This window comes from Rahnella sp. PD4 (assembly GCF_049199325.1).
In the GTDB taxonomy this organism is placed as follows: Bacteria; Pseudomonadota; Gammaproteobacteria; order Enterobacterales; family Enterobacteriaceae; genus Rahnella; species Rahnella perminowiae.
On record NZ_JBLZQF010000006.1, the window covers coordinates 56,114 to 113,784 of the forward strand.

Sequence of the window (57,671 nt, forward strand, 5' to 3'; positions counted from 1 at the left end):
TACAGCATTGGTGCGACAAACAGGAACGAAAACTCGATAGGTTCGGTGATCCCGGTCAGGAATGAGGTCAGTGCCGCCGAAAGCAGCAACCCGGCGACGCGCTTTTTATTCTCAGGCCGCGCCGTGTGATACATCGCCAGACAGGCACCCACCAGGCCAAACATCATGGTAATGAAGCGCCCGGACATAAACCGTGAAGTACCGATATAAAACTGCTGCGTATTGGGGTCTGCCAGCTGGGCAAAGAAGATCCGCTGCGTGCCTTCCACCAGATGTCCGTTGACCACTTCGGTGCCACCAAGTGCGGTGGTCCAGAAAGGCAGATAGAAAATATGATGCAGGCCGAACGGGCCAAGCATACGCAGCACAAAACCGTAAATGAAGGTGCCGAGGTAGCCCGTCGCATCCACCAGCCCGCCCATGCCAAAAATCACTTTCTGGAAGTGTGGCCAGATGAAGAACATTACCGATCCGACGACAATAGCCGCGACGGAGCTGATGATCGGCACAAAGCGGGAACCGCCAAAAAAGCCGAGAAACTGCGGTAATTCGATTTTGTTATAGCGCTGATGCAACCACCACGTCACGAGCCCAATCACCACACCGCCAAACACGCCGGTTTCCAGCGTCTGGATACCGAGCGCCATCCCCTGCCCTGCCGCACTCAGATTGCTGGTCGCGAGTTGCCCCCTGAGGATCAAAATGGCGTTGATGGTCGCGTTCATCACCAGATACCCCAGCAGTGCGGACAAACCGGCAGTTCCTTTATCACTGCGGGCCAGTCCGACGGCGACACCGACGGCAAACAGCACAGCCAGATTGGCAAAGACTATCGATCCGGCACTGGCCATGACGGTGAAAATCGCCTGCAAGGCCGGGATATTCAAAAACGGATACGCCGTTAACGTATTGGGATTAGAAAGTGCCCCGCCAATCCCCAACAGCAATCCGGCAGCGGGCAAAATAGCGATAGGCAACATGAAAGACTTGCCAAACTTTTGGGCTCTTTCGAACCAGGCCCCGCCCCCTGAACCATTGAATATTGACATGAGATGACTCCGCGTTGTGTTGTTGTGATAATTATTTTCACCACACTATACAAATAAAATAATAATTACCACCTAATGTACCCGGTGATCAATACGGAATTCTTCTGGCGTTAACGGCGTCACATCAGCCAAACTAGTCAGGTCAATTATTCTGAGGAGAACACAGTGAGTCAGACCAAGGAAACAGGCACGCTGTTACTGCGCATGCGTCAGGGGCTGGAGAATTACAGCCCCACACTGCACAAGCTGGGCAGTTTTGTGCTGGAACAGCCGCAGCGCGTGCTTTACCTGACCATCACTGAACTGGCGCGGGAGAGTGATACCAGTGAAGCCAGTGTCACGCGGCTTTGCCGCCAGCTGGGTTGCAAAGGGTTTACTGAATTTAAGATGGGTCTCGCGCTTGAGACGCGCCAAACTCCGGCATTGCACCCGGCTGAAGGCAATGATGATATTCAGACACTTATCGAAGACAGCATCACCGCCCTGCGTGATACCGGAAAGCTGCTCGATCGTCAGGTGGTGGCGGGCGCCGCATCGCACATTCATCATGCACGCTCCGTGCAGGTGTATGGTGTCGCCGCCAGCGCTATCGTGGCCGACTATCTGGGTTACAAGCTGCTGCGCCTGGGCAAAGCGTCGCAATGTTTCGCCGATATGCACCGCGCTGCGATGAATGCGGTGAGTCTGGACGGTCAGGATGTTGTGGTGGTCATTTCCAGCTCAGGTTCAACGAAAGATGTCTTGCACGCCGCCGCGCTGGCGAAGCGTCAGGGCACCACGGTCATCGGCATCAGCAATACGCTGCACAGCCCGCTTTCCTCGCTGGCCGATATATTACTGGTGGCCGCCAAACCTGAAGGCCCGCTGACAGCGGGATTATTAACATCAAAAGTCGGCGGAATGTTGCTGGTGGAAATACTGATAAATCAGCTGTTAACCCTCTCCCCGGATTACCTGCAGGCCAGCGAACACAGTGCGAGTGCCACGCTTTCCTTATTGCTCTAAGCCAGCGATTTCCGCACTTTCCCCCTGAATTACAGGCATAAAAAAACCCGCCGGAGCGGGTTTTAAGAAAGCGTTACAGGCGCAGTAATTACTGACCTTTCACTTCTTTCAGACCGTTGAACGGAGCAGGAGTACCCGCAGCCGCCAGCGCTTCTTCGATACGGATCAGCTGGTTGTATTTAGCAACACGGTCAGAACGGCTCATAGAACCGGTTTTGATCTGGCCTGCAGCAGTACCCACCGCGAGATCGGCGATGGTAGCATCTTCAGTTTCGCCTGAACGGTGAGAGATAACGGCAGTGTAGCCAGCGTCTTTCGCCATTTTGATCGCAGCCAGAGTTTCGGTCAGAGAACCGATCTGGTTGAATTTGATCAGGATGGAGTTAGCGATGCCTTTATCGATACCTTCTTTCAGGATCTTGGTGTTGGTTACGAACAGATCGTCGCCCACCAGCTGGATTTTGTCGCCCAGAACTTTAGTCTGGTAAGCGAAACCATCCCAGTCAGATTCGTCCAGACCGTCTTCGATAGACACGATTGGATACTGTTTGGTCAGCTCTTCCAGGAAGTGAGTGAATTCTTCAGAGGTGAAAGCTTTGTTGCCTTCGCCGGCCAGAACGTATTTACCGTCTTTGTAGAATTCAGATGCCGCACAGTCCATTGCCAGAGTCACGTCTTTACCCAGCTCGTAACCTGCTTGTTTTACCGCTTCAGCGATAACAGCCAGAGCTTCGGCGTTAGAACCCAGGTTTGGCGCATAGCCACCTTCGTCACCTACAGCAGTACCCATGCCTTTAGATTTCAGCACTTTAGCCAGAGTGTGGAACACTTCTGAACCCATGCGGATAGCTTCTTTCAGAGTTTTGGCGCCAACAGGCTGGATCATGAACTCTTGAATATCAACGTTGTTGTCAGCGTGTTCGCCGCCATTGATGATGTTCATCATAGGCAGTGGCATAGAATATTTGCCCGGAGTGCCGTTCAGTTCTGCAATGTGTGCGTACAGTGGCAGACCTTTAGAAGCAGCAGCAGCTTTAGCAGCAGCCAGGGAAACAGCCAGAATCGCGTTAGCACCGAACTTAGATTTGTTCTCGGTACCGTCCAGATCAATCATGATCTTGTCGATGTTAGCCTGGTCTTTAGCGTCTTTACCGGTTACAGCCTGAGCGATAGGACCGTTTACAGCAGCAACGGCTTTCAGTACGCCTTTGCCCAGGAAACGGGATTTGTCACCGTCACGCAGTTCCAGCGCTTCGCGGGAACCGGTAGAAGCACCAGATGGCGCAGCAGCCAGACCGACAAAACCGCCTTCCAGATGAACTTCAGCTTCTACGGTCGGGTTACCACGGGAGTCGATGATTTCACGACCGATGACTTTAACGATTTTGGACATTAGGATTTCCTCAGTACAAGTTAACTAAAGCTTCAGTTAAACGACGTGCCTGAGACACGTCGTTTCCCCGGTATTTTATTTTACCTGACGCTTCTGATACTCACCGGCAGCCTTCACAAAGCCTGCAAACAACGGATGACCATCACGCGGCGTTGACGTAAATTCTGGATGGAACTGGCAAGCGACAAACCATGGATGATTCGGCAGCTCAATGATTTCCACCAGTTGCTTATCGCCAGAGCGACCGGCTACGCGTAAACCTGCGGCTTCGATTTGTTTCAGCAGCATATTGTTTACTTCGTAACGGTGACGATGGCGTTCAACTATTGTCGGCTCGCCGTACATCTCACGAACCAGGCTACCGTCGTTCAGGTGACATTGCTGCCCACCTACACGCATGGTACCGCCTAAATCACTGTCTTCGGAACGCACTTCAACGTTACCTTCTTCATCGCGCCATTCGGTGATGAGAGCAACCACCGGGAACTTACAGTCTGGCACAAATTCGGTAGAGTTGGCATTCTCCATACCCGCGACATTACGGGCGAATTCAATCAGTGCAACCTGCATACCCAGACAAATGCCCAGATAAGGAATGTTATTTTCACGTGCATAACGCGCTGTGGCTACTTTTCCTTCAACACCACGGTAACCAAAGCCACCCGGGATAAGGATAGCATCCAGACCTTTCAGCACTTCGACGCCACGGGTTTCGACATCTTGTGAATCAATAAGTTTGATATTCACGGTCAGTCGATTTTTCAGGCCGCCGTGTTTGAGCGCTTCAATCACAGATTTATACGCATCTGGCAGCTCAATGTACTTACCCACCATACCGATAGTGACTTCACCGCCCGGATTGGCCTCTTCGTAAACCACCTGTTCCCATTCGGACAAGTTGGCTTCCGGCGCATTGATGCTGAAACGTTTACAAATATAATCGTCCAGCCCCTGAGATTTCAAGAGCGCCGGTATTTTATAAATAGAATCAACATCTTTAAGAGAAATAACCGCTTTTTCCGGCACGTTACAGAACAACGCGATTTTTGCACGTTCGTTGGCAGGCACAGCGCGATCAGAGCGGCAGATCAGCACGTCTGGCTGAATACCAATAGACAGCAATTCTTTCACTGAGTGCTGAGTCGGTTTGGTTTTCACTTCACCGGCAGCGGCCATGTAAGGCACCAGCGTCAGGTGCATATACAATGTGTGCTCACGGCCGACTTCAACCGCCATCTGACGAATCGCTTCCAGGAACGGCAGGGATTCGATATCACCGACAGTACCGCCAATTTCAACCAACACAACATCGTGGCCTTCGCCACCTTCAATGATCCGTTCTTTGATGTTGTTGGTGATGTGCGGGATAACCTGAATGGTTGCGCCGAGATAATCGCCGCGGCGCTCTTTGCGCAGCACGTCAGAATAAATACGGCCCGTGGTGAAGTTGTTGCGGCGAGTCATCTTGGTACGGATGAAACGCTCGTAGTGACCCAGATCGAGATCGGTTTCAGCGCCATCTTCGGTAACAAAGACTTCGCCGTGTTGAGTTGGGCTCATCGTACCCGGATCCACGTTGATATACGGGTCCAGTTTCATGATGGTCACGTTGAGGCCACGGGCTTCAAGAATAGCCGCCAGAGAGGCTGCGGCAATGCCTTTACCCAGAGAGGATACGACCCCGCCGGTCACAAAAATATAATTAGTTGTCATGCTGAACCTGAGAGGTTAGGTTTAAAGATGATGGAGTAACCAAGACGGGAAAACAGTATACCGGAACCTTGTGTGCGCCACAAATAAACGTTTTGCTGTCCATCATCGTTTTCCTTACCGTCCGTTCACCAGGGTTAACCCTGCCGGCCCTGTTCTTTCATTCTTTCAAAAACAACCAGTTACCTTATTAAAAGTGCTGTGTTGCTCGCATGACATGCTAAAACATCTTAGATTTCAATTTGTTGGACTTTACTGCCGCAGATCAGCCGGTTAAGCCGTCCAGAGTACTGAGCTTAACCGTTTCAGCTTGTGCAGATATTGTTTCCGATCAAAGTCCCTTGTGGAACTCAGCCTTCCCGCTTTTTCACCTGTTGCCAGGCGGCTTCCATCTGTTCAAGCGTCGCCTCCTCCATGTTTAAGCCTTTTTCACGGATAATTTCCTCGACCTGCCTGAAACGGCGCTCAAACTTGCGGTTGGCCGCCTGCAATGCATCTTCCGCTTTATGACCTAAATGGCGTGAGAGATTAACGGTCGCAAACAGCAAATCCCCGATTTCCTCGCCGAGCTTTTCTTCATCAATCACCACCTGACGCGCTTCGAACATCACTTCATCGATTTCTTCGTACACTTTGTCGAGAACCGGTCCGAGCGTCGTCCAGTCGAAGCCGACATTCGAACAGCGCTTCTGGATTTTGTGCGCTTTCATCAGCGCAGGGAGGGCGGAAGGAATATCATCGAGCGCTGAATGCAGGGATTTCTCCGCCCGCTCCTGCGCCTTGCGCGCCTCCCATTTGACCAGTACGTCTTTGCTGCTGGCGTCTTTCGACCAGGCTGCTTCCTGCCCAAAAATTTGCGGATGACGGCGCTCTAATTTATCTGAAATGGCATTGCAGATATCGTCAAATTCAAACAACCCCTGTTCACTGCCCATCTGTGCGTAAAACACCACCTGAAACAGTAAATCGCCCAGTTCGTCGCGCACATCGTCGTAATCTTTGCGGGCAATGGCATCCAGCACTTCGTAGGTTTCTTCCAGCGTGTACGGGGCGATCGTCTCGAAAGTTTGCTCTTTATCCCATGGACAACCCGCTTGCGGGTCGCGCAGGGTTTTCATAATGGTGAGCAGGCGTTGCAAAGAAGATTCGGTCATAAGATCTGTCCGTTTTTAAAAGGTTGTCAGAAGCAAAAAAGAAAAGGCCCGTCGAACGGGCCTTAGAAGCAGGTAATTAACTGCCATGAAGTCGTTTGGCTTCAATCACATCCGGCAACTGGTTCAGTTTGGCAATCACACGCCCCAGAACCTGCGGGTTGTAGATCTCGATATCCATATCGATAGTTGCCAGTTGCTGACGGGTATCGCTGCGGCTGGCCACGCCGAGAACATTCACTTTTTCATTGGCCAGAATGGTGGTGATATCGCGCAGCAAACCGCTGCGGTCATTGGCGACGACACGCACGACCAGTGAATACCCGCTGGAATAGCTTTCGCCCCACACTGCATCAACCACGCGTTCCGGGGCATTTGAGCGTAAATCTTCCAGTTGATCACAATCGGCACGGTGGATTGAAATTCCGCGTCCCTGAGTAATGTAACCCACGATTTCGTCGCCCGGTATCGGCTGGCAGCAGCGTGCAATGTGGTGCATCAGATTGCCAACACCTTCAACCACCACGCGGCCATTGTCTTTGCTGCGGGTCGGTGGCGGTGTGGTTTTCTGCGTCAGCTGGCGCAGCGCTTCTTTGTCCAGTTCTTCCGCACTCGGCTTTTTAAGCTGCGACTGCAGGAAATTGACCATCTGATTCAGGCGGATATCACCGTTCCCGATCGCCGCCAACACTTCATCGAGCGAGTTAACGTTATAGCGTGGCAGCAGCAGTTTCTCGGCATCTTTGATGCTGATATCCAGCCGGTCCAGTTCGTCATCGAGGATTTGCTTACCGGCAATAATATTCTTATCGCGATCCTGTTTACGGAACCAGTTTTGAATTTTCGAACGTCCGCGGCTGGTCGTAACATAACCGAGGCTCGGATTCAGCCAGTCACGGCTTGGGTTCGCATGCTTCTGGGTGATGATTTCAATCTGATCGCCCATTTGCAACTGATAGGTAAACGGCACGATGCGGCCGCCAATTTTCGCCCCGATACACCGGTGACCGACATCGCTGTGGATGTGGTAGGCGAAGTCGAGCGGCGTGGAACCCATCGGCAGATCGATGACGTCGCCTTTTGGCGTAAACACGTACACACGGTCGTCGAAGACCTGGCTGCGCACTTCATCGAGCATTTCTCCCGAATCGGCCATCTCTTCCTGCCACGCAATCAGTTTACGCAGCCAGGCAATACGACCTTCGTAGCCCCCGCTGCGACCACCGACGACGGCGGTGCCTTCTTTGTATTTCCAGTGCGCCGCGACGCCCAGTTCAGCATCTTCATGCATCTGACGGGTGCGGATCTGCACTTCCAGCGTTTTCCCGCGCGGCCCTAACACCACGGTGTGAATCGACTGATAACCGTTCGGTTTCGGGTTGGCGACGTAATCGTCGAACTCATCCGGCAGATGGCGGAAATGGGTGTGTACAATCCCTAACGCGGCATAGCAATCCTGTAAGCGCTCCACCACGATACGCACGGCGCGCACGTCGAAGAGTTCGTCAAAGGACAGGGATTTTTTCTGCATCTTGCGCCAGATGCTGTAGATATGCTTGGGGCGTCCGTAAACATCGACTTTAATGCCCTCTTCGGCCATCGCGTTTTTAACGGTCGACACAAAATCGTCGATATACTGCTCACGATCAATACGACGCTCGTGCAGCAGTTTGGCAATACGCTTGTATTCGTCAGGGTGCAGATAACGGAAGCAAAAGTCTTCCAGCTCCCACTTTAGCTGACCGATACCCAGACGGTTGGCCAGGGGCGCATAAATATTGGTACATTCTTTGGCCGCCAGTACGCGCTCTTCTTCCGGTGCATCTTTCACTTCGCGCAGATGGGCGATACGCTCAGCCAGTTTCAGCACCACGCAGCGGAAATCTTCCACCATCGCCAGCAGCATGCGGCGGACATTATCCACCTGCTCGGAGGCCATAGAGTCGTTTTGCGTGGCTTTCAGCTGGCGGATGGCGTCCATGTCACGTACGCCGTGTACCAGATCAGTAATGCCCTTGCCGAACTGTTGAGTCAGAGTATCTTCGTCGATGATGCCGTCATCAACCAGCGGGAACAGAAGCGCCGCGCGCATACTGTCGTTATCCATACTGAGGGTCGAGAGGATTTCAACCATCTCCAGACCGCGCCACAGCAGCAACGAAGCGTCAGGATGGCCCTGCGTTTGTTGCTCGCAGTAGCGCCAGGTTTCGGCTAAACGCTCACATGATTGCTGGCTGGACAGTCCTAAACTGCTGATCCAGTCGTCGAGCGCGAACTCGCCAGCCGTATTCAGATGTGCACTTCTTACCGCAACCATACCCTCTCCCTACGTTTCTGACACAACACCTGTGTCAGACGGGTTGATAAACAGAGCCATCGATTCAAGATGCCCGGTGTGCGGGAACATATCCAGCATACGCACCTGAGCCAAGCGATAACCCGCCTCCAACAAAATTTTACTGTCCCGCGCCAATGTTGTGGGATTGCATGACACATACACCACACGCGCCGGGGCAAGCTTAACGATATGCGTCATGACGCCAGCAGCGCCACCACGGGCAGGATCCAGCAAGATTTTATTGAAACCTTGTGCCGCCCAGGGTTGTTTACTGACATCATCTTCCAGATTCTCATGAAAGAAGGACGCATTAAGTAATCCATTATTCCGGGCATTATCTTGCCCATTCGCCACCAGTGTAGCAACACCTTCGACGCCGACAACCTGCTTAGCTCTTTTTGCCAGCGGAAGGGTGAAATTCCCCATCCCGCAGAACAAATCCAGCACGCGATCTTCCGGCGTCAGTTCCAGCCACGCCAGGGCCTGCGCCACCATTTGCTGGTTAACGGCGTCATTTACCTGAATAAAATCGCGCGGGCCAAATTTCAGATCCAGACCCTCAATCTGATAATAAGGTGTCTCCCCGCACAAAAGCTCCAGCCTCTCACTGTCAGGGGCCAGAAAAATCGTTAACTGATGTTGCACCGCAAACGTCGTCAGGCGCGCGCGATCGGCCTCACTGAGCGGATCAAGATGACGCAGCACCAGCAGCGGGCCGTTATCCGCCAGCACCATTTCCAGATGTCCGAGACGCTTCGCCGCCGATAATGACGACAAACATGCCTGCACCGGTATCAGCAGTTGCTCCAGTTCAGGCCGCAGCACCGGACAACGGGTCACCGCCACCAGATCGTTTGAGCCTTCCTGACGAAATCCCATTATCAGCGTGCCATTTGCCGGACCCGCTTTACGCCCCGGCTTAACGCCCGCGATTTGCAATCCGAGACGCGCACGGCGGCGATAACCGTATTGCGGGCCCGCAATCACCGGTTGCGGTTGTGCCTCAATACCGGTTTCCCGTGAAATCAGACGTAATAACGCCGCCGATTTACTGCGCTGTTGTAGCGATTCGCTGACATGCTGTTGCTGACATCCGCCGCAGGTCGCATAGTGCGGACACACCGGTTTTACCCGATCATCGCTGGTGGTCAGCAAACGCTTCAGCTTACCTTTGGCGTACTTACTTTTATCTTCTGTTAAAGTGACGTCTGCCTGTTCACCGGGCAGTAAGCCACTGACAAATACGGCTTTGCCATTGTGACGCGCCACACCTTGCCCGAAAGCATCAAGGTCGGTAGCGGTCACAGTTATCGTTTGCCGGGTCGTCACACGACGGTTCGGAGAGTAGAATTGAGCCATTATTGTCGATTACACGCTGGTTTATTAAGCTTACTTTAGCTAATTCTCCCACATTGGAACCTCATGACCAAATATAGCCTTCGCGCACGGATGATGATCCTGATCCTGGCACCGACCTTAATGATCGGTTTGCTGCTCAGCACCTTCTTCGTGGTGCACCGCTACAACGAGTTGCAAAACCAGCTGACAGAAGCCGGAGCCAGCATTATCGAGCCTCTGGCAGTCGCAAGCGAATATGGCATGACGTTCCGGGAACGCGAACCGGTCAAACGGCTGATCAGCCGCCTGCACCGCAATCATTCTGATATTGTGCGCAGCATCAGCGTGTTTGATGGTGAGAACAAGCTGTTTGCCAGTTCGACCAGCCAGCATGACGGCAGTCCGTTGCAGGTAAAACGCGTCGAAGACATTCCCCGTGAGCTGACGAAAACCCGCTCCGGCGATGTACTGATCCTGCGCACGCCTATTCAGGCCGAAAATCATACAGAAGCCGATGATGAGACGTTCAGCGCCTCGCCGGACAACCGTCTGGGTTACATTGCTATTGAACTGGATTTACGTTCGGTAAAACTGGCGCAATATCAGGAAGCGTTCGTTTCCACCATGCTGTTGTTGCTGTGTCTGGGTATCGCCACGCTGTTCGCTTACCGCCTGATGCGCGACGTGACAGGGCCGATCCGTAATATGGTGAATACCGTTGACCGTATCCGCCGCGGGCAACTCGACAGCCGCGTGGAAGGCAACATGCCGGGCGAACTGAGTATGCTGAAAAACGGCATTAACTCGATGGCGATGTCACTGACGGCCTATCATGAAGAAGTACAACAGAATATCGATCAGGCTACGTCAGACCTGCGCGAAACGCTGGAGCAGATGGAAATACAGAACGTCGAGTTGGATCTGGCGAAGAAACGCGCACAGGAAGCGGCGCGTATCAAATCTGAATTCCTGGCGAACATGTCCCACGAGTTGCGTACACCGCTTAATGGCGTGATCGGTTTTACCCGCCAGACACTGAAAACACCGCTTTCGCCAACACAGGCAGACTATCTGCAAACCATTGAGCGTTCAGCGAATCATCTGCTAACCATCATTAATGACGTGCTGGATTTCTCCAAGCTGGAAGCCGGCAAACTGGTGCTGGAACATATTCCGTTCTCGCTGCGTGAAATGCTCGATGAAGTGGTTATTTTGCTGGCGCATACCGCGCATGATAAAGGTCTGGAACTGACGCTGAACGTCCACAACAACGTGCCGGAAAACGTGCTGGGCGATCCGATGCGCATGCAGCAAGTTGTGACTAACTTGCTGGGAAATGCCATTAAATTTACCGAAACCGGCAACATCGATATTAATGTCGAACTGCGTTCGCAGAACAATTTGCAGGTGGAACTGGAAGTGCAAATCCACGACACCGGCATCGGGATTTCCGAACGTCAGCAGTCACAACTGTTCCAGGCTTTCCGTCAGGCAGATGCCAGCATTTCGCGCCGGCATGGCGGCACCGGATTAGGGCTGGTGATCACCCAGCGTCTGGTGAAAGAAATGGGCGGAGACATCAGTTTCTATAGCCAGATAAACCGCGGTTCGACCTTCTGGTTCCACGTGACACTTGAGCTGAATGAAAACCGTCATATCACGCCGGTCTCCATGAGTCATCTTGAAGGCAAACGTCTGGCCTATGTTGAAGCCAACCCGGCGGCGGCGAAAGCCACGATGGAAATCCTGCAGGCCACCCCCCTGGACGTTACGCATCGCACCACGCTGACTGCGCTCCCTGATCCGTGGTATGACATCATGTTGTGCAGCATTCCGGTCAAACAGGATCAGGTTCCCGCAGACTACGACGGTAAATTACAGAAAGTGCTGGGCATGACACAGCATCTTCTGCTGGCGTTGCCGAGTCAGTTCCAGGTGAATGCCGAAGAATTGAAAAGACGTGGCGTTCAGGCCTGTCTGATTAAACCGATGTCGAGCATCCGCCTGCTGCCGTTGTTGCTGCACCAACAGCAGCCTTCCGTCAGGGTGATCGGCAATGATGAAGACAAGACCTCGCGCCTGCCGCTGACCGCCATGGCGGTGGATGACAATCCGGCAAACCTTAAACTGATTGGCGCCTTGCTGGAAGAACTGGTGGAAACCACCGTGCTTTGCCACAGTGGTGAAGAAGCCATCGAGGTTGCCCGTCATACCGATCTCGACATTATTCTGATGGATATTCAGATGCCGGATATCGACGGCATCCGTGCCAGCGAAATCATCCACCAGATGGCAAGACATACCAACACACCGGTCGTGGCAGTCACTGCGCACTCGCTGAGCGGCGAACGTGAACAGTTACTGAAACTGGGCATGGACGATTATCTGTCTAAACCCATTGATGAAAGCATGCTGAAAAATGTCCTGTCACGCCACCATCAGCATCAGACACAACTGGATTCACCGTTACAGGCCAGCGAGTCACTCGCGCCGATCAGCACGCTCGACTGGCAACTGGCGCTGAGTCAGTCAGCCAATAAAGTTGCGCTGGCTCAGGATTTGTTGCAAATGTTGGTGGAATTCCTGCCCCAGGTGGCAGAACGGGTGGAAGCCGTCACCCGCGGCGAACCGGACAACGATATTCTGGCGCTGATCCATAAGCTTCATGGCAGTTGCAGCTACAGCGGTGTGCCGCGCCTTAAGCAACTGTGTTTCTACATTGAACAACAGCTGCGTCAGGGTGTCAGCGTGGAAATACTCGAACCGGAATGGTTTGAATTGCTTGATGAAATTGACAACGTCAAGCGTGCGGCAGTGGCCTATTTACCCCGCTAGCAATACGACAGTAACAAGATTAACGCCCGGCCCGGGCGTTTTTACAGACTGTCAGATGATGTTCCTCAGAACCAGGTCGTTACCGCGCCCGTGACATCCCACTGTTCGTTCACCAGCAGCAGATGACGCCATTTGTCAAAAGTCAGGCACGGATGGCAGATATCAAACACCAGCATATCGCCGACTTTCAAATCTGCCCCTTCCGGGATCGACATAAACGCATGCTGATCCATCATCGCGAACACTTTCCAGTCGTCAGGTGCCGGCACTACCGTGGTGTATCCTGCCTGCGTGGCACTGCGCGGACGAAAATGTCCGGCGGCTTTCGGGTATCCGGCGTCATAACCGGCATCACGTTTGCCGAGCGCGATAATCGCCCTGCCCGGTTCCGGCAAAGACTGCACGGCCGCCCAGACCTGCAACGCCGGCTGTAAGCTGCTGTTCATTTCACGCGCGACAGGATTGCTGGTTTGCATGCGTTCCAGCGCGGCCTGATACGCGCCAACATCGTGCGTCACATAACAGCCTGAGCGAAGAATAATATCCAGCGTGTAGCGTTTTTCAGCATCCAGATGCGTTTCTTTTCGTGTCAGTTCCTCCGCCACCACATCAAACCAGGCAGAACCTGCGCCGGTTAAAATAACCCGTGGCTCGGCAAATTCTCCGGCCTCTGCCAGCGCTTCGGTGCGCGCCATCACGTGACGCAGGAAGCCGCGGATCACCGCTTCATCATTGCTCACGCCTTCATAAAGCTCGACGCCCACCAGCGCCAGCGATTGCGGCCAGCGTTTTACCGCCGCCAGCACGTCGGCTTCCTGCTGTTCTGTCCGGATACCGGTACGCCCGCCCGCGATACCGTATTCAAACATCACCCGCAGTTTCAACTGATTGCTGGAGAAGTAATGCCCGAGCGCGTCGGCATTTTCGGCCGAATCCACAATACAGGTAAAATCAAAGGCAGTGTCTGCACGCATCAGACCGGCGATTATCGCCATGTTGCCTTTCCCCACCAGCTGATTCGCCATAATGATTTTACGCACGCCGTGAGCAAACGCCGCGCTGACCTGGGGAGGTGTCGCCAGCGTAATACCCCAAGCGCCGAATTCCAGCTGCATCTGATACAGTTCAGGGCTCATGGTCGTTTTGCCATGAGGTGCCAGTTTCAACTGATAGCGCTGGATAAACTCACGCATCCAGGCAAGGTTGTGTTCGATTCGTTCTTCGAGCAGTACGGCCACCGGCAGGCTGACATCTTCACGCAGGATATTCCAGCCCTGTTCACGGATATCGCCCATACGTGCACCGGCGCGCAACGGCCCCAGACCTTTCGTGTGTGTATTAACCGGCTGCTGTGAAAAATCAGTCTCTGACATACGTGTTTTCTCATTGGCGAATGTCTTTAAAACCTAACGTAAAACTGCTGCAAATAAAATACAAAAACCGGCGCAGGCGGAGCCTGAACACCGGTTTTTTATCCTAACAGCTGTCGGTTAAAGCTTTTGCGATAGCTTAACCGTCGCGGCAATATTTCGTGCAGATTTACGCAGGTTGTCTGCGGCGTTTTTCAGGGCATCATCAAGCGTACAAATGCTGTAGAGCACGCTGAAAACAGCATCCAGCCCATGGTCATAAACAATATCAACATCTTTTGTCAGACTGCCGGCGATGCCAATCACCGGTTTATTGTAACGTTTAGCCACCCGCGCCACACCGATCGGCACTTTGCCGTTGATGCTCTGGCTGTCAATCCGCCCTTCGCCGGTGATCACCAGCGTGGCGTCTTTCACCAGTTCATCCAGCCCCAGCGCGTCGGTGACAATCTCAATACCCTGGCGCAGCTCAGCATGACAGAACCCGTAAAGTGCAGCACCCATGCCTCCGGCCGCACCGGCTCCGGGAACATACTCAACGTCAATACCCAGATCTTGTTTGATCACCCGGGCGTAATGGTGCAGATAGCCGTCAAGCTGTTGGATCATCTCCGGTGTCGCGCCTTTTTGCGGCCCGAAGATGGCAGAAGCGCCATCCTTACCGGTCAGCGGATTCGTGACGTCACAGGCCACTTCGAAGCGGCATGTTTTAATTCTCGGATCCAGCCCGCTGATATCAATGCGATGCAGTTTTTCCAGCTCGCCGCCGCCCTGGCCTATCGGCTTGCCCTCTTTGGTCAGCAGCTTCGCGCCCAGTGCCTGCATCATGCCTGCTCCGCCATCATTGGTGGCGCTGCCGCCAATCCCGATAATGCAGTGTTTTACGCCGTGGCCAAGGGCAGAATGGATCAGTTCACCTGTGCCGTATGACGTGGTTTTCAGCGGATTGCGTTGCGCAGGGGGAACACTTTCCAGCCCGCTGGCCGCCGCCATCTCGATGAAAGCGATTTTCTCATCACCTGAAAGCCCGAAGAATGCTTCCAGCGGCGTGCCCAGTGGTCCGGTCACATTCACTTTCACCACCCGTCCGCCGGTGGCTGCAACCATCGCTTCCACCGTGCCTTCGCCGCCATCGGCAACCGGTAACTTGACGTACTCCGCGTCGGGGAAAATTTCACGGAACCCGCTCTCAATGGCTTTTGCCACATCCAAAGCTGACAAACTTTCTTTGTATGAATCCGGTGCGATCACTATTTTCATAAAGTCATTACCTTCATAAACTGCGTGCGCCGATGTGGGAAAGCGCCCTGTCAGTTTTGCATCCTGCCTGAAGGGTCGCGCGCCACCGTGTTCATTAGCGCCGCGCGTCCGCCGCAGACTAACGGGTAACTTCAACCTTCGCTAAGGTTTCATAATAGCGCGCAATGGCGCTATGGTCAGATTGCCCGTGACCATCCGCTTTCAGAGCCTGCATCATTTCCATGACCAGCGAGGTCAGAGGCAGTTGTGCGCCGACGCTGTGGGAGGTATCAAGTGCGTTTGCTAAGTCTTTGATGTGTAAATCAATACGGAAGCCCGGTTTGAAGTTGCGATCCATCACCATCGGCGCTTTCGCTTCCAGCACGGTACTGCCCGCCAGACCACCACGGATAGCCTGGAAAACCAGATCCGGATCGACGCCCGCTTTGGTTGCCAGCACCAGCGCTTCTGACATCGCAGCAATGTTTAGCGCCACGATCACCTGGTTCGCCAGTTTGGTCACGTTGCCCGCCCCGATATCCCCGGTATGCACAACGGAACCGGCCATAGACTTCATGATTTCATAGCATTTATCGAACACCGCTTTGTCGCCGCCGACCATTACGGACAGCGTACCGTCGATGGCTTTAGGTTCTCCGCCTGAGACCGGAGCATCCAGCATCGCGATGTGTTTAGCAGCCAGTGCTTCACTGATTTCACGGCTTGCCAGCGGGGCGATTGAACTCATGTCGATGAGAATGCTACCCGGACGCACACCCTCAATCAGACCGTTTTCACCCAGCGCCACTTCCCTCACCTGCGGTGAGTTTGGCAACATGGTGATAATCACATCGGAAACGGCAGCAACCGCTTTTGGCGTGTCGGCGGCCGTTGCGCCGAGTTTTACGATTTCACTTACGTTATCCAGATTGCGGTCCATGACGACCAGCTCATAACCTGCTTTCAGCAGATTTTTGCTCATAGGCTTGCCCATGATGCCTAAACCAATAAAGCCAATTTTCATTCGGGTATCCTCTTTATAATGATGTATTGAGAGCAGATCACTGGGTGAAGCGATCGCACAGCGCCTGTGTACCTGCGCGGAAAACGCCTAAATCACTGCCGACCGCCACAAAGGTCGCGCCCCATTCCAGATAACGGCGGGCATCGGCTTCAACCGGAGCCAGAATACCGCTGGGTTTGCCATGCGCTTTTGCACGCGCAAAAATGTGACGGATAGCGGCCTGCACGTCCGGGTGCCCGGCGTTGCCAAGATGTCCCATGCCGGCGGCCAGATCACTCGGGCCGACGAAAATGCCGTCGATGCCATCAACAGCAGCAATGGCATCCAGATTGTCGACGCCTTGCTGGCTTTCGATTTGCACCATCACCGCAATGTTGTCATTGATGCGGGTGAAGTAATCCGGCACGGTGCCGAACATATTGCTGCGGTGTGAAACGGAAACGCCACGGATCCCGGCGGGCGGATAACGGGTTGATGCTACGGCCAGTTCTGCCTGTTCCTGTGTTTCTACAAACGGGATCAGAAAATTATAAAAACCGATGTCCAGCAGGCGTTTAATCACCACCGGATCATTAAATTGCGGACGGACCACCGGTGCGCTGCGGCTGCCTTTCAGCGCCATCAGCTGTGGCACAAAAGTACCGACATCGTTGGGTGCATGCTCACCATCAAGCAACAGCCAGTCAAAACCCGCCACACCCAGCACCTCGGTTGAAATCGGGCTGGATAATGCTGACCAACATCCAATCAGGGTTTTCCCTTGCAACAAATCCTGACGAAACTGATTTGGAATCATTTGATTACTCATATCTGATATCTGACCTCATCAAAGGGGCAGAGCCGGATATCCGGAATGCCCCGCATCACAATTTACTGTTTCTTAAGTTCCAGCCGTTTGATATCGCCGACCACCAGCAGATAGCAAAGCATTGCCATCAGTGCTGAACAGCCCACAAAAATTAATGCCATATTGAAAGAGTGCAGACCTTTCACGATGTAGCCGATCACCAGCGGCGTCACGATAGAGGCGACATTACCGAATACGTTGAAAATGCCGCCGCACAAGCCGATGACTTCTTTCGGTGCGGTATCGGCAATCACCGGCCAGCCGAGCGCGCCGAAGCCTTTACCGAAGAAGGCCAGCGCCATCAGGGTAACGACCAGCGCATTATTGTCGGTGTAATTGCACAAGATGATGCTGGTGGCTAATAACATGCCCAGTACGATAGGAATTTTACGGGCCACGGTCAGCGAGTAACCACGTCTGATCAGAAAATCCGAGAACACGCCACCCAGCACACCGCCCGCAAAACCACACAGCGCAGGGATGGCGGCAATCATCCCGACTTTAAGAATAGACATACCCTTTTCCTGAACCAGATAAATCGGGAACCAGGTCAGGAAGAACCACGTAATGCTGTTAATGAAGTACTGACCGAAGAAGATCCCGAGCATCATGCGGCTGCTCAGCATCTGACGGACGTAACTCCATTTCGGACCACTTTTCGCGCTGCCGGTTTTCTTGTGGTCGATGTCCACCACCGCACCGCCGTCTTTCAGATACTCCAGCTCGCTTTTAGAAATATGCGGATGTTCCGGCGGGTTGTGAATGAATGTGATCCACACCAGCGTCAGCACAAAACCAATCACGCCCATGACGATGAAAACATGTTCCCAGCCCCAGGCGTAGGTCAGCCAGCCCAGCAACGGTGAGAACAGCGCCAGGGAGAAATACTGGGCGGAGTTAAAAATTGCGGAAGCCGTGCCGCGTTCAGTGGTCGGAAACCAGGCTGCCACGATACGGGCATTTGCCGGAAAAGACGGCGCTTCTGAAAAGCCGAGCATGAAGCGCAGCATGAACAGTGTCAGTGCACCGTAAGCCAGCGGAAACCAGCCCACAAATCCCTGCAACAGGGTGAACAGCGACCAGAAGAACAAACTGTAGGTATACACTCTTTTGGAGCCAAATCTGTCCAGCAGCCAGCCGCCGGGTAATTGCATAATCAGGTAAGCCCAGCCGAATGCTGCAAAGATTTGTCCCATGTCGGCAGCATCCAGACCCAGCTCACGCGCGACCTCAGTACCCGCGATAGAAAGCGTTGCGCGGTCAGCGTAATTGACCGCCGTGATTAAAAAGATAATCAGCAAAATATAGTAACGTATGTGCGTACGTACCTTACTTTGCACGACTGTCCTGGACTGAGATTCAATGTTCATGGTGACCCTCATTATCATAATGCGAAAAATTTCAGGGAAATTACCGTTATCGAAATAACGTTTTACATTCACCTGTGGTTATTCGCCGTACAGTTTCTTCATTCGAAACAGGCAACAAACGTTTTATTTATGATCGCCTGACATTTACCTGTATTACTTTCAACATCACCTTCAGAGGGCCAATACAGTATAAAAAAGAGGTTCCAAAATAACATTGTGCATTCGCCCAAGAATACCCCCGCTGATTGTGACTATTCTTTTGCATACACACATCGGTGTGGGAGGAGACTCACAGATTGTGCAAAGGCGATAACCGCGCCAACAAAAGGGTGATTAGCATCACATTGATTCTGTCACCTGCCACACAGAATGACATCCAACAGGCAAAAAGCTGGTCAGTTGCACAATGAGGTTCCCTGAAGACTGCCTTATAATGGATTCCATATCCTGTATTACCCGAGTATGTTTACAAGAGTCTTATTGAGCGTCAACTTCAGAGAATTAACCGGGATATATTATTCCGGGATGTTTAATAAACGCGGAGACAGTTATGTCACGTAATAAAGATAAAGAACACGCTACCGAAGCGCTTTTTATTAAAGTTCATGAAAGCGATAACGTAGCAATTATTGTGAATGACAACGGCTTAAAGGCCGGCACCCGATTTGCTAATGGTCTGGAATTAATTGAGCATATTCCGCAAGGCCATAAAGTGGCACTAGAGCCGATTGCCAAAGGCGGCGATATTATCCGTTACGGAGAAGTCATTGGTTATGCAGTACGGGATATTGCGCAGGGCGGATGGATCGACGAATCACTGGTAGAATTACCGGTCGCGCCTGAACTTGACAGCCTGCCGCTGGCCACCCGTGTACCGCCGGAACTGCCACCGCTGGAAGGTTATACCTTTGAAGGTTACCGTAATGCCGACGGCAGCGTCGGCACCAAAAACCTGCTGGGGATCACGACCAGTGTGCACTGCGTGGCGGGCGTCGTAGACTACGTGGTGAAAATCATTGAGCGTGATTTACTGCCTAAATTCCCCAATGTCGACGGTGTCGTGGCGTTGAACCATCTTTACGGCTGCGGTGTGGCGATTAATGCGCCTGCGGCGATAGTGCCGATCCGCACCATCCATAACCTGGCACTGAACCCAAATTTTGGTGGCGAAGTGATGGTAGTCGGTCTGGGTTGTGAAAAATTACAACCAGAGCGGTTACTGGAAGGCACGCCGGATGTGCAGGCAATCTCACTCGATGACACACACATTGTGCGTTTGCAGGATGAGCAACATGTCGGTTTCCAGTCGATGGTGGACGATATCCTGACCGTCGCACAATTTCATCTGGAACGCCTGAACCGCCGTCAGCGCGAAACCTGCCCGGCTTCAGATCTGGTGGTGGGCACGCAGTGTGGCGGCAGCGATGCTTTCTCAGGCGTAACTGCCAACCCGGCGGTAGGTTATGCATCAGACCTTCTGGTGCGCTGCGGCGCAACGGTGATGTTCTCGGAAGTGACAGAAGTACGCGACGCCATTCATTTGCTGACGCCTCGCGCTGCGGACGTCGACGTGGGTAAGCGTCTGCTGGAAGAAATGGCCTGGTACGATAATTATTTGTCGATGGGCCAGACTGACCGCAGCGCTAATCCGTCTCCGGGCAACAAAAAAGGGGGGCTGGCTAATGTGGTTGAAAAAGCGCTGGGCTCCATTGCTAAATCCGGTACCAGTGCGATTTCTGAAGTGTTGTCACCCGGACAGCGTCCGACCAAAAAAGGCCTGATTTACGCCGCCACACCTGCCAGTGATTTTGTCTGCGGAACCCAGCAGTTGGCTTCGGGGATTACCGTTCAGGTATTCACTACCGGACGCGGTACGCCATACGGTCTGCTCGCCGTGCCTGTGATTAAAATGGCCACACGCACCACACTGGCAAACCGCTGGCATGACCTGATGGACATCAACGCCGGGACAATCGCAACGGGTGATGCCACTATTGAGGATGTGGGCTGGGAACTGTTCCATTTCATTCTGGACATCGCCAGCGGGCGCAAGAAAACCTGGTCAGATACCTGGGGCATCCACAATGCACTGGCGGTGTTTAACCCCGCCCCCGTGACCTGAGTCACCGATCCTCCGATAAACCAAAGGCCAGCAAATGCTGGCCTTTTGATGTTTCTGCACTGAAGAAAAACCTACTGCGCCGCTGCGGCACCGGCTTGTTCTGCACCGACCAGCCCGACTTTCAGATAACCGGCTTTACGCAGGTTATCCATCACACTCATCAGCGTTTCGTAATCCACACTCTTATCCGCACGGAAGAAAATCGTACTCTGTTTATTGCCCTGAGTACGCTCATCCAGCATGGCGGTCAGATTACTGCTGTTGACCGGTGTATCACCGAGAAACAGTTGCTTATCAGCTTTTACCGACAGGAAAATCGGTTTCTCCGGACGCGGCTGTTGTTTTGCCGTCGAAGCCGGTAAATCTACCCGCACATCTACGGTAGCCAGCGGCGCTGCCACCATGAAAATGATCAGCAATACCAGCATGACGTCGATAAAAGGCGTGACGTTGATGTCATGCATTTCACCACTTTCGTCGATATCATCGTTTAACCGAATAGCCATAATCTGTTCTTACCCTACACGTAACTGACCTGTCTGACCGCGTGGCGTATTGCTTTTGCTGGCAGCCAGATCCAAATCACGGCCCTGTAACAGGATTATCTGCGCCGCCACATCGCCGACCTGATGACGATAAGAGGTGATAGTACGGGCGAAAATATTGTAGATCACCACCGCAGGGATGGCCGCAATCAGGCCCACAGCCGTCGCCAGTAAGGCTTCGGCAATACCCGGTGCCACGACCGCCAGATTGGTGGTCTGCGTCTGTGCGATACCGATGAAACTGTTCATGATGCCCCATACAGTACCGAACAGGCCGACGAACGGAGAGATTGCCCCGATGGTCGCCAGAATACCATTGCCACGGCCCATGTGGCGGCCGGCAGCGCTGACGCGGCGCTCAAGGCGGAAACCCGTCCGCTCCTTAATACCGTTGTTGTCAGTTGATCCTGCAGAGAGTTCAAGCTCGTTTTGGGCATCACGGATCATCTGCGCGCTGATGCTGCTGGCGGCAAAACTTTCAGCCTGCTCGGCAGCTTCATCCAGCGTACGAACAGAAGACAACGCGTCAAATTCACGGCGCATACGGCGTTTGCCGGTGAAGACGTCTGCCCCCTTGCTGAATAACAACGCCCAGGTGACCACAGAAGCCAGCAACAGACCGATCATGACGGTTTTCACCACCACATCAGCATGATGGTACATGCCCATAACAGACAAATCGGTTGGAATGACAGGTGCGGTATCCGTTGGTGCGGGTTGCATCACCGGAGCCGCCGTTGCCTCACGGGTTGCCGGTGCTGGGGTATCCGCCGTTGCAGGTTGAGTTGCAGCAGAACTGACGGCTTGTCCAGCCGGCGTCGCCGGTGCCGCCATCGCGTTGCCACTCAGGCCAGCAACCAACATTAACGACATCAGTAATGAGGTCGCCTCTTTCATCTTATTGCGAGCCGTTTTCACGCGTCGCCTCCAGCCAGAATCAGTATGTAGAAAGAATGAATAACGTCGGATGATATCAAAAAAAAACACCTAATTGATAGTCGTTCTCATTATTATTTACATTATCCCGCCTGGCGACCTGCGTGTCATTGACTGATCACAAGGTTTTTCCTTTTTGCACAAAGGATGAACAATTTAATCTCCGTCACATTTCCCGGAAGAATTACACCATTAATCAATCATCTGACGCTTATTACCCAAGTCAAAACAATGTTTTAAATATTAAGCAACGGCTTTTTATATTTGTTATAAGTTTGTGATAACGCTCAAATACCGCGCAACAAAAAATAAGGTAATGTGCTTCTACTGGGGAAGACCACACACCGGCACCCTATGTATCCTTTTAATTTACAAGCTTATTTAGTCATTTTTAACATGGACAGGTTGCACCCCCCGGGTACACCGTGTTCGACGCTTGCTCTCATTTATCTTTCCCTTACTGAGTACCCTGGAGACAAACTGATGAAAATGCAAAAAGCACTTCTCAGCCTTTGCCTGAGTTCCGCGACCCTCTTATTTACCCATGGCGTGGCAGCACAAACGCTCAAAGCCGCTGATGTACATCCGCAAGGCTATCCCAACGTAGTCGCCGTCCAGCACATGGGCGAAAAACTGCAAAAGCAAACGGACGGACGCCTCGAGATTAAAACGTTCCCGGGTGGCGTACTGGGTGATGAAAAGCAGGAAATTGAACAGGCACAGCTTGGTGCGCTGGATATTATCCGTGTGTCGATGACACCGGTTGCCTCGATTTTGCCGGAAATTAATGTTTTCACCCTGCCCTACATTTTCCGCGACGAAAATCATATGCATAAAGTACTCGACGGTCAGATCGGTAAAGAGATCGGCGATAAGATCACTAACAACCCGAATTCACGGCTGGTCTTTCTTGGATGGATGGATGGCGGAACACGTAACCTGATCACCAAACAGCCGGTGGTGAAACCGGAAGATTTGCATGGCATGAAAATCCGCGTACAGGGCAGCCCTATTGCACTGGCAACGCTGAAAGCGATGGGCGCAAATCCGGTGGCGATGGGTGTCAGTGAAGTGTTCAGCGGTATGCAGACCGGCGTCATCGACGGCACTGAAAACAACCCGCCCACTTTTGTCGCCCATAATTACCTGCCGGTTGTGAAAAACTACACCTACAGCCGCCATTTCATCATCCCTGAACTGTTCCTGTATTCAAAAGTGAAATGGGACAAGCTGAAACCGGAAGACCAGCAGTTAATCCTCAAACTGGCAAAAGAGGCGCAGGATGAACAACGCGAACTGTGGAAAACCTATAACGAGAAAGCCCTCGCCACCATGAAAGCAGGCGGCGTGAAATTCTATGAAATTGACCCTGCAACCTACGTCAAAGCCACACAATCCGTGCGCGATGAATTCGGTAAAGATCATCAGGATCTGATGCAGCAAATCGCTGACGTGAAGTAAACCCTGACACTGGCAGTCTGCGGACTGCCTCTTTCTGATCATTCACCGGGGGATTTATGGTTTCGAGTTATCACACCCTGATGGACATTCTTTACCGCTGCGCGATGTGGCTGGCGGGTATCGCTTTGCTGCTGATGGTGGCGGTGATCCCCATTGGGATCTTTGCCCGCTACGTCATGAACAACGCCCTGTCGTGGCCGGAACCGATCGCGATTATGTGCATGGTGACCTTCACGTTTATTGGTGCCGCCGTCAGTTACCGTGCCGGTTCGCACATTGTCGTCGCCATGGTCACTGACCGGCTGCCGCCCGTGCTGAAAAAATTTGCCGCATTGCTTTCTGATCTGATGATGCTGGCGATCAGCGTATTTATTTTCTGGTACAGCCTGCAATTATGCAGCGAACTCTGGCAGCAGCCGGTGGCGGAATTTCCGTTGCTGACTGCCGGGCAAACCTATCTGCCTCTGCCTCTCGGTTCTGCGCTGACGCTGTTATTCATCATTGAGCAGATCATTGCCGGCCCGCAACATCAGCGGCCTGTAGTGATACTGGGCAACTCTGACGCCTGACCGGAGCCTGTTATGGACGCGATAATCTTGTTGTTAACGCTGGCGGTAATGCTGGCGATTGGCGTGCCGGTCGCCTACGCCGTCGGTCTGAGCGCACTGGTCGGTGCCTGGTGGATTGACCTGCCGTTTGAAGCCCTGATGATCCAGCTCACCAACGGCGTGAACAAATTTTCCCTGCTGGCGATCCCGTTTTTCATCCTGGCGGGCGCGATCATGGCCGAGGGAGGGATCGCCCGCAGGCTGGTCAGTTTTGCCTACATCTTTGTCGGGTTTATCCGCGGCGGGCTGTCGCTGGTGAATATCGTGGCCTCGACATTTTTCGGTGCGATCTCTGGTTCCTCAGTGGCCGATACTGCCTCGATCGGATCGGTGATGATCCCGGAAATGGAAAAAAAGGGCTATCCGCGTGACTTTGCGGCGGCCGTCACTGCCAGCGGCTCGGTACAGGCGATCCTGACGCCACCGAGCCATAACTCGGTGATTTACTCGCTGGCGACCGGCGGTACGGTGTCGATTGCCGCGCTGTTCATTGCCGGTATTCTGCCCGGTTTACTGCTCAGCCTGACGCTGATGGTGATGTGCGTAATGTTCGCGCACAAGCGCGGCTATCCGAAAGGCGAACGTGTGCCGTTCCGCCAGGCGCTGAAGATTTTTATCGACACGCTGTGGGGGCTGATGACCGTAGTCATCATCATGGGCGGTATTCTCAGCGGAATATTTACCGCGACGGAATCCGCAGCGATTGCGTGTTTGTGGTCGTTCTTCGTCACCATGTTTATCTATCGCGATTACAAATGGAATGAGCTGCCCAAGCTGCTGTATCGCACGGTGAAAACCGTCAGTATCGTGATGATCCTGATAGGGTTTGCTGCCAGCTTTGGCGCGGTCATGACCTACATGCAATTGCCGATGCGCATCACCGAATTCTTCACTTCGATCTCCGACAACAAGTATGTGATCCTCATGTGGATCAATATCATGCTGCTGGTGATCGGCACGCTGATGGACATGGCACCGATCATTCTGATCCTGACGCCGGTGCTGTTACCTGTGGTGTTATCGCTCGGCATCGACCCGGTGCATTTTGGCATGATCATGCTGGTGAACCTGGGCATTGGCCTGATCACCCCGCCGGTCGGCTCGGTATTGTTTGTCGCCAGCGCGGTGAGCAAGCAAAGCATTGAGCATGTCGTCAAAGCCATGATGCCGTTCTATTGCATGCTGTTTATGGTGCTGATGCTGGTGACGTACATCCCCACTATTTCGCTGTTCCTGCCCAAACTGTTTGGCGTCTATACCGGCTGACGCCAAACCGGTTTCTCCCTTGCCCGTCGTCATGACGGGCTTTTTTTTGCACAGTTGGCTGAAATTTTCTCATCCATCTGCCAAAAGCCTGACCCCATAAATTCATCATGTTAAGTTAATTGCATATCCGCGGATGCCAGAGCACACCGCGCAACAAAACAGGGTGAAATACGGATTATGTCGTCAAAAAAAATTGAAACCACACTGGTCAGCGCCGGACGGAACAAGAAATTTACACAGGGTTCAGTGAATGCCGTGATACAACGCGCCTCATCACTGGTGTTTGAAACCGTGGCGGATAAAAAACATGCCACTGCTAACCGCGCCAATGGCGAGTTGTTTTACGGACGCCGGGGCACCCTGACGCATTTCTCCTTCCAGGAAGCGATGGTGGAACTGGAAGGGGGCGAGGGTTGTGCGCTGTATCCGTGTGGCGCAGCGGCAGTCAGTAACGCGGTACTTTCATTTGTCAGCAGCGGCGACCACATTCTGGTTGCGGGTTCGGCTTACGAACCCACCCAGGATTTCTGTGAAAAAGTACTGAAAAAACTTGGCGTATCCACGACCTATTTTCCAGCCAATATCGGCGCGGGGTTAGGTTCGCTGATGCAGCCCGACACTAAAGTAGTATTTCTGGAATCACCAGGCTCAATCACCCTGGAAGTCCCCGATATTCCGGCAATGGTGAAAGCCGTGCGGGCAGTGAACCCGGAGGTTGTCATCATGATCGACAATACCTGGGCGGCAGGTATTTTGTTTAAAGCGCTGGAATTCGATATCGATATTTCAATTCAGGCAGGCACCAAATATATCGTCGGTCATTCTGATGCCATGATCGGCACCGCTGTATCGAACGCACGCTGCTGGGAGCAACTGCGGGAGCAGTCGTATCTGATGGGGCAGATGGCGGATGCTGATACCGCTTACGTCGCGAGTCGCGGTTTGCGCACCCTGAGTGTGCGGCTTAAACAACATGCAGAAAGCAGTATCCGCATTGCGCAATGGCTGGCAGAACGGCCCGAAGTGGCGGTAGTTAATCATCCCGCATTACCCGGCAGCAAAGGCCATGAATTCTGGAAACGTGATTTCACCGGCAGCTGTGGCCTGTTCTCTTTTGTACTGAAACAGCGCCTGAGCAAACAGCAACTTTCCGATTATCTCGATCACTTCGAGCATTTCAGTATGGCCTATTCCTGGGGTGGGTTTGAATCGTTGGTTTTAGCCAACCAGCCGGAAGAAATCCAGGCGATACGCCCGGCAGAAACCGTCGATTTCACCGGTACGCTGTTACGGTTGCATATCGGGCTGGAAAATTGTGACGACCTGATCGCCGATCTTTCAACAGCCTTTGAACGGATTGCGACATCCTGATCCGCAGAGATTGCGACACACCGCGCAGATCGGTAAGGTGTCTGACGTATTTTCGTTCGCAAAATGAGAATAATCTGTAAGCTCTCAGGAGTCCCGGTCACCTCTGCCGGGGCATTCTGTCTTTTTCCCAGGAGCCTCAGATCAACGTCTTCTGGCGTAAATCGCGATACACTGGTAAGCGACAGTTTTTAATGAACAGAAACAGGACAGAATATGGCCGTTATTTGCGACATTTTTCATGCGCTCTGGCAGCATGATTTCAGTATGCTCGCCGACCCGAAACTTCTCTGGGTGATTTACGCTGTTCTGTTCGCCACGCTTTTTCTTGAAAACGGGCTGCTTCCCGCCTCTTTCCTGCCCGGTGACAGCCTGCTGCTGCTGACCGGCGCGCTGATTGCCAAAGGTGTCATGAGCTTCGTGCCGACCCTGATTATTCTGGTCACCGCTGCCAGTCTGGGCTGCTGGCTGAGCTATATTCAGGGGCGCTGGCTCGGTCATACCCGCCTGGTGAAAGGCTGGCTGCTGCAACTTCCTGCGCACTATCATCAGCGCGCACATCATATGTTTACTCAACACGGGCTGATGGCACTGCTGGTTGGCCGTTTTCTGGCGTTTGTCCGCACCCTGCTGCCTACCATGGCGGGCATCTCCGGACTGAACAATGCCCGCTTCCAGTTCTTTAACTGGCTGAGCGCCATTCTGTGGGTCGGTGTGGTGATCACTCTCGGGTTCGCGCTGAGCCACATTCCGCTGGTCAAACGCCATGAAGATCAGGTCATGGCGGGATTGATGATTTTACCGCTTCTGTTGCTGGTGATGGGGCTGGTTGGCGGGCTGGTGGTGGTATGGAAGAAACGCAAATGTCGTGCCTGAGCGCACTGCTCAGGCTTTAAACGCCACATCCGCTAACGCCAGCACTCCGGAACTCCCTTCACGCAGACGCGCCATCTCATCACTCGGCGTGACGCCAAAGTAACGCTTAAATTCACGACTGAATTGTGAGGCGCTTTCATACCCGACCTGTAATGCCGCTACGCTGGCTTTCACGCCATCAAAAATCATCAGCGTCCGCGCCCGGTGCAAACGATAGGTTTTCAGGTACTGCAACGGCGAGGTGCTGGTCACGGCTTTGAAGTTATGGTGAAACGCAGAAACACTCATGTTCACTTCGCTGGCCAGCGCTTCCACACTCAGATTATCGGCGTACTGCGCTTCTATCCGGCGCAGGGATTTGGCTATCTGGCTGAAATGTGTGTGGCGGTTAACCAGCGCCTGTAACGCCCCGCCATTCTCACTGGTCAGAATAAAGAACAGGATCTCGCGAATAATCTTTGGCCCGAGAATGCGGGCATGCAACGGCTTATCCATTACATCCAGCAGTCGCTCTGTGGCACATAAAATATCGCCATCCAGTACGCCGGAATTGATACCGGTGGAAGGCTCTTTCTGACGCACCACGCTTTCGTCGCCCATATCCATCAGTAAATCCTGCAACATCAGGTTATCAATACTGATCTGAATACCGGCCAGCGGCTCCCCGGGACTGCTGAAGGTTTCACATTCGAAAGGCAGCGGTACGGTCAGCATCAGATAATTGTGCGGGTCGTAAGAAAAGGTTTTCTTGCCCAGATATCCGACTTTCCGCCCCTGAAAAAGGATCACGATACCGGGATTATAGAGAACCGGCTGACGCGGATGGTAACGCGTGGTGTACATCAGCGTTACCTGCGGTACTGCCGACGGCGTCAGGTTTTTATCACCGCTGAGTTGCGCAACTCTGGCTGCCATGCGGGCGCACAGACTGTTCACGTTTTCCATCATTCTGCTTCCCCATATTCAATAAACTGGCAGTGATTCTGCCATAACACCCTAATTTCCTACAGAGACAAGCAGAATCAGGCAAGACTCCGGCAGAAATGGGCATCTTGCTGCCGCCAATTTTCTCTTACAGTTAATGTCGCCTTCCACAGCGGGATACCCCTGCATAAATGCGATGAACTGCTAGTCTGTATGAACGCACTTTTCATTCGCTGATTGTGAGCGACCTTCGGTCACCGGCTCTTTTTTCTGATAACTTCTTATTTCAATTCACTATTCATCTAACCCGAGACTTCGGAGGATATTATGTCTGCACCTACCGCTGCTGAGAATACCTTTAACGCCTGGGCCGCTGCAGGCCCGAATCAGCCACTTGAAGCTTTCCCGTTCGATGCCGGCCCGATTGGCGATGAAGAAATTGAAGTCGCCATTGATTACTGCGGTGTTTGCCATTCGGATTTGTCGATGCTCAACAACGACTGGGGAATCACGCAGTATCCATTCGTACCGGGCCATGAAGTGGTCGGCAAAATCGTCAAAATAGGTAACCATGCGCAAAACAAAGGGCTGAAAGTCGGCCAGATTGTCGGCGTGGGCTGGAACCGTGGCAGTTGTATGCATTGCCACCCTTGCATGTCCGGCGATCAGCACCTTTGTCATGACGTGGAAGCCACCATCATCGGCCATCACGGCGGCTTTGCTGACCGCATCCGCAGCCACTGGGCGTGGGCGATCCCGCTGCCGGAAGGCGTGGATATCACCAGCGCCGGTCCGTTGTTCTGTGGAGGTATTACCGTCTTCAACCCGCTGCTGCAATTTGGCGTACTGCCTACTCACCGCGTCGGCGTGATTGGTATCGGCGGTTTAGGCCACATGGCGCTGCGCTTCCTGAATGCGTGGGGCTGCGAAGTCACCGCGTTTACGTCATCACTGGCCAAACGTGATGAAGCATTGTCACTCGGTGCGCACCGCGTTATCGCCACCCGTGACAGCGAAGAACTGAAGAAAATCGCCGGTCAGCTGGACTTTATTATGGTGACTGCCAATGCTTCGCTGGACTGGGACGCCATTATCGGCGCGCTGGCACCGAAAGGCCGTCTGCATTTTGTGGGCGTGGTGCCGGAAGCTGTTCCGCTGCATGTCATGGCGCTTATCAGCAAACAGGCAGAAATCTCCGGTTCACCGACCGGTTCTCCTTCCCGTCTTGCCGACATGCTGGCGTTCTGCGCCCGTCATGAAATCACGCCGCAGGTTGAGCACTTCCCGCTGAGTAAAATTAATGATGCCATCGAACATCTGCATGAAGGGAAAGCGCGCTACCGCGTGGTACTGGATATGCATGCTTAGGCATTTTTTTCACATAAAATAGCTAGCCTGCTCAGCAAGATGCCGTTTCGTTAACTAGACTTAACGGCAATCCCTACACGGTGCCCGCGCATTCCGGCCGGCACTCTGCCCTGAAAGGAGAAACTCATGGCAACGCAACCCATCATCAAACTTCACGATGGCAACCTGATGCCTCAGTTAGGACTTGGCGTATGGAAAGCCAGTAATCAGGAAGCCACCAGCGCGGTGAAAACGGCGATTGAAACCGGCTATCGCCACATTGACACCGCCGCCATTTACAAAAATGAGGAAGGCGTCGGCGAAGCGATTGCCGCTAACCTTGTTCCGCGTGAAGAGCTGTTTATCACCACCAAACTGTGGAATGACGATCAGCTAAACGCGCCACAGGCGCTGGAAACCAGCCTTAAAAAGCTGAAAACCGATTATGTCGATTTGTATCTGATCCACTGGCCACAACCGGCACAGGGTCATTACGTCGATGCCTGGAAGTCCCTGCTGAAACTGAAAGAACAAGGGTTAGCAAAAAGTGTCGGCGTGTGTAATTTCCCGCTGCAACACTTGCAGAAGCTGAAAGACGAAACCGGTATTTTCCCTGTGGTCAATCAGATTGAGTTACACCCGCTGATGCAACAGCGCCAGTTGCACGCCTGGAATGCCACCCACACCATCGCTACTGAGTCCTGGAGCCCGCTGGCGCAGGGTGGCGAAGGCGTATTCGATCAGCCCCTGATCCAGAAACTGGCGGAAAAATACGACAAAACCCCCGCGCAGATAGTCATCCGCTGGCATCTGGATAACGGGCTGATTGTTATTCCGAAATCGGTGACGCCAAAACGTATCCGTGAAAACTTCGACGTGTTTGATTTTAAACTGGAGAAGGAGGAACTGGCGGAAGTGACCAAACTGGATAAAGCACACCGTCTGGGGCCGGATCCGGAAAAAGGGCTGTAAATCGTTCCTTTCATGCTTTAAAACTAAAAACCCGCCACGGCGGGTTTTTTATTAGACAAAACAGGGTTACACCGATGGCTGAACCAGCATATTTCCCGCTGAGCCGCGGTCAGCCAGTTCCAGCGCGCCGCTGCGGTAAACAAACGGAAAATGGTCGTACGAAGGCTGGTTGAAATACACCAGCAGTTCGACATCGCCATCCACCCAGACCGTGTCTTTGAAACCGGCATCTTCAACCAGCGGAGCAGCACCGTTGACGCTTTTCACCAGGAAAGACACACCTTCTGCATGGAAGGTCTGCGGCATATCCGCATGAACAGTCCAGCGTTCCCATGTCCCCTGCTGCGCGGTCAGATCGATACGGTTGATATCCCACATCGCGCCGTTGATCCCCGGTTCACTGTCACCGAGACGCAAATCCCGGGTACGGACAACGTTACCGGAAAGGATCTGATCGGCCAGCAAACGCATCGGCAGATTATCTGTCACCAGAGGCAACAGGCCTGTGGGTTTCAGCGTCAGAACAATAGTTGACACCAGAATGCTCGAGGGCTCAAACAGGCCACGTAATCGGTCCATCATCCCCGCGGCTTCACCGGCAGTAATCGAGACATCCTCGCCCTGCGACATATCCACCAGCACTTCGCGGCGTTCTCCCGGCCCGAGCGACAAACGTTTAACGGTCATTGGCGCAGGCAGGAAACCCAGATCAGAAGCCACGACGTGAAACGCACGGTTGTCAGTCATGCTCAGTTCGTAACGACGGGCATTGGATGCATTCAGCAAGCGCAAACGCACCCAGCCCCGCGAAACCTCGACGTAAGGACTTTGCACACCGTTTACCAGCATGGTGTCACCGAAGAATCCGCCTGATGCCGGCGTATCATATTGCGGTACGCCGAAACCATCCAGACGCTTGTCCTGAATAATCAGCGGAAAATCATCTACACCGTAATGATTCGGTAATGGCAGGTTCTTACTGACTTCATCTTCGACAATCCACATGCCCGCCAGACCGTTGTAAACATGCGGCGCCATACGGTCAGGCGTATTGGCATGATACCAGCAGGTCGCGGCAGCCTGACGGATTGGCAACACCGGTGACCAGTCGACACCCGGTTGCATCAGACGCGCTGCGCCACCGGTTAAGGTTCCAGGCTCAAGCAAACCGCTCACGGTCATGGAAACCGGTTCGGCCAGACGGTTGCTGTAAATGAGTTTAACGTCATCGCCGCTGTGCACTTTAACTGTCGGACCGAGGTACATTCCATTAATGCCCCAGACCGGTGCCTTTGCGCCGCCAAGGAATGACCAGTGCGCTGCCTGCAACGTCAGAAACAGCGGTTGCCCACGGCGCGATTCAAGCAGCGGGGGAACAGGTAATGCCGGTTGCGAACCACTCGCTTCTGCTTTTAAAGGCAGAGCACCTGCGGCAAGAACTACGCCGGAGGCCTGCAGGAACGAGCGACGACTGAGTGACATATCTTCTCCATGAAAACAAAAACATAAACTGTATTGAACGCCGCCGCCATCAATGGCAGCGGGAATAATCCGCATCGTAATTCACATGACAGATCCGTTGACTGCCCGGAATATTTTGCGGATTTATAGGTAGTATTATTTTTTTGCGGCGGCTTCACGCTGCGCAACTTCAGCATCCAGCTCGGCGATTTTATCCGCCATGATCTGACGGCAATGTTCGGACAATTCACGCAAACGATCTTTGGTGTAACCGCTGGTGTCGATCGGTGGCAGAATTTCGACAATCACCAGCCCGTTAGACCAGCGGTTTAGCTTCACCTTATTGCTGGTGTTCGATACGCAAATCGGCACTATGGGCACACCGGCCGCTATCGCCGCGTGGAATGCGCCGGTTTTGAACGGCATCAGACCACGTCCACGGCTGCGGGTACCTTCCGGGAACATCCAGATCGACAGGTTCTTTTTCTTAATCTGACTCACGACCTGCGCAATGGTGCCGTGCGCTTTGGCGCGGTTATCACGGTCAATCAGCAGATTACCGGTAAGCCAGTACAACTGACCAAAGAACGGGATCCAGGCCAGGCTTTTTTTGCCCACGGTGACGGTGCCAGGCATGACGACCGATGATGCCGTCACCATATCGTAATTGTTTTGATGGTTGGCAATATAAATACAGTTGCCATTATTCACGGCATCTGCCGGAATACGTTTTTCAACACGCAGGCCTAATACCGGGGCGAGACGGCCAAACAACTTACCAAATGTCGCCACATGTTTCGGATTACGCGGGCTGAAAAGGCAGTAGATGCAACCAAAGACAGAGACCAGAATCGAGTAAACTACCACGATAATCAGACGCAAAATAAATAACATAACATCCTCTTAAAACTACAGCCGAAGCCGGTAAGAAACCTGTGCAGTTTCGCTCCCTGTGCGGTGAACTATTCTCAAGCCTCATTCAACACGGCACAACGGTTTTATTAATACAAATGTAAAATTTTTGCACTGCACGACAGTCTCAGGCCACTGAATCCTATCAAAAGATTTCAGGGCACCAATGTGCCCTGATTTTTGCCGGTCAGTGGCAGACTTATTCTTCGCTTCCACCGCCACTGGCGCGTACAGGGGAATCGACTTCAACACGATCGATACGTTGCAGCCCGCGCGGCAGAAGCGTGCCTTTACGACCACGTTCAGCACGGAATTTCTGCAGGTCTTCCGGACGGAGAACCAGCTTACGTTTACCGACATGCAGCGTGACCGAAGTTTGCGGTGGCAGAACCAGTAACCATGCCAGTTTATCTTCGCCACTGGCCGCCTGTGCAGCCGGTATTGAGACAATTTTGTTACCCTTGCCTTTCGACAACTGCGGCAGATCCGCTACCGGGAACAGCAACATCCGTCCTGCGGCCGTAATCGACAACAGCATATCCTCATCGCCATGAAGTTCCATTGGCGGGAAGGCCTTGGCGTTATCAGGCAAAGTGATCATCGCTTTGCCTGCACGGTTACGAGCCACTAAATCGTTGAAGGTACAAACGAAACCATAACCGGCATCCGATGCCATCAGCAGTTTCTGGTCGTCCGCCGCCATCAGTACATGCTCGATGGTTGCGCCCGGCGGTGGTGTCAGTTTGCCGGTCAGCGGTTCACCCTGTCCGCGTGCGGACGGCAGCGTGGTCGGATCAAGCGCATAACTGCGACCGGTGGAGTCCATAAACACCACGGGCTGATTACTTTTGCCTTTGGCCGCAGCGCGGAAACTGTCACCGGCTTTGTAACTCAGGCCGGAAGCATCAATGTCATGGCCTTTAGCGCTGCGTACCCAACCTGATTCTGACAACACAATGGTCACCGGCTCAGACGGAATAAAATCGTGCTCGCTCATCGCCCGCGCTTCTTCGCGCTCAGTGATCGGTGAGCGGCGCTCATCACCAAAAGCTTCGGCATCCGCCTGTATCTCTTTGCGGATCAGCGTGCTCAGTTTCCGCTCAGACGCCAGTAATGCCTGCAATTGATCCCGCTCTTTCGCCAGTTCATCCTGTTCACCGCGGATTTTGGTTTCTTCGAGTTTCGCCAAATGGCGTAATTTCAACTCCAGAATAGCTTCAGCCTGCGTGTCTGACAGTTCAAAACGCTGCATCAGTACCGGTTTCGGCTCATCTTCAGTACGGATGATGTGGATCACCTCATCGATATTGAGAAACGCGATCAGCAAACCTTCCAGGATATGCAGACGTTTCAGCACCTTATCGAGACGGAAATTCAGACGACGACGAACGGTATCGCGGCGATAATCCAGCCATTCTTTCAGGATCTCAACCAGTCCTTTGACCTGCGGACGGTGATCAAGACCGATCATGTTCATGTTAATGCGGTAGCTGCGTTCCAGATCGGTGGTCGCAAACAGGTGATTCATCACCTGATCCAGATCGATACGGTTGGAGCGCGGCACGACCACCAGACGGGTCGGGTTTTCGTGATCGGATTCATCACGCAGATCTTCAACCATTGGCAGCTTTTTAGCACGCATCTGGCTGGCGATTTGCTCCAGCACTTTCGCGCCGGAAACCTGATGCGGTAACGCAGTGATCACGGCACTGCCATCTTCTTTGTGCCAGACCGCACGCATACGCACCGAGCCTTTACCCGATTCGTACATTTTGCGGATTTCATGACGCGGCGTGATGATCTCTGCTTCTGTCGGGAAATCAGGCCCCTGCACGAATTCCAGCAGGTCTTCGAGCGAGCTGTTCGGTTTCTCAAGCAATGCCACCGCAGCAGCGGCCACTTCGCGAATATTGTGCGGCGGAATATCGGTCGCCATCCCGACTGCAATGCCGGTGGTTCCGTTAAGCAGAATATTCGGCAGACGCGCAGGCAGCATTTTCGGCTCCTGCATCGTGCCGTCAAAGTTCGGCACATAATCGACTGTGCCCTGACCTAATTCACGCAGCAACACTTCGGCATATTTGGACAGACGCGATTCGGTATAACGCATCGCGGCGAAGGACTTCGGATCATCCGGCGCCCCCCAGTTCCCCTGGCCGTCAACCAGCGGATAGCGGTAAGAAAACGGCTGCGCCATCAGTACCATGGCTTCGTAGCAGGCACTGTCACCATGCGGATGATATTTACCCAGCACGTCACCAACGGTACGCGCGGATTTTTTGAATTTGGCGTTATTACTCAGGCCCAGCTCTGACATCGCGTAAATGATACGGCGCTGCACCGGCTTGAGCCCGTCACCGATAAACGGCAGCGCGCGGTCCATGATGACGTACATGGAATAGTTGAGATAGGCGTTCTCAGTAAATGTATGCAGGGCTAAACGCTCTGTTCCGTCATGAGTCATTTCGCTCATTGATGTTTAATCCTCAGACCCGTGGCGTTATCGTTTTGGAAATTAAGGAAGCTTGCATCCGCAGGCGCGTGATGTCCGCTGCCGCGAGGCAATGATGTCCGCGATAGTACATCATCTGCCGTATGACTGTCACAGTTGCTGTGTTTCTGCCTTATTTTTAAACAGTTATTTCCTCACAAAATGGTTAAATTACCGCGTTGCCCCTTCGATTATTGCATTTGAGTCAATAGTATTGTGCGTAATCTCACATTTTTCTGTCATGCAGAGTTGAGTACACTACGTGATAACAGCCTGACCAACAGAATTGAAGAATTCCCGATAAGGAAAAACATGAGCAATATCCTGATTATCAATGCCGGTAAGACCTTTGCCCATTCCAAAGGCGCGTTGAACAATAGCCTGACCGATGTCGCGACCTCTTTTCTGCGCGATAAAGGTCATGAAGTGCGTGTGACCGTGCTGGAAGACGGTTATGACGTGCAGACTGAAATCGAAAGCTATCTGTGGGCTGACGCCATCATTTATCAGCAACCGGGCTGGTGGATGGGCATGCCATGGACGCTGAAAAAATACATCGATGAAGTGTTCACCGAAGGCCATGGCAAACTGTACGCCAGCGATGGCCGTACACGCTCCGATGCCTCGAAAAAATACGGTTCAGGCGGTCTGCTGCACGGTAAATGTTATATGTTGTCCGTAACCTGGAACGCACCTTTAGAGGCGTTCGAAGATAAAGAACAATTTTTCCATGGCGTCGGCGTTGACGGCGTGTACATGGCACAGCACAAAGCCAACCAGTTCATCGGCCTTGATACATTGCCGACTTTTATGTGTAACGATGTGATCAAACAGCCTGATGTAGAAGGTGATTTTGCGCGCTACCGTGCCCATCTTGAAAATGTTTTCGGCCAGGCTTAAGGTTGAGGGTCACCCGGGAAAGAGGTTTTTATGATCACTGTTATTGCTGAAATCAAAGTCAAACCAGGCCGTCGCGATTCGGTCATGGAAAAAATCACCGCCCTGCTGCCGAGCGTTCTGGCAGAGAAGGGCTGTCACCGTTATGAACCTTATGTTGATTTCAACGGCCAGATCACCTGGCGTAAAACAGTACCTGACTCCATTTTCATGCTGGAAGACTGGGAAAGTCTGGCGCATCTCGAAGCGCATCAGCAGGCTGATCATATGGATAAGCACCGCGAAAATATTAAAGCAGACGTTCTGGATGTGGTGATCCACATTATTGAGAAAGCCTGAGTTTACTGCCTGATGAAAATCGCCGGAATGTAGCCCGGCAATTTTCATCGCATCGTTATAAGACACGTTATAGCGCGACGTAACCTAGCGATTTCGGCTAAGCCCCACCGTTGCATTATAAGCGGCCCACACTTCTTTACGATGAACGACAGTGCTCAATTGTAGCCGTCTGTTTTTCTTTATCAGGGTGTCCATGACAATGTCCTGCTCCCAAGGGGGAGAAACAGGCGTCTGCTCAAACCAGAAATAAACGTTATTTTTAAATTTTTGCCAGTTCCGGTAAATATGCCGTAATTCAGATCCCGTAATTGAACGGTTTTTTTCAGGTTTATTTTCATCCGGATTAATACCACGGTATGATTTATTCGCGACAGCAGTAATATCCAATTCATCCAGCACGAAATGAATATTTCGCCCTTTCGACACGGCCCATTCTATGATGGCCTTGCATTTCCTGCGTAAATTTTCATTATTTCGCTCACCGTTTAATGCTGAGCAATACTTTATGTGTGATGAAATGAAATGCTCAAGCGAGGCCTGTTCCGCAAGTCGGCAAGGCTGGTCATGCCTGAGGACTTTAAAAACATCTGCGGTGATTACCCCGTTTTGAAATCCCTTAACAGAGTACATATAACGCTTTCTTCCAAAATCTGTATGCAGACCGTAAATAAGATCGCCGGTTTTAGGTAATGGCATTGCTCCTCCTGAGCTTCACTTACGGGACTATTCAGCCCTCAACAATCAAAACAACATGGTAAAACGCCCGGCAGGAAGATGAATCATTCCTCTCCGGGCTTACAGAGACTTCTTACGATGAAGCTTAAACGTCCAGTTCGGCGGTATCGCCTTTTTCCTGTAACCAGTTACGGCGATCTTCAGACCGTTTCTTCGCCAGCAGCATATCCATCATGCGCAGCGTCTGATCGATATCCTCCTCATCGATGGTCAGTTGCACCAGACGACGGGTATTCGGATCGAGCGTGGTTTCACGCAGTTGCAGCGGGTTCATTTCACCCAGACCTTTAAACCGCTGTACGTTCGGCTTACCTTTCTTACGTTTCAGTTGCTCCAGCACGCCTTCTTTTTCCTGCTCGTCCAGCGCATAGAACACTTCTTTACCCAGATCGATACGGTATAACGGCGGCATTGCCACATAAACATGGCCGCCACGCACCAGGGATCGGAAGTGACGGACAAACAGCGCGCACAGCAAGGTGGCAATGTGTAGACCGTCGGAGTCCGCATCCGCCAGGATACAGATTTTGCCGTAACGCAGCTGGCTCAGATCTTCGCTGTCCGGATCAATACCGATTGCCACAGAAATATCGTGCACTTCCTGCGAGGCCAGAACTTCATCGGATGAGACCTCCCAGGTATTGAGGATCTTACCTTTGAGCGGCATGATCGCCTGATATTCCCGATCGCGCGCCTGTTTGGCAGAACCGCCCGCTGAATCCCCTTCCACCAGGAAGAGTTCGGTCATGTTCAGATCCTGTGATGTACAGTCAGCCAGTTTGCCCGGCAGCGCAGGGCCGCTGGTCAGTTTCTTACGCACCACTTTTTTCGCTGCACGCAGACGACGCTGGGCACTGGAAATGCACAGTTCCGCCAGTTGTTCTGCGGCCTGAACGTTCTGGTTCAGCCACAGACTGAAGGCATCTTTCACCACGCCGGAAACAAAGGCCGCACACTGACGCGAGGACAGGCGTTCTTTGGTCTGACCGGCGAACTGCGGATCCTGCATTTTTACTGACAGCACATAGGCACAGCGTTCCCAGATATCTTCCGCAGACAGCTTCACGCCGCGCGGCAGAATATTGCGAAATTCGCAGAACTCGCGCATGGCCTCAAGCAGCCCCTGACGCAGACCGTTAACATGCGTACCGCCCTGCATGGTCGGGATCAGGTTGACGTAGCTTTCGGTCAGCAATTCGCCGCCTTCCGGCAGCCACAACAGTGCCCAGTCGACCGCTTCGGTATCACCGGCAAAATTCCCGACAAAGGCTTTTTCTGGCAGCGTAATCAGGCCATTGACTGCTTCCATCAGGTAATCGGTCAGACCGTCTTCATAACACCAGCGTTGTTCGGTGTTATTCACTTTGTCTTTAAACAGGATTTCTACGCCAGGACACAGTACGGCTTTGGCTTTCAGCAAGTGGCTGAGGCGGCTGACCGAAAAACGCGGACTGTCGAAGAAACTGCCATCAGGCCAGAAATGAACGCTGGTACCGGTGTTGCGCTTACCGCAGGTGCCGGTAACGTGCAGGTCCTGCACTTTATCGCCATTTTCAAATGCCATCTCATACACTTCGCCGCCGCGTTTTACCGCCACTTCGACGCGTTTGGATAAGGCGTTAACCACTGAAATCCCTACGCCATGCAGGCCGCCGGAAAACTGGTAATTTTTGTTGGAGAATTTACCGCCCGCGTGCAGACGGCAGAAGATCAGTTCGACCGCCGGAACACCTTCTTCGGCGTGGATATCCACCGGCATGCCGCGACCGTCATCAATGACTTCGAGAGACTGATCTTCGTGAAGGATGACTTCAATGCGTTTGGCGTGGCCTGCTAATGCTTCATCCACGCTGTTATCAATCACTTCCTGACCGAGATGATTTGGCCGGGTCGTATCGGTGTACATGCCCGGACGGCGGCGCACCGGTTCGAGTCCGCTGAGGACCTCTATGGAATCCGCGTTATAAGTTGATTGGCTCATCGTTGATTATTCGTGGCTCATAGGTTTGTGGGCTAACGATACAGTATGTGGGCGGGTGGAAGCACTGGCAGCAAGCAGAGGCTATAAATCCGGGGTAAAAGTCACCCTGACGATGTTAGTCTGCGGCCAGTTCCAGGAAATCTACAATCGGCGAAAAATAACGTTCAAAGCCGACAAATGCGTGATTCCCCCCGGGTTCGACCGTCTGGCGACAGGTGGTGTAGTACGCCACAGCCTGACGGTAATCGAGAATTTCATCGCCCGTTTGCTGCAGCAACCAGAGTAAATCCGGTGACTCCAGCGGTTCGACCTGCATGACTTTCAGATCATAAACGTGGCGTGACTCTAACACATATTGCTGGCCGGTGTAGGGGTTCTCGTTTTGTCCGAGGAAGTCGATCAGCAGCTCATACGGCTTCACCGCCGGGTTCACCACCACGGCCGGCACGGCAAAACATTGCGACAACCACGTGGCGTAATACCCCCCCAGCGAGGAGCCAACAATACCCAGTTTTTTACCCGCATTGCTAATGACCAGACTCTCAAGTTCTTCCGCGGCGTCAGCCGGATAAGGCGGTAATTGCGGGACAATCATATCGATATGGGGATGATTAACCGCCAGCCAGTTTTTTAATGACGTGGCTTTCGCTGAGTGCGGAGAACTGTTGAATCCGTGCAGGTAAAGTAAGGTGTTCATTCGTAACCGTCCGACTCCGTGTCAGGATGAAACTCGCTGGTTTCCAGACGGAAGACTTCAGTCTCTACACGGCCGTCCGGATATAAATCAAGGTAACGCCAGCCCGGTGCAACCGTATCAATCGTGAAATTGGTGCAATGCGGTTTAAACTGTACGCAGGTTGACGGCGTCGCATAAAGACGGCGTCCGTACCAGTCAAGATCGAGCTCCTGATGAATATGTCCGCACAACAGCGTATTCACTTTCGGGTAATTCACCAGGGTATTCGCCAGCATATGCGCATTGCGCAGGCTGTGCTGATCAAGCCAGGTGCAGCCTGAAGGCAGCGGATGATGATGTAACATCAACAAAGTAAAACGATCAGGGTACGCGTTCAGACAGCGTTCCATCCATTCCAGCTGATATTCGCTCAGCTCGCCGTGCGGCACACCGAATACCTGTGTATCCAGCAGGATAATTTGCCAATGTTCACCAAGCAGAACGTGTTTCGAAGGGTTGATCCCCGCATCCTGCAAAGCATTGACCATCGCAGGCTGGAAATCATGATTGCCCGGCAGCCAGACGCAGGGCGCGGTCAGCTCGCCGATACCGCGGGCAAACTGATGGTAGGCTTCCACCGACTGATCCTGTGCCAGGTCCCCTGTTGCCGCGATAATATCGACTTCACGCTGCTGCGCTTTGATGGCGTCCAGCACTGCGCGATAGCTGTTAAACGTATTCACGCCTAACAACGTTTCATCTTCACCGGCAAAAAGATGGGTATCAGTAATCTGTAGAATCCTGACTTTGGCCCCATTCACCAAAGGCAGTGTAAACAGGCTTTCCAAATCGTTTCCTTTGTTGTTGAAGTCTGTCTAACAAACCGGAATTGCCATCGCTCCGTGCGCAAGGCAATAACGCAGCCAATCCGCAAGGAACTGGTTAATTTGATGCTTTTCATCACGCTGATGCAACTTTTTATTCGGATAATCATAACGTGCTTTGAAGCGAAAGATCTGCTGACTCGCACACACTTCGGCCACCATCGCATCATGATACAGGCGAACGGTGAGCGAAGGCAGGCTCCAGTAACTCACGGCCGGCGCAGTCTGTTTGATTTCTATCAGGGATGTATAACGTGTTGATTCAAGGATCGTCAGGCAATACGTTGCGCTACTCACCTGATATGTCACCGTTTCACCAGGTTCATCGGTGCGTGGCATCAAACGGCGCAATTGTGCAAAATTTGTTTCACACAATCTCATCATTTCAGGGAAGTCAGGGGTATAGCGCTTAATCATTAGTTAGCCCACTCTTTTTTCAGGGATTCATGGTGCAGCTGCAGCCATTGCAGGGCAATCACTGACGCCGCATTGTCTATCGCTCCTTCTTCCACCCACCGGTAAGCCTGCTCACGGCTGACCACATGTACCCGGATGTCTTCATTTTCTGCTTCCAGACCGTGAATTCCTTCTGCCGTCGTGGCATCAACTTCACCGACCATAATGGAAAGACGCTCGCTGGTTCCGCCCGGACTTGCCAGGTAATTCACAGCCGGTTTGCAGCGTTTCACCACAATGTTCGCTTCCTCGAGTGCTTCGCGGCGGGCAACATCTTCCACTGTCTCGCCCTCTTCAATGATACCGGCGACCATCTCCAGAAGCCAAGGAGTATCACTGGAATCCAAAGCAGGGATGCGGATCTGTTCTATCAGCACAACTTCATCCCTTTTCGCATCATAAGGTAAGAGTACCGCAGCGTGGCCGCGCTCAAAAACTTCACGGACGACTTCTGCGCTCATTTCTCCATTAAACAGCCGATGGCGAAACCGATATGCAATAATAGAAAAAAAACCTTTATATCGTGTCTCGCGTGCAATAATTTCTACATCATCTTTGCCGAAAGTAACCGGTGACCGTTTAAATGAAGACATGGAATGTTTCCTTATCCCTCACAGAGGTAATTTATTGCCCTTTGAGGTCAGTTTGATGAAAATGCGTTAATAATAATCAAGGTTGTTTGTGATAGATTTAGGCTCATTCACTCGGGAAGGCACGTTAAGCCAACCGCCCCGCTAGCCTGACTCTGCTAGAATCCGCGTCTATGGGTTAATTTGACTGCGCCACCATACATAACAACATTGCTGCACAACAAGGAATGCAAATGAAGAAACTGCTCCCCCTTCTCATCGGACTCAGCCTGGGCGGCTTCAGTACGATAAGCCAGGCCGAAAACCTGATGCAGGTCTATCAGCAAGCCAGGACAAGTAACCCGGACCTGCGCAAATCTGCTGCTGACCGGGATGCTGCATTCGAAAAAATTAACGAAAGCCGCAGTCCTTTATTACCGCAACTCGGATTGGGTGCGGATTACAATTACACCAATGGGTACCGTGATGCGAATGGCGTTAACAGCGACGTTGGCAGTGCCAGCCTGCAATTAACGCAGACCATCTTTGATATGTCAAAATGGCGCGCCCTGACACTGCAGGAAAAAACTGCCGGTATTCAGGATGTGTCTTACCAGACGGATCAACAATCTCTGATCCTCAATACTGCAACGGCTTATTTCAACGTATTGAGTGCAATCGATTCGCTTTCGTATACCGAAGCACAGAAACAGGCTATTTACCGTCAGTTAGATCAAACCACTCAGCGCTTTAACGTGGGGCTGGTTGCGATTACCGACGTGCAGAACGCCCGTTCACAATACGACACCGTACTGGCTAACGAAGTGACTGCGCGTAATAACCTGGATAATGCGCTGGAGTCCCTGCGTCAGGTTACCGGTATGTATTACCCGCAACTGTCTTCGCTGAATGTCGATAACTTCAACACCACGCGCCCGCAACCGGTCGCCACGCTGTTGAAAGAAGCAGAAAGCCGTAACCTGAGCTTGCTGTCTGCCCGTCTGTCACAGGATCTGGCACGTGAGCAAATTCGTTATGCGGAAACCGGCCATATGCCTACGGTTGATCTGACTGCCTCAACCGGTATCAGCAATACCAAATATCACGGCGACAAAACGGGTGGTTCTTCCAGTTATCAGGACGCCGATGCTGGCCAGAACAAGATTGGGCTGAGCTTCTCCCTGCCATTGTACAGTGGCGGTTCTGTCACCTCTCAGGTGAAACAGGCACAGTACAGTTTTGTCGGGGCCAGCGAGCAGCTTGAAAGCGCGCACCGCAGCGTCGTGCAGACCGTTCGTTCTTCCTTCAATAACATCTCTGCCTCGATCAGTAGCATCAACGCGTATAAACAAGCCGTTGTTTCTGCTCAGAGTTCTTTAGATGCGATGGAAGCCGGTTATCAGGTCGGTACCCGTACTATTGTGGATGTTCTGGATGCCACCACCACGCTGTATAACGCCAAACAGCAACTTTCCAGTGCGCGTTATACGTACCTGATTAATCAGCTGAACATCAAATCAGCACTGGGTACACTGAACGAAAGCGATCTGCTGGCACTCAACGGTGCCCTGGGTAAACCCATCCCAACCGCACCGGATCAGGTGGCACCAGAAACACCTGATCAGGATGCTGCGGCAGACGGTTACGGCAAAAGCACCCCGGCAGCTGCGCCTCGTGCTCAGAAAGCCAGCGCAACAACAGCAACCGCAACACCGAAGAAAAGTGGCAATCCTTTCCAGAATTGATTCTGAAAAGTCCCCCGCATTTCCATCAAGGCAGCCTGAAAAGGCTGCTTTTTTTTGCCTGAGTCACGCCGCTCTGTAAAGTCTCGTAACAATTGCCTGTCGCTGCTTTAACAATCACCCGCTTTCCCCTATTCTTAGACCCTACTGGGAAAGGGCAAAAAAGCCCTAAACATGGGATAAGAACGATGAAACGGACACAACACGTTAACCTGGCTACCTTCCGTAAATCATGGCGTAGCTCTAGAATTACTCCTGTCGCCCTGGCGATAAGCGCAGTCTTTATGCTTGCCGGCTGCGAGAAAACCGACGAAACCGTTTCGCTGTATCAGAATGCGGATGACTGCTCGAAAGCCAACCCTTCCGGCAGTGCGCAATGTGTTGCAGCGTATGATGCAGCGAAAAAGGAAGCGGCAAAAACCGCACCTAAATATGCCAGCCGAGAAGACTGTATCGCTGAATTTGGCGAAGGCCAGTGTACTCAGGCTCCGGCACAGTCAGGCGTCGCCACGGCCGAAAACCAGAGCAGCGGCGGCAGCATGTGGATGCCGCTGATGGCAGGTTACATGATGGGCCGGATGATGAGCGGTGGCGGTTACGCGCAACAGCCATTGTTCAGCTCAAAAAACCCGGCCAGCCCGGCTAACGGTAAGTTCGTGGATGCGACCGGTAAAAACTACGGCCCCGCAACAGCGGGCGGTCGTACCATGAACGTTCCGAGAACAGCGATGGCGCCGAAACCTGCCGTGACCAACACCATCACCCGTGGCGGTTTTGGCGACAGTGTGGCAAAACAAACCTCAATGCAGCGCAGCTCCTCTGCGGCGCCACGCAGCCCTGGCCGCAGCATGGGTGGCTAAGAGATACCGATGAAACGTTTAGCCATTAATGAGCGCCCGGACTGGCGCGAAAAAGCCACGGAGTTTGGCTTCAACTTCCACACCATGTATGGCGAACCGTACTGGTGTGAAGATGCTTATTACCAGTTCACGCTGGCGCAGATTGAAGAGATCGAAGAGGCGACGGCGGAGATTCATCAGATGTGCCTGAAGGTCGTTGAGCGCGTAGTGAATGACGACAAACTGATGGCGAAATTCCAGATCCCGAAACACGTCTGGGAATTTGTCCGCAGTTCATGGCGCACGCAACAGCCTTCCCTGTATTCACGTCTGGATCTGGCTTACGACGGCGTGAATCCGCCGAAATTACTGGAAAACAATGCCGATACGCCGACGTCTTTGTATGAAGCGGCGTTTTTCCAGTGGTTGTGGCTTGAAGATCAAATTGCGGCAGGCAATTTGTCGCAGGATGCTGATCAGTACAACAGTCTGCAGGAAAAGCTGATCGAACGTTTTGCCGGGCTTAAAAACCAGCATGGTTTCTCGCTGCTGCACATCGCCTGCTGTCAGGACACCGAAGAAGATCGCGGCACCGTGCAATATTTGCAGGACTGCGCGCTGGAAGCGGAACTGGCCAGCGAATTCCTGTTTATCGAGGAAATCGGTCTGGGGGAACGCGGGCAATTCACCGACACGCAGGATCAGGTGATTTCTAACCTGTTTAAACTGTATCCGTGGGAATTCATGTTCCGCGAAGTCTTCGCGACCAAGCTGGAAGATGCCGGTGTACGCTGGCTGGAACCGGCCTGGAAAGCCATTGTGTCGAATAAAGCTTTGCTGCCGTTGTTATGGGAAATGTTCCCGGATCACCCGAATCTGTTACCGGCTTATTTTGCCGAAGATCAGCATCCGGAACTGGATCACTACGTGGTGAAGCCGCTGTTTTCCCGCGAAGGCGCGAACATTAAAGTCATCGAGAAAGGCCAGGAAGTCGCCCGTGTGGATGGCCCGTACGGTGCTGAAGGCATGATCGTGCAGCAGTTCCATCCGCTGCCAGTGTTTGAAGGCAGTTACACCCTGATCGGCAGCTGGCTGGTCAATGATCAACCCTGCGGGATCGGCATCCGTGAAGATAAAGCGCTGATCACCCAGGATCTGTCACGTTTTTATCCGCACACGATTGTCGGATGAAAAACCAGAAAAGGATAATGAAGAAATTCATTATCCTTTTTATTTCGGGCTGACAGTGCTATTAACCTAACTGCACCGAGAGCATCGAAAGCGATCCCATCACGATCCCGTCCGTTGGCTGCGTGATCGGCTCAATACCATTCCACGCGCCTAAAACATACAGCAATGGCAGATAGTGATCCGGAGACGGATTCGATAATGCGCCGCCTTCATGCTCCATAAACTGCACCAGAGGATGATCTTTCGCCTCACCCTTCCAGCGCAGATTGTCTTTCACATAAGTCTCAAAAGACGTCGCCCACGGATAAGCTTCAGTATCGCCGCCCCATTTCACCATCCGCAGGTTATGCACCACATTACCGCTGGCAACAATCATCACGCCTTCGTCACGCAGCGCCGCCAGCTTCTTACCCAATTCATAGTGGTATTCCGGCGGCTGTGTACCATCAATACTCAGCTGGATCACCGGAATATCCGCGTCAGGATACATCTTGATCAGCACACCCCAGGTGCCATGGTCGAAACCCCACTCGCGGGTATCTGAAATCACATTTACCGGGCTAAGTAATTCCTGAACCCGCTTTGCCAGCGCCGGTGAACCGGGTGCCGGATAACGCTTATCAAACAGCGCCTGCGGGAAGCCGCCAAAATCATGAATCGTGCGCGGGTTTTCCATCGCCGTAACCGCAGTACCACGGGTGAACCAGTGAGCTGATACGGCCAGGATCGCCTTTGGCCGCGGTAATGTTTCACCCAGCGTATGCCAGGCACGGGTATAAATATTGTCTTCCAGCACGTTCATCGGACTGCCGTGGCCTAAGAAGAGTGCGGGCATACGTTGAGTCGTCATCATGAATTCCTTACCCAAAATAAAAGAGAGCGGGCCGGTGAGTGACCTGCCGCGTAATAACACTACGTTACTCTTTTTGATGGCCGGTGACAGCCGGGTAACCGTGAAGGAGATGTTCAATAAATTTGATGAGTCAAATCAAAAGAAAGCGGGAGGATGGTGTTCTTCAAAGCACAATTTTGGCAATAATTCACAATAAAAAGCAAAAAGGCCGCACAGGCGGCCTTTTCTGTTACGCATAACCCGTCGCTTAGCTTGCCTGACGGGTCTGCGCCTGGCGATAGGCCACCAGATCGGCGATGGTCACTACCGGCATATTATGCTGACGGGCAAACACCACCACTTCCGGCGCGTGCGCCATAGTGCCGTCATCATTAGTGAGTTCACACAGCACGCCGAAAGGCTTCAGACCCGCCAGCGTTGCCAGATCTACCGACGCTTCAGTGTGACCGCCACGGGTCAGCACCCCACCGGCCTGCGCACGCAGCGGGAAAATATGCCCCGGGCGATTCAGATCAGAAGGTTTCGCGCCGTCTTTGATTGCCGCACGGATAGTCGTAATACGGTCGGCCGCAGAAACGCCAGTAGTTACCCCTTCAGCCGCTTCAATAGTCACGGTAAATGGCGTCTGGAACGGGCTGGAGTTGTTCTCAACCATCATTGGCAAATCCAGCCGTTTACGGCTGTCTTCGTTCATGGTCAGGCACACGATGCCGCTGCCGTGACGAATGGTCAGCGCCATTTGCTCAACGGTCATATTTTCAGCGGCAAAAATTAAATCGCCTTCGTTTTCACGATCTTCGTCATCCAGTACCAATACACCTACGCCATTACGCATGGCGTCAATAGCACGCTCAACACGTTCAGCTGATGTACCGAATTCGGAAAGTAGGGTCTGATTCATGGTAAAAATAACCTCATGTTCTGTATGTGGATTACCAGAATCAGGGCGTCTTGAGGAGGCTAGCTGCAGCAGCCATCAGGCGTGCTACAGTTATAAAAAATAACGCAGCGGGCATGTTTGCCCGGCTTGAATCGTTACTCTCTCCCATCCGGACTTTAACCGTCGGCCCCGGAATTACACCGGATCTGCTGACCTCTAATCCCGAAGGATTGAGCGCTCGCGGGCTTCCACATGGAAGGGATTATAACGCTTCCGATATTCCGTGGTTTACCGCCGGTGGGGACTTTCACCCCGCCCTGAGAATAAGCAAAACAACTATAGCGCCAATAAATCAACAGGGCAATCCTGCGGTTTGGCCAATTAGTGCCCCTGAAGGTTTATAGAAACGGCCTCAGCGATTACACTATGGAAAAGCACCTCCTTCTAGAAAAGGAAATAACATGATTGACCCGAAAAAAATTGAACAAATTGCCCGCCAGGTTCACGAATCAATGCCTAAAGGGATCCGTGAGTTTGGTGAGGATGCCGAGAAGAAAATCCGTCAGGTATTGCAGGCGCAGTTCAGCCGCATGGATTTAGTCAATCGCGAAGAGTTTGACGTTCAGACCCAGGTTTTACTGCGTACGCGTGAAAAACTGGCCGCGCTGGAACAACGCCTGTCCGTGCTGGAAGGCAAACAGGCAGAAGCGGAAAAACCGCAAGATCCGGCCTGATTATTACGAGTTGTGTAAACAGAAAGGGCCTGCCTGGCAGGCTCTTTCATTATGTAAAATCGGGTTTATTGTATGCGGAATACTGTTTTAGCACCGGGTAATAACAGCCACAATCCTGCAAACACCACGACCGCGTACAGTGCTTTCCAGCCGACCATAGCCAGCAATCCGCAGCACAATACAGCACCCAGCATCGCCATCCATTTTGAGCGCCCTTTCAGAATCCGGGTACCCGACAGCATGCATAACAGATAAATCAGGATGAAAATCCCGTTAGCGTAAGTGATCAGCGCGCCCAGCGGCAGATGCAACCAGTAAATCAGTAATGTAAACAACACGCAGCAACCCACCACCAGATTCAGCGCGGCAACCGGCACCTGCTGAGCGGAAAGCTGTGCCAGTGCACTTTGCGGTTTAACCTGCGCCTGCGACCATACCAGCCGGGAAAAACTCTGGGTATAAATATTGACGCTGGCAAAACATGCCAGGTAGCCAATGATGCAGGCGATCCACAGTGCTTTTTGCCCGAATAATTGTACGACAATACCCGGTAACGAGGCCCCGGCTTCCCGCCCTTCTCCCCAGGCATGAAATTTCAGCACCGCCACCGTACATCCCCAGTAAACCGCGCCCGCCAGCAGCATGCCGATCAATAATGCGCGCGGGAAGTCCCGTTGCGGATGACGAAATTCGGTCGCCAGATGCGCAAAAGCCTCCAGCCCGACGAAACACCAGAACATCACCGCCAGCGCATCAAACAGATTTGATGGAGAAATGTCATGCACCGCAGGCAGCGGGATTTCAGGCAGAGAAATATTCCCTTTCCACCAGATCGCCGCCACCAGTGCGATCACCAGCAATGCGATTACCGTCTGGATATTGGCACTTGACCCGGCACTGCGTGTGCCGAGGAACCAGATGAAAAAAAGCGTACCAAGCTGCACCAGCAACAGATTTGTGCTGCTCCAGCCAAAGGCTGCCTGCCAGAAACCGGCAGCAATATGCAGCGCGGCGGGCAACCCGACCGGGATAACTGACAGGAATAACCAACCGGTAACCCGTGCCATATGTGGTCCGAAAGCTTTGCCGACAAAATGCGCCGCGCCGCCCGCGCTGGGGAAATGCCGGCCAAGCGCGGCAAATCCGATGGCTATCGGAAACACTAACAGGATGAGCACCGGCCATGCCCACAGGCTGTCATTTTGCGCCAGCTCCGCCGCCAGTGCAGGCACCGCAAAAACCCCGGTTCCGAGTAATGAGGTCGAAAGCAGCCCGACGCCCTGCGCCAGGCTCAGTTCCTGTTTTAATCCGCTCACAACAGAGTCACTTCCGTTTCATCGTTGATAGAAAAATCAAAAAGAAAAGGGCTTATCAGATAAGCCCTTCGTTGCAAATAACCTGATCCAGACAGAGGAAATCAGTCCTGCGATTTAATTTGATTGATGATTTTGGTGGTAGAAAGACCATCTTCAAAATTCAGTACGCGCACTTCGCCGCCGTTCGCCCAGACCTCCTGACTCCCGGCAATTTGCTCAGGCTTGTAGTCGCCACCTTTGACCAGCAGATCTGGCAAGATCCCGGCGATCAAACGCTGCGGAGTGTCTTCTTCGAAAGACACCACCCAGTCGACAGCGCCCAGCGCGCCCAGCACGATCATCCGGTTTTGCAGCGCATTCACCGGACGGGTTTCGCCTTTCAGGCGTTTGGTCGAAGCATCACTGTTCACCGCGACGATCAGACGGTCACCCAGTTTGCGGGCGTTCGCCAGATAAGAAACGTGTCCGGCATGCAGAATGTCGAAGATGCCATTGGTCATCACGACTTTCTCACCGCGCTGACGCGCCATCGCCACGGCAGCTTTTAGTTGTTCTTCGTTCATTATGCCAAAACCAACGTCTGAACGTCCGCCGATAGCATTTTCCAGTTCAACCGGAGAAACGGTTGAGGTACCGAGTTTACCCACGACCACACCGGCGGCGGCGTTCGCCAGGAAGCAGGATTCCTCCAGCGTATTGCCTGCGGCCAGTGCAGCAGCGAGCGTGCCGATCACCGTGTCACCGGCACCGGTCACGTCATACACTTCCTGCGCCTGCGTTGGCATGTGGAATGGCGCTTTGCCGGGCTGCAATAAGGTCATCCCGTGCTCAGAGCGGGTGACCAGCAGCGCGGAAAGTTCGAAATCAGCGATCAGCTGCATACCACGGGTAACAATTTCACCTTCGTTTTTGCAATGACCGACAACAGCTTCGAATTCGGATAAATTTGGCGTCAGTAACGTTGCACCACGGTAACGTTCGAAATCCGATCCTTTAGGATCAACCAGCACTGGCACACCCGCTTTTCTCGCCAGTTGGATCATTTTCTGCACTTCAGTCAGGGCACCTTTGGCGTAGTCTGACAGCACCAGTGCGCCACTTTGCGGTAAAGCCTGTTCTATTTTGGTCAGCATCGGCTCGAGATCAACGCCTTCAAAACCTTCCTCAAAGTCGAGGCGGATCAGTTGCTGGTTACGGGACAAAATTCGCAGTTTGGTGATGGTAGGATGTGTGGATAGTGCGACGAAATCGCAGTTAACTTTCACTTCTGCCAGACGCTCACTGAGGGCACGCGCAGCGTCGTCTACGCCGGTCAGGCCGATCAGACAGGAAGAGGCGCCCAGAGATGAAATGTTCATCGCCACGTTAGCTGCACCGCCAGGCCGCTCTTCAATGGTACTGACCTTCACCACCGGCACCGGAGCTTCCGGAGAAATACGATTGGTCGGGCCATACCAGTAACGGTCTAACATTACGTCACCGACAACCAGCACACCTGCGCGGTGAAAATCAGGCAAAGTCACTTTCATCCCAAGACTCCAAAACAGATAAATCAAATCGGGTAAATACAATGCGCCGGATAATATCACAAGCGCCTGTTAGCCGAATAAAAACCCTCAGCCGAGCCACTTTGCCCAGCTGGCACGGATCTGCGCGCGCTCAGTAGCAAAGCTGTCCGCGGCCACTTTCCCGCTGTGTTCCTGCAACGCCAGATGATGAATTTCATCGCGCAGCGTCACATAAGCCTGCGTCAGATGGCGCGCTTCCTCTTCCGGCATGATGTCATATCGTGCCATCAGTTCAAAAATCCGCACGTTATCAGACCAGCGCGTCAGCTTCGGCTCATCATGCGCGAAACGCAGAACCAGGTATTGTGCAATGAATTCAATATCCGTGATGCCACCCGGATCGGCTTTCAGATCAAACTCGTGGGCTTTTTTACTCCCCAGATGGGCATACATTTTCTCGCGCATTTCACGGACCTCCTTACGCAGGCCGTCGCCATCGCGCTGGCGGCAAAGAATGTCGCGACGCGTGGCGTTAAATTGCTGTGTCAGTTGCGGATCCCCGTAAACCACGCGCGCGCGAACCAGCGCCTGATGCTCCCACGTCCAGGCTTCATTGGCCTGATAATCTGCAAACGCTTCAATGGTACTGACCAGCATGCCGGATGCGCCGGAAGGTCGCAGACGCGGATCAACCTCGTAAAGAATGCCTGACGATGTCCGGGTGCTGAATAAGTGCATAATGCGCTGCGCCAGCCGAAGATAAAACTGACGTCCGTCGATGCTGCGTTCGCCGTCCGTCATCACCTCCGGCGCGCAATCGAGCAGGAAGACCAGATCCAGATCTGAGCTATAACCCAGCTCCCAGCCACCGAGTTTCCCGTAACCGACCACGGCAAAACCGCGCCCCTCACGGTGCTGAAGATGCGCGGGCTGCCCGTATTTTACGACCATTTGTTCCCACGCATGCTGCACCACGACATCGAGAATGGCCTCGGCAAGGTAGGTTAAATGGTCACTGACTTTCATCACCGGCAATGCCCCGGAAATATCCCCGGCTGCGATACGCAAATGCTGGGCCTGTTTGAACTGGCGCACGGCTTCAAGCTGCTGTTCTTCGTCTTCTGTTGGCACCCGCATCAGATACTGACGCAGTTCGTCGCGGTAAGCGCCCGGCTCAATCGGCTGGTAAAGCGTGCGCGGGTCGAGCAGTTCATCGAGCAATAAAGGATGACGTGCAAGTTGTGTCGCGACCATCGGCGAGGCGGCACACAGACGGATTAACTGTTTGAGCGCACCGGGATATTCCACCAGCAACTCGATATATGTCGTGCGCGTGACGATATTAAGCAGTAACTGCATCAGCCGCTGTAACGTGACATCGGCATTTTTATAGGTACAGACCTGCGCCAGTAAACGCGGCATCAGCAAATCCAGTTGATCACGCCCGCGTGGCCCGATCGTACGTTTATCCACGTCACGGCGAAAATCAGCAATCTGATGCAAAACATGCCGTTGCGCGTTTTCGTCAAGTTGCGGTACCAGCGGGGCCAGCTCGTCAGGCTCCAGTGCATCAATCCATAAGCTGCTGAAATGGGCGAGTTGCACATCGTCTTCGGCATCTGGCGTATCATCGCCTATCAGCTCATTAAACACCGAGCGCACAGCCTGCATGTGAGCATTCACGGCATCCAGAAGCTGTGGCCAGCCGGCGTAATCCATCCCCCACGCCAGACGCGCCTGATTCAGTTCATCCGACGGCAAGGTCTGAGTTTGCTCGTCCGCTATCGCCTGCAATAAGTTTTCCAGGCGGCGCAGAAACAGATAACTGTTACGCAACTGCAACACCTGTTCTACCGGCAGCAGGCCCAGATTTTCCAGCGCCTGGAGCGTGGGCAGCAACGCACGTTGCTGCAATGCCGGTTCACGTCCGCCACGGATCAGCTGGAATACCTGCACAATAAATTCAATCTCACGGATACCGCCCGCACCGAGTTTAATGTTGTCTTTCAGACCACGGCGGCGTACTTCGCGGGCGATCATGCCTTTCATGTTGCGCAGGGACTGGATCACACTGAAATCGATATAGCGGCGGAAAACAAAAGGCATCAGCATTTTTCGCAGTTCCTGACTGCTGATATCCTCCGCACCGCCCATCAGACGCGCTTTCACCATCGCGTAGCGCTCCCAGTCGCGCCCCTGCTCCTGGTAATAATCTTCCAGTGCGGGAAAGCTCATCACCAGCGGGCCGCTGTCGCCGAACGGGCGCAAACGCATATCCACGCGATAGACAAAACCATCGATAGTCGGCTGATCCAGTGCCTTGATCAGACGCTGACCAAGGCGGGTGAAAAACTGCGCGTTATCCAGTTCACGGCGTCCGCCGCGGGTCTGGCCATTTTCCGGATAAGCAAAAATCAGGTCGATATCCGAAGAGAAATTAAGTTCACCTCCGCCCAGTTTCCCCATCCCGAGGATCAGCATACGTTGCGCTTCTCCTGCCGCATTGACCGGCGTACCGAACTCACGGCAACAGGCTTCATATAACCAGTCACGGGCACTGACAATCAGTAACTCTGCCAGTTCGCTCAACTGGTGAAGCGTATCTTTCGCTTCACTGGTTTGTGCTGACTGCGACCATGCAATGCGGGTCAGAATACGCCGGCGAAACAGACGCAGCGCTTTCATTAAGCCGGCTTCATCGGTCACCTGTGTCAGCGATCCCTCCAGCCACTGGCGGTAAAGTTGCCACTCCTGTGCCTGGGGGGGATTTTGGTCAATTTCATGCCACCACTGCGGAAACGCCAGCAAACTGTCCGTCACGAATTCACTGCTGCTCAGAATGGCCAGTTGTTGATCATCGGGAAGGGGCAGGTTGTCAGGATGTTCACGCCAGCGTTCAAGCAAACTCTGCGCATGGCTTTGCAAAACAGAAGAAAGTGGCAACATGAAATCAGATTCCTTGCAAAAAAAAGCCCGGGCAGTTTGCCCAGGCTAGTCAGTCAGTCAGTTAACGAGGTTGTCCGTTTAACCAGAAAGCATCCATCATCACCGCGTGAGAACGGGCCGAATCCTCCCAGGCGTGTTGCTGCTGAACGATGGCCTGTTGCAGATCCACCCAGCCGGCAATATACGCATCGACGTCTTTTTCAGGGTAAGCACCGGCAAGCAAATGGAAGGTAATAATCTGACGTTTCAGGCGCGCCAGCTGATCGCGATAACCTTCTTCCGTCAGTGGCTGCGCAAAGGCTTCTTTCAGATCCGCTGCGGTACGACCGAGCATGATGTCAGCAAAACGTTTGAAGGAAGCGTCCAGTTTCTTCGCAGATTTATCATCAATAAACGGCGTCCAGCCTGAGGTTGCCAGCCAGGAAGTAAGCACTAACTTGCACTTCAGACAGGCAGTGCCATAACAAATTTCCTGCGCATCCGCCGATTTCTGTTCCAGTACCGGCACCAGATCAGTCAGCAATGTGCGCAGTTCTGCGGACGCTTTACGCGGCACCAGCCCGCCGAACAGTACCAGAATCTGACGCACGGTTTCCACCGCCTGCAATACGCTCAGACGTGCAGTTTTGTCGCCGCGAACCCACAGTTCTTCATGATATTGCCAGTGATCCAGCGCCAGTTCGAACATCGCAGACATAGCCTGTTCAACCGTGGCTTTCGGCTTCGCTTTAAACACCGGCAGCGGTTTAATGTCGCGCGCAGGATTGCCCTTCGCGAGGTGATAACCACGAGCCGCCTTGCTGAAACCGCCCTGACGTAAGCCGCCATGAGCACCGATTTCTGCCGCCAGTGCCAGTAAATCGGCGGTGTTACCCTTTTTCAGCTCAAGTTCGATTTCAGCCAGCGGTTCGGTGAGTTCGCCGGCGACCACCTCACCCTGATCTAACCCAAGTTCTATCTCGCTTTCGCCGTAAGTAATTACCCACTTCTCGCGAGTAAAATCCGTGCGGAACAGCGGAGCGAGTTCTTTCTGTAAAGCAGCGGGCTTGCAGCCTTCCGGCCAGATATCTTTCGGGAACGCGCTGAGTTTCAACACCGGCTTTTTCAGCTCAACGTTGTATTCCGGGCGCTGATGTAACCCACCCACCACTTTGCCACCGGTTTTGATGGTCATTTCATACTGATCGTCAAAACCACGTATGCGCAGACCCATGTCATGCGAACGTAAATAGTTTTCCGCAGTCTCAAAATAGATGTTGGTCAGTTTTGAAGGCGCGGTGTGCTCACTGTTAAAACCAGCGAGTTGCGAAGGTAATTCGGCGATTGCGGCCGGGGTGGCGATAAATTTTAATTCTATTTCTACGGTCATATGAGTCTTCACACCGATGCTTTGCTGCCAAAAGGGATTAACGCGTCGCTGCAATTCTATCATAAGCACAGCGCGCAAGCCGCATGTTGCGGGATTGTAAGATAGTTCTCATTCCGGTTTATACGTTGCGTCGTCACACTGTTGCCCTTACTATCGGTCTCCAACTTTTAGTACCTATATGAGTGCAATGGCCGGACAGTGGCGGTTGCCAGAAGACGTATCCCGATAAAACGGATCCACACTTCACGTTCCCTAAATTCACAAAGAAACGATGAAATAATGCAGAAATTACGCCTAATTGGTTTCGCTTTGCTTGGTTTAAGCATGACATGGGGCGCTCACGCTGATGAGAAGCGCTATATCTCCGACGATTTGATCACCTATATCCACAGCGGTCCGGGTAATCAGTATCGTATCGTAGGCACTCTGAATGCCGGTGAAGAAGTCACCCTGCGCAGTGTCAACGAGAGCACAAAATACGGTGAGATCGTTGATTCGAAAGGCAAAACAGCCTGGATCCCACTTGATCAGTTAAGCAATGTGCCGAGCCTGCGTACCCGCGTTCCGGATCTGGAACAACAGGTGAAAACGCTGACCGACAAGCTGAACAACATTGATTCCAGCTGGAATCAGCGCACGGCCCAAATGCAGTCCAAAGTCTCGTCGAGTGACGGTATTATTGATGGTCTGAAGAAAGAAAATCAGGATCTGAAAAATCAGCTGATCGTTGCTAAAAAGAAAGTTGATGCCGTGAATGTCCAGCTCGATGACAAACAAAGAACCATTATTTTACAATGGTTTATGTATGGCGGTGGTGTCGCAGGTGTCGGTCTGGTGCTGGGGCTGGTATTGCCACATCTGGTTCCGCGTCGCAGGAAAAAAGATCGCTGGATGAGCTGAAGGCTCCCACGCAAGACTCGTGATCTCTTGTCATTGCTCAGGCACTCCGGTGCCTTTTCGTGTTTGTTTTTGTCAGGAAATCATCAGCCCGGGAAATCAACAACACAACTTTGCTATGATAAAGGCAGGGTTCCTTTTCTGTTTTCAGCGACATGATGCGTTGGAATAAGCTAATTTCAGGAGTTATCGCGTGGAGATTTACCTGGTCGGCGGCGCAGTCCGAGACAGTTTATTAAACCTGCCTGTGTCTGAACACGATTGGGTCGTGGTAGGCGCCACGCCTGAATACATGCTCGAAAAGGGTTATCAGCAGGTCGGTAAAGATTTCCCGGTTTTCCTGCATCCGGTGACTCATGATGAATATGCGCTGGCCCGTACTGAGCGAAAATCGGGCTCCGGTTATAACGGTTTCACCTGTTACGCCGCCCCCGATGTGACGCTGGAACAAGATTTAATGCGTCGGGATCTGACCATCAATGCCATCGCCAAAAGCAAAGACGGCGAACTTTTCGATCCATACCACGGCCAGCGTGATATAGAACAGCGTCTGCTGCGCCACGTTTCCGATGCTTTCGGCGAGGATCCGCTGCGTGTTCTGCGAGTTGCCCGCTTTGCAGCACGCTTCGCGCATTTAGGTTTCACGGTCGCCCCGGAAACGCAGGCTCTGATGCAACAGATGGCGGAAAGCGGCGAGCTGGAAGCCCTGATATCTGAACGTGTGTGGAAAGAAACAGAAAAAGCATTACAAACGCAGGACCCGCAGGTCTTTTTCCAGGTGCTGCGTGACTGTGGTGCCCTGAAAGTTCTGTTCCCTGAAATTGATGCATTATTTGGCGTGCCTGCGCCGGAGAAATGGCACCCGGAAATTGATACCGGCATCCATACGCTGATGACACTG

Annotated in this window: 47 protein-coding genes and 1 riboswitch (2 of these 48 running past the window's edge); of the genes, 18 read left to right on the forward strand and 29 right to left on the reverse strand. The window is 52.8% G+C overall.

Annotated features, from left to right (window positions below; translation table 11 throughout):
• A protein-coding gene (locus tag ACOZIO_RS16005; protein ID WP_217138232.1) for a PTS transporter subunit EIIC crosses the window boundary here: on the reverse strand, nucleotides 1–1,049 show its 5' portion. 505 nt of this gene lie to the left of the window's left edge; 1,049 of the gene's 1,554 nt are visible here — the first part of the coding sequence; it begins with the start codon at nucleotides 1,047–1,049; its stop codon lies off the left edge, out of view.
• Nucleotides 1,050–1,253: 204 nt separating this feature from the next.
• On the opposite strand from ACOZIO_RS16005, the gene ACOZIO_RS16010 reads away from it, so the two are divergent.
• Nucleotides 1,254–2,054 (forward strand): MurR/RpiR family transcriptional regulator, encoded by an 801-nt coding sequence (locus ACOZIO_RS16010; RefSeq protein ID WP_205951610.1) that lies wholly within the window; start codon nucleotides 1,254–1,256, stop codon nucleotides 2,052–2,054.
• Between the two features lie 88 nt (nucleotides 2,055–2,142).
• On the opposite strand, the gene eno is transcribed toward ACOZIO_RS16010, so the two are convergent.
• The 5 genes from eno to rlmD all read right to left on the reverse strand — a co-directional run bounded on the left by eno (nucleotide 2,143) and on the right by rlmD (nucleotide 10,005).
• Nucleotides 2,143–3,447: a phosphopyruvate hydratase gene (eno, locus tag ACOZIO_RS16015; protein ID WP_129954567.1), complete on the reverse strand. Its 1,305-nt coding sequence runs from the start codon at nucleotides 3,445–3,447 to the stop codon at nucleotides 2,143–2,145.
• 75 nt (nucleotides 3,448–3,522) lie between these two features.
• Nucleotides 3,523–5,160 carry a glutamine hydrolyzing CTP synthase gene (gene pyrG / locus ACOZIO_RS16020; protein WP_013573994.1) on the reverse strand — a complete coding sequence of 546 codons (1,638 nt, stop codon included), beginning with the start codon at nucleotides 5,158–5,160 and terminating at the stop codon, nucleotides 3,523–3,525.
• A gap of 347 nt (nucleotides 5,161–5,507) precedes the next feature.
• Nucleotides 5,508–6,311 carry a nucleoside triphosphate pyrophosphohydrolase gene (gene mazG, locus ACOZIO_RS16025; protein ID WP_129954565.1) on the reverse strand — a complete coding sequence of 268 codons (804 nt, stop codon included), beginning with the start codon at nucleotides 6,309–6,311 and terminating at the stop codon, nucleotides 5,508–5,510.
• Nucleotides 6,312–6,387: 76 nt separating this feature from the next.
• Nucleotides 6,388–8,625 carry a GTP diphosphokinase gene (relA, locus tag ACOZIO_RS16030; RefSeq protein WP_129954563.1) on the reverse strand — a complete coding sequence of 746 codons (2,238 nt, stop codon included), beginning with the start codon at nucleotides 8,623–8,625 and terminating at the stop codon, nucleotides 6,388–6,390.
• A gap of 9 nt (nucleotides 8,626–8,634) precedes the next feature.
• Nucleotides 8,635–10,005: a 23S rRNA (uracil(1939)-C(5))-methyltransferase RlmD gene (rlmD, locus tag ACOZIO_RS16035; protein WP_421595493.1), complete on the reverse strand. Its 1,371-nt coding sequence runs from the start codon at nucleotides 10,003–10,005 to the stop codon at nucleotides 8,635–8,637.
• Nucleotides 10,006–10,068: 63 nt separating this feature from the next.
• Between rlmD and barA the strand changes: the two genes are divergently transcribed.
• Nucleotides 10,069–12,819: a two-component sensor histidine kinase BarA gene (gene barA, locus ACOZIO_RS16040; RefSeq protein WP_217221037.1), complete on the forward strand. Its 2,751-nt coding sequence runs from the start codon at nucleotides 10,069–10,071 to the stop codon at nucleotides 12,817–12,819.
• Nucleotides 12,820–12,884: 65 nt separating this feature from the next.
• Here the strand turns inward: barA and ACOZIO_RS16045 are convergent, their stop codons facing one another.
• From ACOZIO_RS16045 to ACOZIO_RS16065, 5 genes are all read right to left on the reverse strand, one after another.
• The gene (locus tag ACOZIO_RS16045) at nucleotides 12,885–14,192 is read right to left on the reverse strand and encodes an amino acid deaminase (protein WP_421595494.1); all 1,308 of its coding nucleotides are present in this window, start codon (nucleotides 14,190–14,192) and stop codon (nucleotides 12,885–12,887) included.
• 117 nt (nucleotides 14,193–14,309) lie between these two features.
• The gene (locus tag ACOZIO_RS16050) at nucleotides 14,310–15,449 is read right to left on the reverse strand and encodes a glycerate kinase (RefSeq protein WP_129954555.1); all 1,140 of its coding nucleotides are present in this window, start codon (nucleotides 15,447–15,449) and stop codon (nucleotides 14,310–14,312) included.
• A 118-nt stretch (nucleotides 15,450–15,567) separates the two neighbouring features.
• The gene (garR, locus tag ACOZIO_RS16055; protein ID WP_255466764.1) at nucleotides 15,568–16,479 is read right to left on the reverse strand and encodes a 2-hydroxy-3-oxopropionate reductase; all 912 of its coding nucleotides are present in this window, start codon (nucleotides 16,477–16,479) and stop codon (nucleotides 15,568–15,570) included.
• A 10-nt stretch (nucleotides 16,480–16,489) separates the two neighbouring features.
• The gene (gene garL / locus ACOZIO_RS16060) at nucleotides 16,490–17,260 is read right to left on the reverse strand and encodes a 2-dehydro-3-deoxyglucarate aldolase (protein ID WP_129954551.1); all 771 of its coding nucleotides are present in this window, start codon (nucleotides 17,258–17,260) and stop codon (nucleotides 16,490–16,492) included.
• A 62-nt stretch (nucleotides 17,261–17,322) separates the two neighbouring features.
• Nucleotides 17,323–18,669 carry an MFS transporter gene (locus tag ACOZIO_RS16065; protein ID WP_129991600.1) on the reverse strand — a complete coding sequence of 449 codons (1,347 nt, stop codon included), beginning with the start codon at nucleotides 18,667–18,669 and terminating at the stop codon, nucleotides 17,323–17,325.
• 550 nt (nucleotides 18,670–19,219) lie between these two features.
• On the opposite strand from ACOZIO_RS16065, the gene garD reads away from it, so the two are divergent.
• The gene (gene garD / locus ACOZIO_RS16070) at nucleotides 19,220–20,791 is read left to right on the forward strand and encodes a galactarate dehydratase (protein WP_129991601.1); all 1,572 of its coding nucleotides are present in this window, start codon (nucleotides 19,220–19,222) and stop codon (nucleotides 20,789–20,791) included.
• 71 nt (nucleotides 20,792–20,862) lie between these two features.
• Here garD and exbD read toward each other — a convergent pair whose 3' ends face one another.
• Entirely contained in the window at nucleotides 20,863–21,297 is a 435-nt protein-coding gene (gene exbD / locus ACOZIO_RS16075) for a TonB system transport protein ExbD (RefSeq protein ID WP_129954545.1), read from the reverse strand.
• A gap of 9 nt (nucleotides 21,298–21,306) precedes the next feature.
• Nucleotides 21,307–22,233 (reverse strand): tol-pal system-associated acyl-CoA thioesterase, encoded by a 927-nt coding sequence (exbB, locus tag ACOZIO_RS16080; RefSeq protein ID WP_238486045.1) that lies wholly within the window; start codon nucleotides 22,231–22,233, stop codon nucleotides 21,307–21,309.
• Between the two features lie 522 nt (nucleotides 22,234–22,755).
• On the opposite strand from exbB, the gene ACOZIO_RS16085 reads away from it, so the two are divergent.
• The 5 genes from ACOZIO_RS16085 (at nucleotide 22,756) to ACOZIO_RS16105 (ending at nucleotide 27,851) form a co-directional block, all read left to right on the forward strand.
• The gene (locus ACOZIO_RS16085; protein WP_129954541.1) at nucleotides 22,756–23,733 is read left to right on the forward strand and encodes a TRAP transporter substrate-binding protein; all 978 of its coding nucleotides are present in this window, start codon (nucleotides 22,756–22,758) and stop codon (nucleotides 23,731–23,733) included.
• Nucleotides 23,734–23,789: 56 nt separating this feature from the next.
• Nucleotides 23,790–24,302 carry a TRAP transporter small permease gene (locus ACOZIO_RS16090; protein WP_129954539.1) on the forward strand — a complete coding sequence of 171 codons (513 nt, stop codon included), beginning with the start codon at nucleotides 23,790–23,792 and terminating at the stop codon, nucleotides 24,300–24,302.
• Nucleotides 24,303–24,314: 12 nt separating this feature from the next.
• Nucleotides 24,315–25,607: a TRAP transporter large permease gene (locus ACOZIO_RS16095; protein WP_129954537.1), complete on the forward strand. Its 1,293-nt coding sequence runs from the start codon at nucleotides 24,315–24,317 to the stop codon at nucleotides 25,605–25,607.
• A 177-nt stretch (nucleotides 25,608–25,784) separates the two neighbouring features.
• The gene (metC, locus tag ACOZIO_RS16100; protein WP_421595495.1) at nucleotides 25,785–26,978 is read left to right on the forward strand and encodes a cystathionine beta-lyase; all 1,194 of its coding nucleotides are present in this window, start codon (nucleotides 25,785–25,787) and stop codon (nucleotides 26,976–26,978) included.
• 213 nt (nucleotides 26,979–27,191) lie between these two features.
• Nucleotides 27,192–27,851: a DedA family protein gene (locus ACOZIO_RS16105; RefSeq protein ID WP_129954533.1), complete on the forward strand. Its 660-nt coding sequence runs from the start codon at nucleotides 27,192–27,194 to the stop codon at nucleotides 27,849–27,851.
• Nucleotides 27,852–27,860: 9 nt separating this feature from the next.
• Here the strand turns inward: ACOZIO_RS16105 and ACOZIO_RS16110 are convergent, their stop codons facing one another.
• The gene (locus ACOZIO_RS16110) at nucleotides 27,861–28,796 is read right to left on the reverse strand and encodes an AraC family transcriptional regulator (protein ID WP_129954632.1); all 936 of its coding nucleotides are present in this window, start codon (nucleotides 28,794–28,796) and stop codon (nucleotides 27,861–27,863) included.
• Nucleotides 28,797–29,102: 306 nt separating this feature from the next.
• On the opposite strand from ACOZIO_RS16110, the gene ahr reads away from it, so the two are divergent.
• Both ahr and dkgA read left to right on the forward strand, forming a co-directional pair.
• A complete protein-coding gene (gene ahr, locus ACOZIO_RS16115) occupies nucleotides 29,103–30,143 on the forward strand; it encodes an NADPH-dependent aldehyde reductase Ahr (RefSeq protein ID WP_129954531.1) in 1,041 nt (346 codons plus the stop codon).
• 126 nt (nucleotides 30,144–30,269) lie between these two features.
• Nucleotides 30,270–31,094 carry a 2,5-didehydrogluconate reductase DkgA gene (gene dkgA / locus ACOZIO_RS16120; RefSeq protein WP_217138240.1) on the forward strand — a complete coding sequence of 275 codons (825 nt, stop codon included), beginning with the start codon at nucleotides 30,270–30,272 and terminating at the stop codon, nucleotides 31,092–31,094.
• Between the two features lie 66 nt (nucleotides 31,095–31,160).
• Here dkgA and ftsP read toward each other — a convergent pair whose 3' ends face one another.
• The 3 genes from ftsP to parC form a co-directional block, all read right to left on the reverse strand.
• Complete coding sequence (gene ftsP, locus ACOZIO_RS16125; RefSeq protein ID WP_258453862.1) at nucleotides 31,161–32,576, reverse strand: cell division protein FtsP; 1,416 nt, start codon at nucleotides 32,574–32,576, stop codon at nucleotides 31,161–31,163.
• A 135-nt stretch (nucleotides 32,577–32,711) separates the two neighbouring features.
• Complete coding sequence (locus tag ACOZIO_RS16130; protein WP_129954525.1) at nucleotides 32,712–33,449, reverse strand: 1-acylglycerol-3-phosphate O-acyltransferase; 738 nt, start codon at nucleotides 33,447–33,449, stop codon at nucleotides 32,712–32,714.
• A gap of 217 nt (nucleotides 33,450–33,666) precedes the next feature.
• Nucleotides 33,667–35,940: a DNA topoisomerase IV subunit A gene (gene parC, locus ACOZIO_RS16135; protein WP_129954524.1), complete on the reverse strand. Its 2,274-nt coding sequence runs from the start codon at nucleotides 35,938–35,940 to the stop codon at nucleotides 33,667–33,669.
• A 330-nt stretch (nucleotides 35,941–36,270) separates the two neighbouring features.
• On the opposite strand from parC, the gene ACOZIO_RS16140 reads away from it, so the two are divergent.
• Both ACOZIO_RS16140 and ACOZIO_RS16145 read left to right on the forward strand, forming a co-directional pair.
• Nucleotides 36,271–36,858, forward strand: a complete 588-nt coding sequence (locus ACOZIO_RS16140; RefSeq protein ID WP_129954522.1) for an NAD(P)H-dependent oxidoreductase — start codon at nucleotides 36,271–36,273, stop codon at nucleotides 36,856–36,858.
• A 30-nt stretch (nucleotides 36,859–36,888) separates the two neighbouring features.
• Nucleotides 36,889–37,194, forward strand: a complete 306-nt coding sequence (locus ACOZIO_RS16145) for a putative quinol monooxygenase (RefSeq protein ID WP_421595496.1) — start codon at nucleotides 36,889–36,891, stop codon at nucleotides 37,192–37,194.
• Between the two features lie 84 nt (nucleotides 37,195–37,278).
• Here ACOZIO_RS16145 and ACOZIO_RS16150 read toward each other — a convergent pair whose 3' ends face one another.
• The 6 genes from ACOZIO_RS16150 to nudF form a co-directional block, all read right to left on the reverse strand.
• The gene (locus tag ACOZIO_RS16150) at nucleotides 37,279–37,890 is read right to left on the reverse strand and encodes a hypothetical protein (RefSeq protein WP_421595497.1); all 612 of its coding nucleotides are present in this window, start codon (nucleotides 37,888–37,890) and stop codon (nucleotides 37,279–37,281) included.
• Between the two features lie 124 nt (nucleotides 37,891–38,014).
• The gene (gene parE, locus ACOZIO_RS16155) at nucleotides 38,015–39,910 is read right to left on the reverse strand and encodes a DNA topoisomerase IV subunit B (RefSeq protein ID WP_129954516.1); all 1,896 of its coding nucleotides are present in this window, start codon (nucleotides 39,908–39,910) and stop codon (nucleotides 38,015–38,017) included.
• 115 nt (nucleotides 39,911–40,025) lie between these two features.
• Nucleotides 40,026–40,607: an esterase YqiA gene (yqiA, locus tag ACOZIO_RS16160; protein WP_129991606.1), complete on the reverse strand. Its 582-nt coding sequence runs from the start codon at nucleotides 40,605–40,607 to the stop codon at nucleotides 40,026–40,028.
• Complete coding sequence (cpdA, locus tag ACOZIO_RS16165; protein ID WP_129954512.1) at nucleotides 40,604–41,434, reverse strand: 3',5'-cyclic-AMP phosphodiesterase; 831 nt, start codon at nucleotides 41,432–41,434, stop codon at nucleotides 40,604–40,606. Before cpdA ends, yqiA begins: the two co-directional genes overlap by 4 nt.
• A 27-nt stretch (nucleotides 41,435–41,461) precedes the next feature.
• On the reverse strand, nucleotides 41,462–41,887 hold the full coding sequence (locus ACOZIO_RS16170; RefSeq protein WP_015695861.1) for a DUF1249 family protein: 426 nt from the start codon (nucleotides 41,885–41,887) through the stop codon (nucleotides 41,462–41,464).
• Nucleotides 41,887–42,519: an ADP-ribose diphosphatase gene (nudF, locus tag ACOZIO_RS16175; RefSeq protein WP_129954510.1), complete on the reverse strand. Its 633-nt coding sequence runs from the start codon at nucleotides 42,517–42,519 to the stop codon at nucleotides 41,887–41,889. Before nudF ends, ACOZIO_RS16170 begins: the two co-directional genes overlap by 1 nt.
• A 224-nt stretch (nucleotides 42,520–42,743) precedes the next feature.
• Here nudF and tolC point away from each other — a divergent pair, with 224 nt between their 5' ends.
• The 3 genes from tolC (at nucleotide 42,744) to ACOZIO_RS16190 (ending at nucleotide 46,267) form a co-directional block, all read left to right on the forward strand.
• Complete coding sequence (gene tolC / locus ACOZIO_RS16180) at nucleotides 42,744–44,240, forward strand: outer membrane channel protein TolC (RefSeq protein WP_269154566.1); 1,497 nt, start codon at nucleotides 42,744–42,746, stop codon at nucleotides 44,238–44,240.
• Nucleotides 44,241–44,425: 185 nt separating this feature from the next.
• The gene (locus tag ACOZIO_RS16185) at nucleotides 44,426–45,097 is read left to right on the forward strand and encodes a DUF1190 family protein (protein WP_129954505.1); all 672 of its coding nucleotides are present in this window, start codon (nucleotides 44,426–44,428) and stop codon (nucleotides 45,095–45,097) included.
• A gap of 9 nt (nucleotides 45,098–45,106) precedes the next feature.
• Nucleotides 45,107–46,267: a glutathionylspermidine synthase family protein gene (locus ACOZIO_RS16190; RefSeq protein WP_421595498.1), complete on the forward strand. Its 1,161-nt coding sequence runs from the start codon at nucleotides 45,107–45,109 to the stop codon at nucleotides 46,265–46,267.
• Nucleotides 46,268–46,328: 61 nt separating this feature from the next.
• Here ACOZIO_RS16190 and ygiD read toward each other — a convergent pair whose 3' ends face one another.
• Complete coding sequence (gene ygiD / locus ACOZIO_RS16195; protein WP_129954631.1) at nucleotides 46,329–47,117, reverse strand: 4,5-DOPA dioxygenase extradiol; 789 nt, start codon at nucleotides 47,115–47,117, stop codon at nucleotides 46,329–46,331.
• A gap of 250 nt (nucleotides 47,118–47,367) precedes the next feature.
• Entirely contained in the window at nucleotides 47,368–48,021 is a 654-nt protein-coding gene (ribB, locus tag ACOZIO_RS16200; protein WP_129991608.1) for a 3,4-dihydroxy-2-butanone-4-phosphate synthase, read from the reverse strand.
• Nucleotides 48,022–48,153: 132 nt separating this feature from the next.
• A riboswitch (FMN riboswitch) is annotated at nucleotides 48,154–48,329 on the reverse strand.
• A 132-nt stretch (nucleotides 48,330–48,461) separates the two neighbouring features.
• Here ribB and ubiK point away from each other — a divergent pair.
• Nucleotides 48,462–48,734, forward strand: a complete 273-nt coding sequence (gene ubiK, locus ACOZIO_RS16205) for a ubiquinone biosynthesis accessory factor UbiK (protein ID WP_129954499.1) — start codon at nucleotides 48,462–48,464, stop codon at nucleotides 48,732–48,734.
• A 65-nt stretch (nucleotides 48,735–48,799) separates the two neighbouring features.
• On the opposite strand, the gene yjeH is transcribed toward ubiK, so the two are convergent.
• The 4 genes from yjeH to ACOZIO_RS16225 form a co-directional block, all read right to left on the reverse strand.
• Complete coding sequence (gene yjeH, locus ACOZIO_RS16210; protein ID WP_129954497.1) at nucleotides 48,800–50,050, reverse strand: L-methionine/branched-chain amino acid transporter; 1,251 nt, start codon at nucleotides 50,048–50,050, stop codon at nucleotides 48,800–48,802.
• Between the two features lie 101 nt (nucleotides 50,051–50,151).
• A complete protein-coding gene (gene hldE / locus ACOZIO_RS16215) occupies nucleotides 50,152–51,579 on the reverse strand; it encodes a bifunctional D-glycero-beta-D-manno-heptose-7-phosphate kinase/D-glycero-beta-D-manno-heptose 1-phosphate adenylyltransferase HldE (protein ID WP_129954495.1) in 1,428 nt (475 codons plus the stop codon).
• Nucleotides 51,580–51,666: 87 nt separating this feature from the next.
• Complete coding sequence (gene glnE / locus ACOZIO_RS16220) at nucleotides 51,667–54,504, reverse strand: bifunctional [glutamate--ammonia ligase]-adenylyl-L-tyrosine phosphorylase/[glutamate--ammonia-ligase] adenylyltransferase (protein ID WP_217221045.1); 2,838 nt, start codon at nucleotides 54,502–54,504, stop codon at nucleotides 51,667–51,669.
• Nucleotides 54,505–54,565: 61 nt separating this feature from the next.
• Nucleotides 54,566–55,873, reverse strand: a complete 1,308-nt coding sequence (locus tag ACOZIO_RS16225) for an inorganic triphosphatase (protein WP_129991611.1) — start codon at nucleotides 55,871–55,873, stop codon at nucleotides 54,566–54,568.
• Nucleotides 55,874–56,152: 279 nt separating this feature from the next.
• Here ACOZIO_RS16225 and ACOZIO_RS16230 point away from each other — a divergent pair, with 279 nt between their 5' ends.
• Together ACOZIO_RS16230 and ACOZIO_RS16235 are read left to right on the forward strand one after the other, a co-directional pair.
• Nucleotides 56,153–56,773, forward strand: a complete 621-nt coding sequence (locus tag ACOZIO_RS16230; protein WP_129954489.1) for a TIGR04211 family SH3 domain-containing protein — start codon at nucleotides 56,153–56,155, stop codon at nucleotides 56,771–56,773.
• Between the two features lie 190 nt (nucleotides 56,774–56,963).
• Nucleotides 56,964–57,671, forward strand: partial view of a multifunctional CCA addition/repair protein gene (locus ACOZIO_RS16235; RefSeq protein ID WP_217138244.1) — the 5' portion only. 528 nt of this gene lie beyond the right edge of the window; the window shows 708 of its 1,236 coding nt (coding positions 1–708); it begins with the start codon at nucleotides 56,964–56,966; its stop codon lies off the right edge, out of view.

Bases quoted from the DNA above. Each gene is read 5' to 3' on its own strand.
- ACOZIO_RS16170 (WP_015695861.1), bottom strand. From the start codon at position 41,887: ATGATTAAGCGCTATACCCCTGACTTCCCTGAAATGATGAGATTGTGT.
- ACOZIO_RS16185 (WP_129954505.1), top strand. From the start codon at position 44,426: ATGAAACGGACACAACACGTTAACCTGGCTACCTTCCGTAAATCATGG.
- ACOZIO_RS16085 (WP_129954541.1), top strand. From the start codon at position 22,756: ATGAAAATGCAAAAAGCACTTCTCAGCCTTTGCCTGAGTTCCGCGACC.
- ACOZIO_RS16190 (WP_421595498.1), top strand. From the start codon at position 45,107: ATGAAACGTTTAGCCATTAATGAGCGCCCGGACTGGCGCGAAAAAGCC.
- mazG (WP_129954565.1), bottom strand. From the start codon at position 6,311: ATGACCGAATCTTCTTTGCAACGCCTGCTCACCATTATGAAAACCCTG.
- ACOZIO_RS16110 (WP_129954632.1), bottom strand. From the start codon at position 28,796: ATGGAAAACGTGAACAGTCTGTGCGCCCGCATGGCAGCCAGAGTTGCG.
- ACOZIO_RS16010 (WP_205951610.1), top strand. From the start codon at position 1,254: ATGCGTCAGGGGCTGGAGAATTACAGCCCCACACTGCACAAGCTGGGC.
- ACOZIO_RS16150 (WP_421595497.1), bottom strand. From the start codon at position 37,890: ATGCCATTACCTAAAACCGGCGATCTTATTTACGGTCTGCATACAGAT.
- relA (WP_129954563.1), bottom strand. From the start codon at position 8,625: ATGGTTGCGGTAAGAAGTGCACATCTGAATACGGCTGGCGAGTTCGCG.
- exbB (WP_238486045.1), bottom strand. From the start codon at position 22,233: ATGAAAGAGGCGACCTCATTACTGATGTCGTTAATGTTGGTTGCTGGC.
- parE (WP_129954516.1), bottom strand. From the start codon at position 39,910: ATGAGCCAATCAACTTATAACGCGGATTCCATAGAGGTCCTCAGCGGA.
- hldE (WP_129954495.1), bottom strand. From the start codon at position 51,579: ATGAAAGTGACTTTGCCTGATTTTCACCGCGCAGGTGTGCTGGTTGTC.
- dkgA (WP_217138240.1), top strand. From the start codon at position 30,270: ATGGCAACGCAACCCATCATCAAACTTCACGATGGCAACCTGATGCCT.
- ACOZIO_RS16145 (WP_421595496.1), top strand. From the start codon at position 36,889: ATGATCACTGTTATTGCTGAAATCAAAGTCAAACCAGGCCGTCGCGAT.
- ACOZIO_RS16230 (WP_129954489.1), top strand. From the start codon at position 56,153: ATGCAGAAATTACGCCTAATTGGTTTCGCTTTGCTTGGTTTAAGCATG.
- ACOZIO_RS16140 (WP_129954522.1), top strand. From the start codon at position 36,271: ATGAGCAATATCCTGATTATCAATGCCGGTAAGACCTTTGCCCATTCC.
- exbD (WP_129954545.1), bottom strand. From the start codon at position 21,297: ATGGCTATTCGGTTAAACGATGATATCGACGAAAGTGGTGAAATGCAT.
- metC (WP_421595495.1), top strand. From the start codon at position 25,785: ATGTCGTCAAAAAAAATTGAAACCACACTGGTCAGCGCCGGACGGAAC.
- pyrG (WP_013573994.1), bottom strand. From the start codon at position 5,160: ATGACAACTAATTATATTTTTGTGACCGGCGGGGTCGTATCCTCTCTG.
- nudF (WP_129954510.1), bottom strand. From the start codon at position 42,519: ATGTCTTCATTTAAACGGTCACCGGTTACTTTCGGCAAAGATGATGTA.
- eno (WP_129954567.1), bottom strand. From the start codon at position 3,447: ATGTCCAAAATCGTTAAAGTCATCGGTCGTGAAATCATCGACTCCCGT.
- garL (WP_129954551.1), bottom strand. From the start codon at position 17,260: ATGAGTAATCAAATGATTCCAAATCAGTTTCGTCAGGATTTGTTGCAA.
- parC (WP_129954524.1), bottom strand. From the start codon at position 35,940: ATGAGCGAAATGACTCATGACGGAACAGAGCGTTTAGCCCTGCATACA.
- ACOZIO_RS16095 (WP_129954537.1), top strand. From the start codon at position 24,315: ATGGACGCGATAATCTTGTTGTTAACGCTGGCGGTAATGCTGGCGATT.
- yqiA (WP_129991606.1), bottom strand. From the start codon at position 40,607: ATGAACACCTTACTTTACCTGCACGGATTCAACAGTTCTCCGCACTCA.
- ygiD (WP_129954631.1), bottom strand. From the start codon at position 47,117: ATGACGACTCAACGTATGCCCGCACTCTTCTTAGGCCACGGCAGTCCG.
- glnE (WP_217221045.1), bottom strand. From the start codon at position 54,504: ATGTTGCCACTTTCTTCTGTTTTGCAAAGCCATGCGCAGAGTTTGCTT.
- barA (WP_217221037.1), top strand. From the start codon at position 10,069: ATGACCAAATATAGCCTTCGCGCACGGATGATGATCCTGATCCTGGCA.
- ftsP (WP_258453862.1), bottom strand. From the start codon at position 32,576: ATGTCACTCAGTCGTCGCTCGTTCCTGCAGGCCTCCGGCGTAGTTCTT.
- ACOZIO_RS16130 (WP_129954525.1), bottom strand. From the start codon at position 33,449: ATGTTATTTATTTTGCGTCTGATTATCGTGGTAGTTTACTCGATTCTG.
- ribB (WP_129991608.1), bottom strand. From the start codon at position 48,021: ATGAATCAGACCCTACTTTCCGAATTCGGTACATCAGCTGAACGTGTT.
- ACOZIO_RS16225 (WP_129991611.1), bottom strand. From the start codon at position 55,873: ATGACCGTAGAAATAGAATTAAAATTTATCGCCACCCCGGCCGCAATC.
- ACOZIO_RS16090 (WP_129954539.1), top strand. From the start codon at position 23,790: ATGGTTTCGAGTTATCACACCCTGATGGACATTCTTTACCGCTGCGCG.
- garD (WP_129991601.1), top strand. From the start codon at position 19,220: ATGTCACGTAATAAAGATAAAGAACACGCTACCGAAGCGCTTTTTATT.
- ACOZIO_RS16105 (WP_129954533.1), top strand. From the start codon at position 27,192: ATGGCCGTTATTTGCGACATTTTTCATGCGCTCTGGCAGCATGATTTC.
- ahr (WP_129954531.1), top strand. From the start codon at position 29,103: ATGTCTGCACCTACCGCTGCTGAGAATACCTTTAACGCCTGGGCCGCT.
- ACOZIO_RS16065 (WP_129991600.1), bottom strand. From the start codon at position 18,669: ATGAACATTGAATCTCAGTCCAGGACAGTCGTGCAAAGTAAGGTACGT.
- ubiK (WP_129954499.1), top strand. From the start codon at position 48,462: ATGATTGACCCGAAAAAAATTGAACAAATTGCCCGCCAGGTTCACGAA.
- ACOZIO_RS16050 (WP_129954555.1), bottom strand. From the start codon at position 15,449: ATGAAAATAGTGATCGCACCGGATTCATACAAAGAAAGTTTGTCAGCT.
- rlmD (WP_421595493.1), bottom strand. From the start codon at position 10,005: ATGGCTCAATTCTACTCTCCGAACCGTCGTGTGACGACCCGGCAAACG.
- tolC (WP_269154566.1), top strand. From the start codon at position 42,744: ATGCAAATGAAGAAACTGCTCCCCCTTCTCATCGGACTCAGCCTGGGC.
- ACOZIO_RS16045 (WP_421595494.1), bottom strand. From the start codon at position 14,192: ATGTCAGAGACTGATTTTTCACAGCAGCCGGTTAATACACACACGAAA.